The organism is Kitasatospora sp. NPDC101155 (genome assembly GCF_044768305.1).
Taxonomy (GTDB): Bacteria; Actinomycetota; Actinomycetes; order Streptomycetales; family Streptomycetaceae; genus Kitasatospora.
Genome location: NZ_JBIWPN010000052.1, coordinates 1 through 46989, shown reverse-complemented (window position 1 = coordinate 46989; position 46989 = coordinate 1). Strand labels below are relative to the sequence as shown.

The following is a 46989-nucleotide window of genomic DNA, read 5'->3' as shown; positions in this document are numbered from 1 at the left end:
GGCCCTCCTGGCCACCTGGACCGGCGCCTGCTCGATATGCGGCCAACCCGCACCGACACCAGAACCACACCACCGCACCTAACAAAGCCCTACTATGACCGTGCTGACGAAGCCGACGAGTACAGCGTCTGGCCCGCGAGCGACGCGGTGGTGGGGCTGGAGCGCGAGCAGTGGGCAATCTTCGTCAGGTGGAACGAGCGCTATGAGGCTGGGGCGGTGGGACCGGAGACCCATCCGGGCCAGGGCGGGATCGATGCCCGCTACGACGAGTTGGCCCTCGTGCTGGCGCCGTGCCGGCAGGCGCCGGAAGACGCGAGGCGACTGGTGGGCGAGCTGCGGTTCGATGCCGGGGCCCGCTACCGGATCGAAGGCCTGGACTACTGGTTCCGGTGGCGTCCGAGCAGGTGAGGCCGCCGTTGATCATTAGGTGTTGTGTGGACAACCAATGATCATGCGGCGACCTCGGACGCCAGCGTAGTGCCTGCCCGCTGGCAGGAGGCATTCGAGGCTCTGATGAGCCGGATCGCGGGCCGGTTTCCCCGAGTTGAACCTCGCCGCCGGGTGCGGCGACTCGTCTCCGGGCTGCTGTCGGACCTGCCGCGGAAGAACTGCTGGACCCTGGCCGAGCACGCGGGCGACGCCACTCCGGACGGCATGCAGCACCTGCTCCACCGCGCGAAATGGGACGCCGACGCGATCCGCGACGACATACGCGCCTATGTTGTCGAGCATCTGCACGACACCGAGGCCGTGCTCGTGGACCGAGGACCCGGACCGCTGCCGGAGCGCGGGCATCCCCGACGATCTGGCGTTCGCCACCAAGCCCCAACTCGCCGCCCGCATGGTCGAGCGGGCCCTGGACGCGGGAACGCCCGCGCGCTGGGTCGCGGGACACGAGGTCTACGGCGACAACCCGCACTTGCGGACCGCCCTGGAACAACGCCGGACCGGCTACGTCCTGGCCGTCTCCAGCACTCACCCCGTCATCACGCACGCTGGGAAGTTCCAGGCAAAGACCCTGGCCGCGCGCATTCCCAAGAGGGCCTGGCAGCGACTGTCGGCCGGAGCGGGCGCGAAGGGCGAGCGGTACTACGACTGGGCACAGATCGACATCCACGACCCAGTCGGTCGGTCCGGCCACTGGTGGTTGCTGGTCCGCCGCAACCGTCGCACCGGCGAACTCGCCTTCTACCGCTGCTTCTCACCCCGGCCGGTGCCGATGTCCGAGCTGGTGCGGGTCGCCGGACGGCGCTGGACGATCGAGGAGACATTCCAGGCCGGCAAGGGCCTGACGGGCCTGGACGAGCACCGGGTTCGCCGATGGACCTCCTGGCACCGCTGGGTCACCCTCGCGATGCTCGCCCACGCCTTCCTTGCCGTCACCGCGGTAGTCGAACGTCGCGACCAGCCCACCTCCGACGGCCTGATCCCCTTGACCGGGAACGAGATCCAGCACCTGTTCGCGGCTCTGATCAGCCCCGTCCACGACCTCGCACACCGCCTGCGCTGGTCGCAATGGCGACGTCGACACCAAGCCCGCGCCCGAGGCTGCCACTACCGACGGCAGGCAGTTGTCCAGCCATAGAGGTTCGTGTCCCCGAGCGCTGGGGATATCGAGATGTCGCGCGGTCGGTGCCGGTGCATACTTCCTCACCGTGGAAATCATGAAAGGCGAGCTGCGGCGCCTTCGATCTGGACCGGGGCCGAGGACGACCAGCCCCGGCCGCTTCTCGTGCGCCTCCGGTTCACTGCCCAGGATCCGGTCCAGGTCATAGGCAATGCGCGCGCGGTACTGACGTGCGTAGTCGCGCAGATGGGTGACTGGCCAACATTTGAGCGCTGGCCGCAGCTGCTGCCGGCTTGGTTCATCCAGCAGTGCGCGCCCGAGCACCCCGAACCAGAACATGGCGAGCCCTTCGACGCCGAGGCCTGGCTGCGTCAGTGGCGGGCGATGACGCCGCAGCAGAAGGCGGCTGTCGATCAGGGTCCGTGGATGCTCTCGGGCTGGCTCTACTACTTCGACCCGACCGAGGAAGGGATGGGAAACGACCGGAGCTGGTGGTGGTGGGACGCGGGAACCGATGAGCCGGACGGCGGTTGGGTGCAGGTGGCGACCACTGGCTGGCCCTTCGGTAGCGGCTCGTTGTCCTGGCTGATTGAGGCCAGCGGGGGTACGGACCTCGTCTACGGGCCGTAAGCAGCAACCCGGCAAGATCGCGATCTACGGCTGGAGTACTAAGCGATCAGCCGCCTGTCGTTCGACCGTTGGTGTTCTGCGCGTGCAGGAAGGGGGTGAAGAAGCCAACCTCGGACATGATCACGGCGAAGAGGCCAGCGTACAGCGGGGCAACGGCACTGGTACCGCCGATCACCGTCCGGATCCGGGCCAGCGATCGCGCGGCCCGGGGGTAGGCGGTCCCAACGCCGTCGAAGGCGTGCACCACCGGGTTGCCGGTCGTCAGCTCGATGAACTCGGGTGAGACCGAGACGAACTTGAGCTCGATGTCGAAGCCCTTGAAGGACGGGCAGCCGCGCTTGAACCCGCAGACGCGGCCGTTTGCGGCCTTGTACTCGACGTCCTTGCCCTGGTCGATGTTGGGCTTCATGGAGAGCGACGCGAAGCAGTCGAAGACGTACGAACCTTCCGGGCCGCAGATGGGTCGGCCGCAGCCGTCGACCCGGGTCACCCGGATCGTGTCGGCGTTGGCGATGAGCGGGCAAGACATGCCGGGAACCTCCTTGTGTGGAGGCCCGGCCCAAAACCAGCGGCTCAGCCACCAGCATAGCGGCGCCGGCCCTTGCGGCCTGGGGGCTTCCCCGCCGCGCGCGAGCTCTCAGCGGTGGAGCAGCACGACGGTGGTCGTGGGCGGGAACGACGGAGGGCCGCGCTCTGCCCATCGGCAGAGGCGGCCCACTCCGTTTCGCCTTGAGGGCCCTTTCGGAGCCCCCCGAACTACTTGAGCGCGTCGAGCAGCGTCACGACCGTCAGGCACCAAGTGCTGACGATCGAACACCACGCGGTCAAGTCGGACGAACGGCGAACGTGTCGATCATGAGCCATGATCGAGCTCCTCTCTACGAAGTCAGGCTTGTGGCCTGAGCCCCGGCAGGGAGCCGGGGCGATCGCGGAGCTTTCGGCGATTCTCTTCTGGAGCAGCAGGATCAGAATACCTGTACGGCTGTCAGATTGATGCGGCACCATATGTGGTGTCCGGGGCTCGGCACCCCACCATCAGCCACACCGCGCTCTAACGCGTCGTGCCGCCGCTACCGAGCTCGCCGTACGCTGCGCTGGCCTGAAGTCGGTTCCTGCGCGGGGGTGGTGCCGGGGACGGCGAGGATGGCCGTGTCCAGGGCGGCGTGGTACTCCTCTGCGCTGACCTCCCGGAAGCCGTCTGGCGCGCCGAAGAGATCGCCGACCAGTTCGAGAGCCTGGCCGTTGTCCGAGACGTAGAACGTCATACTCCCTCTCTCCTTACCTGGTCATCACAGTGATCAGAAGCTCGGTCTGCCAGCTGACGATCGTGACCTCGCCGGCCATGACCTGGACCGCCGGGTACGCGCGGGCGCCGCCGCCAACGTGTGGCGCGAAGATCGCGGCGTGGTGCGTGCTGGCCGTCTCCTGGATCGTCGCCCCGGCCTCGCTCTCCGAGCACGCCAACTACAAGCCCGCGTACGGCGAGGACCTGTCCGCGCGGCTGCTCAAGGTGCTGGCGGCCAACCAGAGCGTCTGGTCGCAGACCGCCTTCATCCTCAACTACGACGAGAACGGCGGCTTCTTCGACCACGTCCCGCCGCCGATCCCGCCGGCCTCCTCCAGCCAGGGCATCAGCTCCGTCCCCACCACCGGTGAGATCTCGGGCGGCCAGGCGATCGGCATGGGCCCGCGCGTCCCGCTCATCGTGGTTTCGCCGTGGACCCGGGGCGGCTACGTCAACTCCCAGGTCTTCGACCACACGTCGGTGATCCGCTTTCTGGAGCAGCGCTTCGGTGTCCAGGAACCCAACATCAGCGCCTGGCGCCGCGTCGTCAGCGGTGACCTGACGTCCGTCTTCGGCTTCACCGGCCAGGACACCAGCTGGCCCGCGCTGCCCGACACCGGCACCTACGTCTCCGGCGCGGACAACCAGTGCAGCACCCTCCCGGCGCCGGCCGTCCCCGGCACCCAGGCGATGCCCGCCCAGGAGCCCGGCACCCGTCCGGCCCGCGCCCTGCCGTGGCAGCCGAACGCCAACGGCCGAACCGACTGCGCCGGCGGGAAGTTCTGGATCGACATGACCAACACCGGTACGGCGGGGGTCCTCTACTACGTCTACCCGAACGCCTACCGCACCGACGGCCCGTGGCTCTACACCGTCGGCGCCGGCGCCACCGTCTCCGACAACTGGGTGGCCGGGACCCCGACCGGCGCCTACGACCTCTCGCTCTACGGCCCCAACCGCTTCCACCACCGCTTCGCCGGCAACCGCACCACCGCCTGCGCGAGCGGCGCGGCACTGGTCGAGGTCGCCACCGGCTACGACACCGCCAACAACAAGCTGAACCTGGCCTTCACCAACACCGGCGGTACGGCGGCCACCGTCACCGTCACGGACAACACCTACGGCACCGGCGGCCCCTGGACGTACACCGTCCCGGCCGGGACCACCGCCTCCGCCCCGGTCGGCGCCTCCTTCGCCACCAAGAGCGGCTGGTACGACCTGACCGTCACCGCCAACACCTCCGCCGGCTTCCTGCGCCGCCTGGCCGGCCACATCGAGACCGGAGCGGTGAGCACCACCGACCCGGGCCCGAGCGGCAACCAGACCCCGCCGCCCGCCGCGGGCCTGGTCAACGGCACCGTCGAGGCCGGCGGTCTGACCGGCTGGACGGCCTCCGGCAGTGCGAGCACCACCACCACGGCCACCCACAGCGGGACGTACGCGGCCATGCTGGGCGCCACCACGGCGACCAACGGCGACTCGTCGCTCTCCCAGACCTTCACCGCGCCGAGCGACACCACGCAGCTGTCCTTCTGGTACCGGATGACCACGTCCGACACCGTCGCCTACGACTGGGCCACCGCGACCCTGACCGACAACACCACCGGCGCCACCACCACCGTGCTGCCCAGGACCTGTACCGACATGACCACTTGGTCCCAGGTGACGGCCGCCGTCACGGCCGGGCGCAGCTACACGCTGACCCTGGTCAACCACGACGACGACTACGCGGGCGACCCGACGTACACCCTGTACGACGACGTCACGCTGTCCTGATCCGGCCGTCGCGGCGCCCGGCCGTTCGCCGACGGCCCGGCGCCGCCCCGGCTCCCGGCGGCGGGCCGTCGTTCACGGGAGGCGGCGCAGCAGTCGCAGGCCGTCGTCGCTGGTCGCACGGGTTTGACACCGCAGCACGACACTACTTCTACTTGGGCAGCTGAGCGGGTCACGCAACCAAGCGCGCGGGCCCGGTACGGCGCCGGAACAGTGCGAGGTCGTAACCGGGCTACCGACTCGGACCGGCTCGCCGAGTGAAAGTTGCGACGAGTGCAGGCGATACAGACCGAAGCAGGAAAACGACCGCCCGGCAGCGGCAAGGCCGTCGTACGCGACACGGCGCGACTGGGCCTGATCGTCGGCGCGCTCGGCGTGGTGTTCGGCGACATCGGCACCAGCCCGATCTACACGATGCAGACCCTGTTCAACCCCGACGACCCGCACCCGGTGCCGCTGAACACCGCCAACGTCTACGGCGTCGTGTCCCTGGTCTTCTGGTCGGTCATCCTCATCGTCTCCGTCACCTACGTCTCGCTCGCGATGCGCGCGGACAACGACGGCGAGGGCGGGATCATGGCGCTGATCACCCTGCTCCAGCAGAAGCTCGCGAGCCGGGGCCGACGCACCGCGGTCTGGCTGGCGGCACTCGGCATATTCGGTGCCGCCCTGTTCCTCGGTGACAGCATGATCACACCGGCCATGTCCGTGCTGTCCGCGGTCGAGGGCCTCAAGGTCGTCGACCCGGGCATGGACGAGCTCATCATCCCGATCACCACGGCGATCATCGTGCTGCTGTTCCTCGGCCAGCGACGCGGTTCCGAGGCCGTCGGCAAGCTGTTCGGGCCGATCATGATCGTCTGGTTCCTCACCATCGGCTCGCTCGGAGTCGCCGGCATCGCCGACGAGCCGAACGTCCTGCGCGCGCTGTCGCCCACGTACGCCGTCGACTTCCTGGTCAACCACTTCGACGTCGCCTTCTTCGCCCTCGCGGCCGTCGTCCTGGCCTTCACCGGCGCCGAGGCGCTGTACGCGGACATGGGCCACTTCGGCCGCCGGTCGATCACCCGGGCCTGGACCTTCCTCGTCCTCCCGACCCTGGTCCTGAGCTACCTCGGACAGGCGGCCCTCATCCTGAAGGACCCCGCCAACGTGAACGGCTCGTTCTTCCTCCTGGCGCCCGAGTGGGGACGGGTACCGCTCGTCATCCTGGCCACCGCGGCCACCGTCATCGCCTCCCAGGCGGTGATCACCGGTGCCTTCTCCGTCGTCTCCCAGGCCGCCCAGCTCGGCTACCTCCCGCGGCTGCGCATCGCCCACACCTCCGAGAAGACGATCGGGCAGATCTACGTCCCGTGGATCAACTGGCTGCTGATGATCTCGGTGCTCGTCCTCGTCTTCGCGTTCCAGAGCTCGGCGGCGCTCACCTTCGCCTACGGGATGGCCGTCACCGCGACGATCACCATCACCACGATCCTCTTCTTCTACGTCGCCCGGCAGCGCTGGAAGGTGCCGCTGCCGGTGATCGTCGTCGGCGGCGGCATCCTGGTCACGATCGACCTGCTCTTCGTCGCCGCCAACATGACCAAGCTCATCCACGGCGCCTGGCTGCCGCTGCTGATCGGCCTGGTCGTCTTCGTGATCATGACCACCTGGCGGCGCGGGCGCGACGTCGTCACCGCGAGCCGCGAACGGCTGGAGGGCCCGCTGCAGCCCTTCATCGACGAACTGCAGATCGGGAAGGACGTGGCCGTCGTCCCGGGCACCGCGATCTTCCTCAACCGCTCGTCCACCACCGTGCCGCTGGCACTGCGGGCCAACGTCGAGCACAACCGGGTCCGCCACGAGCACGTCGCGATCGTGGCGATCCAGACCGTACCGGTGCCCCGCGTACGGCCGCAGGACCGCGCCGTCGTCGACTCCCTCGGCCACACCGAGGACGGGATCATCCTGGTGACCGTCAAGTTCGGCTACATGGAGGCGCCGAACGTCCCGGCCGCGCTGCGCCGCCTCAAGCCGGAGCAGACCGAGGGCCGGCTCGACCTCGACACCTGCACCTACTTCCTCTCCAAGATCGAGCTGACGCCCGGCCCGGAGAAGACCATGCCGACCTGGCGCAAGCACCTGTTCATCGCCACCTCGCACATCACGTCGAGCGCCACGACCTTCTTCCAGCTGCCCCAGGACCGCACGGTGCTCATGGGCTCCAACATCGAGGTGTAGCGCCTCGCCACATCGCCCTGATTTCGCTGGCGATCGGCCGCCCGTGTACCGCAGACTCGGGCCGAGCACTTTTCAGACCGGAGGATGGTTTCCATGGTTGACCGGCCCTTGACGCTGATGGCGGTGCACGCCCACCCCGACGACGAGGCCACCGGAACAGGGGGTGTGCTGGCGCGGTACGCGGCGGAGGGGATCCGTACGGTCCTCGTCACCTGTACCGACGGCGCCTGCGGTGACGGACCGGGAGGCGTCAAGCCCGGCGAGCCCGGGCACGACCCGGCGGCCGTCGCCGCGATGCGCCGCGAGGAACTCCAGGCGAGCTGCGACGTCCTCAAGGTCACCCACCTGGAGACGCTGGACTACGCGGACTCCGGGATGATGGGCTGGGCGGCCAACGACGCGCCCGGCTCCTTCTGGCGGACGCCCGTCGAGGAGGGCGCCGCCCGCCTCGCCGAACTGCTCCGGCACTACCGGCCCGACGTGGTCGTGACCTACGACGAGAACGGCTTCTACGGCCACCCGGACCACATCCAGGCCAACCGCATCACGATGGCGGCCCTGGAGCTGACCGGGATGACGCCGAAGGTCTACTGGACGACGGCGCCGCGCTCGGCGATGCAGCGCTTCGGCGAGCTCATGCGCGAGTTCGGCTCCGACTGGGAGGAGGCGGATCCGGCCGAGACCGGGTCGGACCCGGCCGAGGCGGAGGTGATGCCCGAGATAGGCCTCCCCGACGAGGAGATCACCACCTGGGTCGACACCACCGAGTTCGGCGGCCAGAAGTTCGACGCCCTGGCCGCGCACGCCAGCCAGGGCGAGAACATCTTCTTCCTGCGGATGGGCAAGGAGCGGTTCACCGAACTGATGGGCGTGGAGACCTTCGTCCGCGTCCAGGACGCCACCGGCGCGGCCGTACCGGAGAACGACCTCTTCGCCGGCCTGCGCTGATCCCCCTCGTGGCCCGTCCCGTGTCACCGACCCGGAAGGTCGGGACACGGGACGGCCCATGTCACCGAGTTGCCGGGTCAACGGCCTGCCCGGCCAAGCAGCCGGCCGGGCGGAACCGCCCGGGACGCGTCGCGCGTCGGAGCGTGCGTACGCCCGCCGACGCCGAGGCCGTGCGGGACAGCGGAACCGGGGGGCCGTCAAGATGCTGATCGTGCTCGTACTCTTCGGCGCGGGCTTCGGCCTGATCCTGATGGGCGTCCACAAGCTGCACACCGCGGTGCCCACCTGCTTCGGCCGGCCCATGTCGCCCGGGGACGTCTGCCACCCCCGTGCCGCCGGCTCCTTCGGCGAGGGCATGCCCGAGCCCCACGACTCCACCTATCAGGAGCAGTTGGACAACCTCACCAGCGGGGGCTGGACGGCCATCGTGATCGGCGTGGTCCTGCTGGCGGTGGCCCTCCTGGTCGCCGGCGTCTGGGCCGCCTCGGTCGTCCGCGAGAGCCGGGAGTGAAAGGCCCGTGCACGACCGGCCGGGAGCCCGTTTCGGCGGACCCCCCACGTGGCCGGAACTGTCCCCGGGATCTCCTACCATGACCGCCATGAACACAGCTGGGGCGGAACGACGCCTCGTCGACGGGCGCTTCGAACTGCTCCAGCAGCTCGGTGGCGGCGGCATGGGCCTGGTCTGGCGGGCCCGGGACAACGCACTGCACCGCGAAGTGGTGCTCAAGGAGGTCCGTCCGGCGGACCCGGCGATGGCCGCGGCCGACCCGGACGGCGTCCGGGAGCTGCGCGAGCGGGTACTGCGCGAGGCCCGGGCGCTCGCCCGGCTGCAGCACCCCAACGTCGTGGTCATCCACCACATCGTCGACAGCCCGGAGCACCCCCACCCCTGGCTGGTGATGGAACTGGTCAGCGGCGGCAGCCTCGCCGACCGACTGGCCCACGGCCCGCTCGCCACGGCCGACGCCGCCCGCATCGGGCGCGGTGTGCTGTCCGCGCTGCGCGCAGCGCACGCCGTCGGCGTCCAGCACCGGGACGTCAAGCCCGGCAACATACTGCTGCGCCCCGACGGCACCCCGGTACTCGCGGACTTCGGCATCGCGGCCATCCAGGACGCCACCGCGCTGACCGCGACCGGGGCGCTGATCGGCTCTCCTGAGTACATCGCACCGGAACGGATCCGCGGTCAGGAGGGCAACCCCTCCTCCGACCTGTGGTCGCTCGGCATGCTGCTCTACGTCGCCATCGAGGGCCGGCACCCGCTGCGCCGGGCGACCACCCTGGCTACCCTGGCCGCCGTCCTCGACGAGCCGCTGCCGCCCCCGAGCCGGGCCGGGCGGCTCGGGCCGCTGCTGGTCGCCCTGCTCGGCAAGGACCCGGCGCTGCGTCCGGACGCCGAGCAGCTCGACCGGGCGCTGGAGGAGGCCGAGTACGAGACCGGGACGTTCCCGCTCGCCCCGCCTGCCCCGCCGGCGCCGCCGGACCGGATACCCGCCGGTTTCCCGCCACCCCCGACCGTGGGTGCGCCCCCAACGGCGGCCTCCCGCCGGGGCCGCACCACGATCGCCGTGGTGGCGGCCGGCGCGGTGGTGCTCGCCGGCGCCGGGGCCCTCTACCTGAACCGGCCCGGCACCGGCGCGGCGGCCGACGCGGCCAAGGCCCCGAGCAGCACGACCGGCGCCACGAGCTCCGTGTCCGGCAACCCGCCGCCCGCGACCTCGCAGTCCACCGCCGCCACGCCGACCTCCGTACCGAGCGCCGCACCGGCCCCGACGGCCGCCGGGGCGACCCTGCTGACCCCGGACGGCGTGCGCCGCACCGTCGCGTCCCTGCAGCCCTACACGCCCGGCAACAAGGTCTTCGAGCTGACCGTCTACCCGGACTACGCCATCGCCGAGGTGCCCACCGCGGCCGGCCCCACGCTCTACGACCGGATCACGATCCGCGACGGCAAGGTCGACCGTGAGGCCGGCGGGGAGCTGAACGGCGACGAGAAGCCCATCGACCTGCAGCAGTACAGCTGGGACATCCTGCCCGGCCTGCTCCAGCGCGCCCAGGACACCGTGAACGTCCCCCAGCCGACCACGCGCTACCTGCTCATCAACTCCGACATGTTCGACGGCACCCCCACCATCAAGGTCTACCTCGCCGACGACTACGGCACCGGCTACCTGGAGACGGACCCGAAGGGCACCACCAAGCGCACCTACGCCCGCGGCTCCTGACCGGTGCCCAAACCGGCCAGAACGCCGAGCCGGGCGGGGCGCCGACGACACCCGCCGTCGACGCCCCGCCCGAGCCGGTGTCAGCAGATCCGCGGCAGCTGCTCGCCCATCGGCAGGTCGACCACCCGGGTGCCGCCGAACCCGGTGCGGGCGACGACCATCCCGGGGTGCTCCTCGACGCACTCGCCGATCACCACCGCCTCCGCGCCGAGCGGGTGGGCGCGCATCGCGGCGAGCACGGCGTCGGCCGCGCCACGCGGGACGAAGGCGACCAGCTTGCCCTCGTTGGCGATGTACATCGGGTCCAGGCCCAGCACCGCGCACGCGTTGGCCACCGGATCCGGGACGGGGACGGCGCGTTCGCTCAGCACCACGCCCACCCCGGCCGCCGCCGCGATCTCGTTGAGCGACGCGGCCAGCCCGCCACGGGTGGGGTCGCGCAGCACGTGCAGATCGGGCGTCACCGCGAGCATCGCCTCGACCAGCCCGCCGAGCGCCGCGCTGTCGCTGCGCACCTCGACGCCGAACTCCAGGCCCTCCCGGACGCTCATGATCGCCACTCCGTGCAGCCCGATCGGCCCGCTGAGGATCACCACGTCACCGGGGCGGGCCCGCTGCGGCCGGATGTCGACCCCGGCCGGGACGAGCCCGATGCCGGCGGTGTTCAGGTAGACGCCGTCCCCGTGCCCGGCCTCGACCACCTTGGTGTCGCCGGTGGCCACCTCGACCCCGGCGGTACGGGCGGCGGCGCCGAGCGCCCGGGCCACCCGGTCCACCACGGCCATCTCCACCCCCTCCTCCAGGATGAAGCCGCAGGACAGGTAGGCCGCCCGGGCCCCGCTCATGGCGAGGTCGTTGACCGTGCCGTTGACGGCGAGGTCGCCGATGCAGCCGCCGGGGAAGAACAGCGGCCGTACCACGTAGGAGTCGGTGGAGAAGGCGAGCCGGGCGCCACCCAGCTCCAGGACGGCGGAGTCGCCGAGCCCCTCCAGCGCCCGCCCGCCGAACGCGGGCGCGAAGAGGTTCTGCACCAGCTCGGCGGACATCGCCCCGCCACCCCCGTGCCCCATCACCACCCGGGGGTGGTCGCGCAGCGGCAGCGGGCAGCTCCAGCCGGAGAAGTCGGGCGCGGCCGACTGTTCCGCCAGCATCTCGGTGTCAGCCAACGGGACTCGCCTCCTGGGGCGTGACCGGCGTGCTCAGCCGCCGGTAGAGGTAGTACGCGGCGCAGGCCCCCTCACTGGAGACCATGGTGGCGCCGAGCGGGGTGCGCGGGGTGCAGACCGTACCGAAGGCCTCGCACTGGTGGGGCTTCAGCAGCCCCTGCAGCACCTCGCCGGCCCGGCACTGGGCCGGTTCCCTGGTGACGATCCCCGCGACGTCGAAGCGGTGCTCGGCGTCGTGGTCCCGGTAGTGCGGCGCCAGCCGCCAGCCGCTGCGCGGGATGACGCCGATGCCCCGCCAGGCGCGGTCGGTCACCTCGAAGACGTCCTCCAGCATGGCGCGGGCGGCCGGGTTGCCCTCGGGTCTGACGGCCCGCGGGTAGGCGTTGTCGACGGTGTGCTCCCCGCGCTCCAACTGCCGTACGGTGCGCCGGATGCCTTCCAGGATGTCCAGCGGTTCGAAGCCGGTGACGACGATCGGCACCCGGTGGCGTTCCGCGAGCGCCGGGTACTCGGCGGTGCCCATCACGCTGCACACGTGCCCGGCGGCGAGGAAGCCCTGGACCCGGCAGTCCGGCGAGTCCATGATCGCCTCGATGGCGGGCGGCACCCGGACGTGCGAGACCAGCATGCTGAAGTTGTGCAGGCCCTGCTTCCTGGCCAGGTGGACGGCCATGGCGTTCGGCGGGGCCGTGGTCTCGAAGCCGATGCCGAAGAAGACGACCTCCCGGTCCGGGTTCTCCCGGGCGATCCGCAGGGCGTCGAGCGGTGAGTACACCACCCGGACGTCGCCGCCCTCTCCGCGGACCCGGAAGAGGTCCCGGTCGGTGCCGGGCACCCGCAGCATGTCCCCGAAGGAGCAGAAGATGACCTCCGGCCGGGCGGCGATCGCGAGCGCCCGGTCGATCACCTCCAGCGGGGTGACACACACCGGGCAGCCGGGTCCGTGGATCAACTCGACTTCTTCCGGCAGGAGTTGGTCGATGGCGTGCCGGATGATGCTGTGCGTCTGGCCGCCGCACACCTCCATCAGCGCCCACGGCCGGGTGACCGTCGCCCTGATGTCGGCGAGCAGGCCCGCCGCCAGCTCGGGATTGCGGAACTCCTCCAGGTACTTCACCGTCCGGCCTCCTCAGCCGCTCGTGTCGCGTCCCACTCCCCCGCCGCCTCCCACGGGTCGCCGAACTCCTCCTGCAGGAGCCCGAGTTCCTCGAACAGCTCCAGGGTCCGCCGGGCCGACTCCTCGTCCAGTCGCTGGAGCGCGAAGCCCACGTGGACGATCGCGTACTCCCCTACCTCCAGGTCGGGCAGGTACTCCAGGCACACGTCCTTGACCACCCCGCCGAAGTCCATGACCGCCATCCGGGTCCCGTCCCGCTCCGCGACCTCCGTCACCCTGCCGGGCACTGCCAGGCACATCCGCTCTCACTCCTCCCGGGTGGCCGACGACCGGGCGGCCACCATCAGCTGGCCGAGCGCCAGCCCTCCGTCGTTGGGCGGCACCCGGCGGTGCCGTAGCACGGTGAAGCCGGCCGCTCCGAGGCCGCTCGCGCAGGCCGAGGAGAGCAGCGCGTTGGCGAAGACGCCGCCGCTGAGCGCCACCGTCGCGGTGCCGCACTCCGCCCGGACGGCCACGCAGATCCGCCGGACGGCATCGGCCACCCCGGCGTGGAAGCGCGCGGCGACCAGCCCGGCGGACGCGCCGGCGGCCACGTCCGCCACGACCCCGGCCAGCACCGGCCCGGGGTCGGCGATCCAACCGTCCGCCGCCGCCGACAGCCCGAATCCGTAGCCCGCCGCCGGGCCGTGACCGACCGCCGCCGCCTCCAGTTCGATCGCCGCCTGGGCCTCGTACCCGGCCCGGTGGCAGACCCCTGCGAGCGAGGACACCGCGTCGAAGAGCCGGCCCATGCTGGAGGTCGGCACGCAGTTCAGCCCGCGCTCCAACTGTCGTTCCAGAAATCGGAGTTCCTCCTGCGGGCAGGCCTCGACCGGCGGCAGCCCGGGCGTCCAGGGCAGCCCGGCCGCACGCAGGTGCGCCAGCGCCGTCCGGTAGGGGCGCTCGACGGCTGCGTCCCCGCCCGGCAGCGGCACGTAGCCGAGGTGGGCGAGGCGGCGGAATCCGTCGTAGTCGGCCAGCAGCACCTCGCCGCCCCAGATCGCGCCGTCCTCGCCGTAGCCGGTGCCGTCGAAGGCCACCCCGAGCACCGGCCGGCCGCCGTCCAGGCCGTGTTCGGCCATCACCGCGGCGATGTGGGCGTGGTGGTGCTGCACCCGGCGCACCGGCCGGCCTGCGGCGGTCCGCTCGGCGTGCCGCACCGAGCGGTAGCCGGGGTGCCGGTCGGCGGCGAGCAGTTCGGGCCGCACCCCGCTGACCGTGCCGAGCTGCTCGACCGCGCGGTCGAAGGCGCGCAGCGTGGCCAGGTCGTCCATGTCGCCGATGTGCCCGGACAGCCAGGCGTAGCCGTCGCGGGCCAGCGCGAAGCTGTTCTTCAGGTCGCCGCCGACCGCCAGCACCGGGCGGACGGGTACCGGCAGCGGGAGCGGCAGCGGGGCGTAGCCGCGCGAGCGGCGCAGCGGCAGCTGTTCGCCGTCCACCACCCGCACCACGGAGTCCTCGCACGGCACGTGGATCGGCCGGTCGTGGGCGAGCCAGCCGTCGACGAGCGGGGCGAGTCTGCTCAGCGCCTCCCGGTCGTCGGTGACGATCGGTTCGCCGGAGAGGTTGGCGCTGGTCATCACCAGCAGGTCCGGTCCGGGGGCGGCGAGGATCAGGTGGTGCAGCGGCGTGTACGGGAGCATCACGCCGAGGTCGGGGCTGCCCGGGGCGACCGCCGCGAGTTCGGGCGTCGACGGGAGGGTGCGGCGCAGCAGGACGATCGGCCGTACCGGTCCGGTGAGCAGTTCCCGCTCGACCGGGCCGACCGGCAGCAGGCCCTCGACGGTGGCGAGGTCACGGGCCATCAGGGCGAACGGCTTGTCGCCGCGCCGCTTGCGCCGGCGCAGCAGGGCGACGGCTTCGGCGTCGCGCGCGTCGCAGGCGAGGTGGTAGCCGCCGATGCCCTTGACGGCGAGGATCGCCCCGTCGGCCAGCAGTCGGCGGGCCTCGGTGAGCGCCTCCTCCCCCGTCCGCCCGGCGGTTCCGGGGACGGTCAGCGCGAGTCGCGGCCCGCAGGCGTGGCAGGCAACGGGCTGGGCGTGGAACCGGCGGTCGGCGGGGTCGGTGTACTCCCGCTCGCAGTCCGCGCACATCGGGAAGCCGGCCATGGTGGTGTTGGCGCGGTCGTACGGCAGGCCGGTGACGATGGTGTGCCGGGGGCCGCAGTTGGTGCAGCTGATGAACGGGTGCCGGTGGCGCCGGTCGGCCGGGTCGGTGAGTTCGGCCAGGCAGTCGGCGCAGACGGCGACGTCCGGCGGGATCAGGGTGGCGCGGGGGCCGTCGGCGCGGGACGGGGCGATGGTGAAGCCGCTGTCCCCGGTCACGGCGAGCGGCGCGTGCTCGACCGAGGCCACCTGGGCGAGCGGCGGCGCGTCGCCGGCCACCCGCAGGCAGAAGGCGTCCAGCGCTTCCCGGCTGCCCTCGATCTCGGCCAGCACGCCCTCGCCGGTGTTGGTGACACTGCCGGCCAGCCCGAGTTCGCCGGCCAGCGTGAAGACGAACGGCCGGAAGCCGACCCCCTGCACGAGACCTCGGACGGCGACCCGCCGCCGCTCGCGGTCGGGTTCCGGATGGCCGGCCGTCACCGGGGCGCCTGCGCCGCGTGGTGGTGCCCCCCGTGCGAGTGCCCGGGCCCGTGGGCAACGGCGGCCATCACCGGCCGGTGCGGCTCGGCGCCGTCCAGCACGGCCAGCGCCCGGTCCAGCAGCGCCCCGACGCCGTCACCGGTGCGGGCCGAGGTGTGCACCACCTCCACGCCGGGGTTGACGCGCTGGACGCTCGCCAGGAACGCCGCCTCGTCGAACTCGGCGGCCGCGGCGAGGTCCGCCTTGGTCACCAGCACCAGGTTGGCCAGCCCGAACGCGGTCGGGTACTTGAGCGGCTTGTCCTCGCCCTCGGTCACCGAGGCCAGCACCACCCGCAGCGATTCGCCGAGGTCGTAGGAGGCCGGGCAGACCAGGTTGCCGACGTTCTCCACGAACAGCAGCCGGCAGTCCTGGGGCAGCCAGCCGTCCAGGTGCCCGGCGAGCATCCGCGCCTCCAGGTGGCAGAGCCCGTCGGTGAGCACCTGCTTCACCGGTGCGCCCGAACGGGCCAGCCGCAGCGCGTCGTTCTCGGTGGCGAGGTCGGCGGTGAGCGCGGCAACCGCCACGCCGCGCCGTCGGGCCAGCCCCAACTCGGCCTCCAGCAGGGCGGTTTTTCCGCTGCCGGGGCTGGACAGCAGGTTCACCGCCACCGTCCCCCGGGCGGTGAGCGCTGTCCGCAGTTCGCGGGCGCTGTCGTCGTTGCGGGCGAGGACCGCCTGGCGCAGGTCGACCGTCTGGCACATCGCGTCAGCCTTTCTGTTCCGCCGGTGCGCCCGGGCGCCCGGCCCATTCGACGGCGAGGATCTGGAGCTCGCGCCCGGAGAGCAGCTCGACTCCGCCGCCTCCGGAGCAGCTCGGGCAGGCGAGGTCGGGCGGCATGCCGACGGCCCACTCGACGGAGCAGGGCGCGCACCGGGCCCGCCCCGCGACGGTCTCGGCGTCCAGCACCGCGCCCTCCACCGGCGTTCCGGCGCAGGCCAGTTCGAAGCAGAAGTCGAGGGCTTCGGCCACGACCCCGGCCAACTCGCCCACCTGCAGCCGCACCCGCGCCACCCCGGGGGCCCCGTGGTCGCGCGCGGCCGCCTCCACCTGCTCGACGACGGCGGCGGCGATCGACATCTCGTGCATCGGTCTCTTCCCACGGCGGGCGGCAGCGGACCCCATTACAGAACGGGCCCCATTACAGGGGGCGGTGGCGGCCACGGCCCGAAGCCGCGCCGCCACCGCGCCCGGGGCTGCACCGTTCGCAGCAATCCGGGCCTCACATCCGCGAGATCTTCAGGTACCGCTTGAGGTCCGGCAGGCTCTGCCAGACCAGCGCGCCGATCCCCGCCAACAGGGCCGCGCAGAACAGCTTCCTCAGCATGGTGTTGTCTCCCTCTCCGGCTGCGTGGCCTCGTCCACGACCCGCAGGACCACTTGGACCGCCGCCTCGACGGCGGCGGCGACGGGCTCGCTCAGCCCGATGCCCTCCTCCAGCGACGCCGGCTCGCAGCCGACCACCAGCACCCGCCCGGGCGGCTCGCCGCCGGTGCCGGCGGCGAGCGCGGCGAGCAGTGCGAGCACGGCGTCCGGCCCCATCCGGTGCCCGTCCAGCACCGGCACCTCCAGCGGCTCGGCGGCCGCCTCGATGAGGTGGACGGTGCCGGGTGCCCCGCCGCGGCAGGTGACGTCCACCAGCACGGCGGTCCGGTAGCCGTCGAGCAGCCGGTACGCGAGATCCACACCGCGTACGCCGACGTCGACCACCTCGACGCCCTCGGGCAGCGGGTGGGTGGACAGCCGCCGGACGGTCTCGACCCCGAACCCGTCGTCGCCGAGGAAGATGTTGCCCACCCCGGCGACCAGCACGGCCCCGCCCGTCACGGCTCCTCCAGCGGCGTGACCTCGTCGGGCTGGAAGTAGCGGAAGCGTCCCTGTGCCCGCCACAGGTCCGCGCCCGGGTCGTCCTCGACGGTGACGGCCAGGTGCACCGAACCGTCGACGTCGTGCAGCACCGCCTCGACGACACCGGTGCGCCCGTCCAGGAAGAGGTCCTGGGCGTCGGTGCGCCGCCGTCCGGGCCGCAGCAGCACCCGGCTGCCGGCGCCGACCGGGCGGCCGTCGACCAGCACCCGGTCGCGCTCGGGGTCGACCTGCGGGTCGTTGCCCGGGTCCCACCAGGGCTGCTCCGCGTCGCCGGCGCCGCCGGTGATCTCGCGCAGCCCGCGGATGGCCCCGTGCAGGCGCTCCAGCACCTCCGGCGGCATGGACTCCGCGAGGTCGATCACCGCCCCGGCCCGCTCGTCGGTACCCCTGGCCTCCCGCTTCTCGTCCTCGGTCAGGACCGCCGTCCGCAGCGCCAGGATCTCGTCGATCTCGGTGGCGTCGTACAGGGTGCCGAGGCTCTCCGGGGCGATCCGCGGGTGGTCCTCCAGGATGATCGGCGAGGACAGCATCACCCGGGACCCGCCCTCCGGTCCCGCCAGGACGGGCCAGGTGCGCTCGTTGCGGCAGCGTTCGACGGCCGGCCGGGCCCACTCGGGCGGGTCGGCGACCGACAGGAACCGGCCGTGCTCCAGCCCGAGCAGCAGGTGGACGGAGACCAGGGAGCGCGGCAGCGCCTCCTCGCGTCCGGCCTGCTGGTCCGGCGTCCAGTCGGAGGCGTTCTCCACCACCGCCGTCAGCCGCTGCGCCCGGTACGGGCCGGGCAGTTCCTCGACCGTCAACCGCACCAGGCCGTCGATCTGTTCGCGCCGCCGCAGCAGCCGTCCGACGGCGGTGCCGTCCTGGTTCAGCAGCTCCGTGCTGCCGACGCCCGGCAGCCGGAACCCTCGCTGCACTCCTTCGTCGATCAACTCGTCGACAGGCAGGAGGAGTTCGATCCGCTCCTCGACGCCCTCGTCCCATTCGACGAGTACCCGGTCGGCGAGTTCCAGCCGCTCCACGGGCTCGAACCCACCGGTGGCGGTGGCCCGTTCGACGGTGCGGCGCTGGACCCGCAGGAAGCGCAGCTCGACCGCCAGCCGGTCGTCGCCGCGCGCCTCCATCACGCATTCGGTGCGCTGGTGGGAGTGCTCGCCGCCCTGCCTGGTGTACTCCGGCGGTACCAGGACGCCGAACTGCCAGCGCAGCTGGTTCTTGGCCGCCGACGCACGGTACGGGTACAGCACGTAGCCTTCCAGCAGCACCGCGTCGGCGATCTGCCGGGCGGCCGCGAAGCCGCGCTCGATCCCGTCGGGGAATCCGCTCACCGGGCCCCCTCCCCGACCGTCGCCGCGGCCAGCAGTTGCCGCACCGTCGCCTCCCAGGAGGGCAGGGCACGCCGGGAGCGGTAGGCCAGCAGGTCGTCCATGACGTCCTCCGGCAGGCGCAGCCAGCCGCAGCCGGGGAAGTGCTGGTCGATCGCCTCCCGCCAGACCCGCACCGGCATCCGCACCCGGGCCTCCCGGTCCCAGGGCACGGGAGTGACCTGGAAGCCGCCGGGGCCGGCGAAGGCGGTGCCGGAGAAGAGCAGCAGCAGCGGCACCTCGCCGCCGTCCAGGGCCCGGAAGTAGCGGGCGGAGGCCACCTCCAGGTCGTAGCCGCACGGCACCGCGAGGTCGGCCTCGGTCTCGCCGGTGAAGCCGGGCACCAGCAGGGGCACGGTGGCGAACTGGATCGGGTTGAGCGTGCTCGACCAGCGTTCCCGCTCGCCGAACAGGTCGCTCAGCCGCCCGCCCTCCCCGGTGGCGTACGACCGCCGGCCCGGTTCGATCCTCAGCTGGCACTGGAGGGCGAGGGCGTGCACCCGGACGTCGGCCGGCGCCGTGATCCGCAGCCGGAACACCAGGGTCGGCGCGGCCGCGTACGGGTCGGACCGCACGCCGGTGCAGCTGAAGCCGAGCGCACTCATGCGCCCACCTCGCCGCGCTCGGCGAGCGCTTCGCGCAACCCGCACCTTTCGATGGTTCGCTCACTTCGTTCGCTCACGCCGTCACCGCCGCGGGCAGCGGGCGGGCCCGGGCGGCCAACCGCTCGAAGAAGGCGTCGAGTTCGGCCCGCACCTCGGCCCCGCCGTCGAAGCCGTGCCAGCACCGCCGCAGCCGACCGACCAGCTCGTAGCAGAGGTCGATCGGCACCAGGAAGCACTCGACCCGCCGGTCGGTGCGGCGCAGCAGCAGTGCCTCCACGTCCGGTTCCAGGGCTGCGGCCAGTCGGCTGCCGCCGAAGGCGCGTTCCCAGGCCTCCTCGTCCACCTCGCTCTCGGTGGCGCCGGCCGGGCCGGGATAGAACGCGAGCACCCGGTCCAGCACGGCGTCACGGAACAGGAACGCGGTGCCGACCGGGATCCCCAGCACCGACCAGGCCCGTTCGTCCACCGCACCGTCCGGGTCCACCAGGCAGCGGTCCGGCACGCTGCGGTAGCGGCCACCGGCCGCGCCGGGCTGCTGGAACAGCAGGCCGCAGGCGGTGCAGGCACAGGCCAGGGAGCGGTCCTCGACGTCCACCAGGTGGCGGTGGCCGGCTGCCAGGTCCCGGCCGCAGAAGGCGCACTGCTCGGGCCGCGGCGGCGCCGGCTCGCGCAGTCGGCGCAGCAGGGCGGTCCCGTCGCGGGAGACCCTCCGGGTGTTCACCGCGCCTCCGCGGGCAGCGGCGGGCGGGTGCCGATCTGGAGCAGCTGCGGGGCGCGCTCCAGCTCCACGGCCGTCACCTCGGGCGCGTGGCAGGCGAGGACGGCCTCGACGTCCTGCTCCCCGCAGCCGCAGCCGGAGGCGGTCCGGCGCAGCCGCAGGGTGCCGGTGGCCGGTTCGAAGCCGAGCACCTCGATCCGCTCGGACAGGGCGGCGAGCGCCCGGTCGATCCGGGCGGTGACGTCCTCGGGGTGCAGGTCGTGCAGGAGCAGCAGCCCGGCCACGGCGGGGTCGTCCAGCATCCGCTCCAGGGCGGGCGGGGGAAGGGCCGGGACGAGCCGGCTCAGGCCCTCGCCGTAGAACTCCATCAGGTCGCGGACCAGTTGCTCGCCCGCCCGCTCGGCGCCGCTGTCGGCCAGGGCGTCCAGCGCCTCCTGGATCCGCAGCCCGGTCTGCTCGGCCGTCATGCGGTGAGCCCGCTCAGGCCGGTGGGCACGTGCATGGTCTGCAGGGTGCGCCCGTTGCCGACGTACATGTGCACCCCGCAGGGCAGGCAGGGGTCGAAGCTGCGCACCGCGCGCATGATGTCGATGCCCTTGAAGTTCTCCGGCGAGTTCTCCTCGAAGATCGGCGTGTTCTGCACCGCGTCCTCGTACGGGCCGGGCGTGCCGTAACTGTCGCGGACGCTCGCGTTCCACGGGGTGGGCGGGTACGGGTGGTAGTTGGCGATCTTGCCGTCGCGGATCACCATGTGGTGCGAGAGCACGCCGCGCACGGCCTCGGTGAAACCGCAGCCGATCGACTCGTCCGGCACCTCGAAGCGCTCCCAGGTCTGGCTGCGCCCGGCGCGGACCTCGTCGAGCGCCTTCTCGGCGAAGTGCAGGGCGGCGGCGGCCGCGTACGCCTGGAAGTAGGTGCGGGCGCGGTTGCGCTCGATGGCGTTGCTCCACTGCGGGATCTTCCACTCGAAGGTGACCTCGGGCTTGGTCATCGAGCGGGGCAGGTTGATCCGGACGCTGTGGCCGGTGGCCTTGATGTAGCCGATGTCGACCAGCCCGGACAGGGCGGTGGACCACAGGCGGGCGATCGGGCCGCCGCCGGTGTCGAGGGCGAGGTGCTCCTTGCCGTCGAACCAGCGCGGGGACATCACCCAGCTGTACTTGTCGTCGAAGTTGCGCTTCTGCGGCTGCGGGATGGTGTGCTGGTTCCACGGGTGCCGGGGGTCGACGGGGTTGCCCAGCGGGTCGTGGGTGACGAAGAGTTCCTTGCCCTGCCAGTCCTCGTAGTAGGAGCTGCCGAGCAGGATCCGGATGCCGAGGTTGATCTGCGTCAGGTCGTTGGTGACGAGCTTGCCGTCCACGATGACACCGGGGGTGACGAACATCTTGCGACCCCAGTCCGTCATGTTGCGGTAGGTGAAGTCGCAGTGGTCCGGGTCGTTGAGGCTGCCCCAGCAGCCGAGCAGGATCCGGCGCCGGCCGACCTCCTCGTAACCGGGCAGCGCCTGGTAGAAGAAATCGAAGAGGTCGTCGTGCAGCGGCACGACCTTCTTCATGAACTCGACGTAGCGCATCAGCCGGGTCAGGTAGTCGGTGAACAGCTGCACCGTCGCGACCGTGCCGACGCCGCCCGGGTAGAGCGTGGAGGGGTGCACGTGGCGGCCCTCCATCAGGCAGAACATCTCCCGGGTGTACCGGCTGACCTGGAGCGCCTCGCGGTAGAACTCGCCCTCGATCGGGTTGAGCGAGCGCATGATGTCGGCGATGGTCTTGTACCCGTGGTCGCGGGCGTGCGGGGCCTCGGTGCGCTCGGCCAGCTCCAGGACGCCGGGGTTGGTCTCACGGACCATCTTCTCGCAGTAGTCGACCCCGACCAGGTTCTCCTGGAAGATGTTGTGGTCGAACATGTACTCGGCGGCCTCGCCGAGGTTGATGATCCACTCGCCGAGGTGCGGGGGCTTCACCCCGTACGCCATGTTCTGGGTGTAGACCGAACAGGTGGCGTGGTTGTCGCCGCAGATCCCGCAGATCCGGCTGGTGATGAAGTGCGCGTCGCGCGGGTCCTTGCCGCGCATGAAGACGCTGTAGCCGCGGAAGACCGAGGAGGTGCTGTAGCACTCCGCGACCTTCTTCTGCTTGAAGTCGATCTTCGTGTGGATGCCCAGGCTGCCCACGATCCGGGTGATCGGGTCCCAGGACATCTCCGTCAGGCCACTGCCGTCGCCGGCCGCCCTGGTCGTCGGTGTTGCCATCGTGTCTGCGTGTCCTTGTCTACGGAATCTACGGGGTCTACGGGGTCTACGGGATCTACGAGGTCTACGAGCGGGGCGGAGGTCGACGGGGCCGCACACCGGGGCGGTGTGCGGCCCCCCTGTCACCAGGGCGGGCGGTAACCCGTGGTCAGGTGGCGGCCGGTGCGGCGCCACTTCGGTTCCTTGTCGACGGTCTTCTGGGTGATCGCGCGCAGCCGCCGGATCAGCGGTCCGTAGGCGGTGCTGGCACCGCTGGAGACGCGCGAGCCGGGCGGCGGGTCCATGAAGGGCATGAACTTGTCCGGGAAGCCCGGCATGGTGCACGCGATGCAGATGCCGCCCACGTTCGGGCAGCCGCCGACGCCGTTGATCCAGCCGCGCTTGGCGACGTTGCACTTGACGACCGGGCCCCAGCAGCCGAGCCGCACCAGGCACTCGGGGGTGCCGTAGTCGGTGGCGAACTGACCCTGTTCGTAGTAGCCGCCGCGGTCGCAGCCCTCGTGCACGGTGGCGCCGAACAGCCAGGTGGGGCGCAGCTTGTCGTCGAGCGGAATCATCGGCGCGGAGCCGGCCAGCTGGTAGAGCAGATAGGTGAGCGTCTCGGCGAAGTTGTCGGGCTGGATCGGGCAGCCGGGCACGCAGACGATCGGGAGTCCGGCCTTGGACTTCCAGTCCCAGCCGAGGTAGTCCGGCACGCCCATCGCGCCGGTCGGGTTGCCGGCCATCGCGTGGATGCCGCCGTACGTGGCGCACGTGCCGATCGCCACCACGGCGGTCGCCTTGGGGGCGAGCCGGTCCAGCCACTCACTGGTGGTGACGGGCTGGCCGGTGGCGGGATCGTCACCGAAGCCGCACCAGTAACCCTCCTTCTTGATCTTCTCGTTGGGGATGGACCCCTCGACGACCAGGACGAACGGCTCGATCTCGCCGCGGTCGGCCTTGAAGAACCACTCGACGAAGTTGTCCGCGCCCTGGGCCGGGCCGCACTCGAAGTCGATCAGCGGCCAGTGCACCGCGACCTTGGGCAGGCCGGGCAGCGCGCCGGTGACGATCTCCTCGATGCTCGGCTGCATCGCGGCGGTCAGCGAGACGGAGTCGCCGTCACAGCTGAGGCCGGCGTTGATCCAGAGAATGTGCACCACGTCGGTGTCGGTTGTTGCAGCACCCATGAGGATGCCTCCTCGGGGATGGGAGCCGGACGAAATGGCTCGAAACCAGTCATAGCAACCGATCGGATCTAACGCCGTTCCAAAGGCCCGACCGGGTTCCCCGGGGGGACGCAAGCGGGCGGGGCCGTTCGGGTCACGTCCGCGCGCCGGGCCCGGCGGGCGCTGGGCACTTGCGGACGAACGCGGACCGCAGCGTGTGGTACGGCGATTCGGGGGTGAAGAACTGTCGGTGCATCACCGCGAGCTCCTCCTCCCGGTACGCGTCCAGTGGCTTCGCCCGCTCGTCGGCCTCGCGTGCGGCCTTCTTCGCCGTGATCCGGTGCTGGGTGGCGGGCGAGGCCGCGAGCAGCCCGGCCAGGCGGGCCGCTCTCGGCCCGAACTCCTGCGGCCCGCAGTCCAGTACGCGGTCGACCAGGCCGATCCGCTCGGCGGCCGCGGCCGACACCGGGAGCGCCTGCCGGGTCAGCCGCTCGGCGGCCGCCGCGCCCACCCGGCGCGGCAGGGTGTACGTCCAGTACTCCGAGCCGTACAGCCCCATCAGCCGGTAGTGCGGGTTGAGGACGGAACCGCCCCGGCACCACACCTCGTCCGCGGCCAGGGCCAGCATCACGCCGCCGGCCGCGGCGTTCCCCGCGACCGCGGCGACCACCAGGCGGTCGGTGGTGGTGAGCACCTCGGCGACCAGGTCGTCCATCGCGGTGATGTTGGCCCAGGACTCGGCCGCCTGGTCCGGCGCGGCCTCGATGACGTTGAGGTGGATGCCGTTGGAGAAGAAGTCCCGGCCACCGCCGAGCACCAGCACCGAGGTCGGGCGGGCGGCGGCGAAGCGGTACGCCGCCAGCAGCCGTCGGCAGTGGTCGGTGGACATCGCGCCGCCCGGGAACGAGAAGCGCAGGAAGCCCACCGGGCCGTCCTCGCGGTAGCGGATGTCCGACCACGCCGGGCCCTCGTGCTCACCGGGCACCAGCGGTGCCGCGACCTCCGGCAGCGGCGGCAGCAGGGCGCCGAGGGCCGTCACCGCCGGGAGCTTGAACGTGGCGGGCCCGCCGGGCGTGCGGCGGCGGCGAAGTTCGGGGATCCACACTGCGCCGTCCGGAGTAGCCCGGCACACCGCCCCGGCCCGGGTGGCGAGCAGTTCGCCCGGCCGGCCGCGCAGCACCGACTCGCGGCGGCCGCCGTGCAGGTACCACTCGCCGCCGCACAGCGTGTCGAGCACCCCGGGCTGGGAGTCGGCCGCGCGGAGCCTGCGCAGCACCGCCTCGGCGGAGTCGCCCGCCCAGTCGATCCGGCGCTCCTGCTGGCGCAGGAAGGGCCGGGTGTGCACTTCCTCCCGCCAGCCGGGGCCGTGCTGCGGCTGCGGCACGTACGCGCCCGAGGCGACGCGCTCCACGGCGAGCAGCGCGGCGGCCACGGCCGCGTCGGAGACCTCGTTGCGGTACAGGTCGCTCTTGCCGCGCGCGGGCAGCCGGCAGGGGGCCCAGGCCCAGACCGGTCCGGCGTCCATCTCCGCCTCGGCCTGGAGCACGGTGACGCCCCACTCGGTGCGGCCGTCCTGGATCGCCCGGTCGAGGGAGCAGGGGCCGCGGTCGCCCGGCGGGCCGGGATGGACGATCAGGCAGGTGACCTCCGACCAGACGTCCTGCGGGATCGCCGTGCGCAGCATCGGGGCGAGCACCAGGTCCGGCCGCAGTCGGTCCACCGCGTCCGTCAACTCGTCGTCGTCACACGCGAGTTGGAAGTCCACCGCGTGGCGCCGGTCGCGCAGTTCGGCGTGCAGCCGCTGGCTGAGGCTGTTGAACGCGCTGGCGAGGAGCAGGATCCGCATGTCCGCCTCCGACGGTGAGGGCCTCCGGGAACCCGGAGATCATGACCCCGGACCCGCCCGGCCCCCGGCCCGGTCGCCCCGCCGCGCCGCCCGTTCACTCGGGCGGCGGGGCGGCGGCGCTCGCTCGGATCCGACGCCGGCGGCGACCGAGCAGCAGGACGGTCAGGGCGACGACGGAGATCCCCTCGGCCCAGGCGGCGAGCGTCTTGTCGCCGAACCAGACCGGCTCGTGCATGTTCGGCAGCGGGCCGAGGCTGCCGACGTCCACGTAGCGGTAGAGCAGCAGCGCGCCGAACCCGGAGGCGGCGACCAGCCAGGCGAAGAGGTCGCCGGACCGGTGCCGCCAGAGGAGCACGAGGACCACGGCCAGGCTCGCGGCGGCGGCCTCGGCCCGGAACAGGGTGCCCTGGGTGAGCGAGTCGCCGACGGCGTCGTACCGGTCGGCGAGCCGGGCGTGGACGGCCGCGTTCACGGCGAGTCCCGCGGCGGCCAGCAGGCGCAGCACGAGATGGATGAGCCTTCGGTCTTCCGGGAGGGCCATGGCCGGTCAGCCGACCGTGAGAACGGCCGAGCGCAGGAGCGCGGCGGCTGCCCGGAAGGAGCGGGGGCTGGTCATGTCGGGGCTCCGTTCGGGAAGGGGGGCACTGAGCCGAGCACGTATGTCGAGGATCCCGGCGGACAGGGCCTCCACGGCCAGGCCAAGGCCCCCGAACAGTCCGGTGTTTCATTCCCACGGGTGACAGTGAGGGCCGGGGCCCGAGCCGCGCGGGAGCGGTCCGCTCGCGGTGTGCGAAGAGGTTGTGGAGGTTCCCGCCTCGCGCGGTGCCCCTCGGCGCACCGGGTACGCGCCCCTCAGGTGCGCCGGTCCACCAGGGCCGGCCCGTTGCGATCGCAGGAGGCCGATTCGATGCAGTTGTCCACGGTCCGCCCGGTGCCCGTCACGTTCCCGGACAGCGCGCTGCCCGACGTCCCGGTCGACGCCGAACTCCGCTTCGACACCAGCCTGCCGTACGCCGCCTGCCTGGCCTTTCCGCTGACTCCGTGCCAGTGCACCGGCGACGGCGCCCAGGTGTGCTGGTACTTCAGCCGCGAACTGCTGAACGAGGGCCGGCACGAGCCCGTCGGCTGCGGCGACGTGAAGGTCCGTCCGGGTCCGGAGGGCGAGGTCCTCATCACCCTGCGCGGGCCCACCGGCAACGCGGCCGTGCTCAGTGCCCCGGGGGAGGCCGTCACCGCGTTCCTCTCGGAGTCCTTCGCGCTGGTGCCCGCGGGATCGGAGTCGGACCACCTCGACGTCGACGCCGCCGTCGCCCGGCTGCTCGCCGACGACTGACCGGACGTACCCGCCCTTCCGTAGAATCCGCAGGTCGATCCCGCCGTACCCCACTCACCTGCAGGAGGCCGCGTTGACGCCCAACCCCGGGCCCGGTGTGCTCACCCAGCTGGAGTCGCTGCTCCACGACGCTCCGGCCGACCGGAGCGGGGCGCTGTGGCGACTCGCCGAGGAGGGGCGCCAGTTGGACGCGAACATCATCCGCCTGCCGCCGAACGCGGAGGTCGCCGAGCACGTGGAGCCGGACCTCGACGTCCTCGTCCAGGTGCTCGGCGGGAGCGGCCGCCTGGAGACGGACAACGGTCGACAGGCCCTCTCCCCCGGGTGCACGGCCTGGCTGCCGCACGGCGCCCGCCGGGCGCTCGCCGCGGACGCGGACGGCCTGGTCTACCTCACCGTCCACCGCCGCCGGCCCGGCCTGGCCATCCGTCCCGCCCCCGCCTCGTAGCGTGCCCGCGCCGGCAGGCGCACCGCCGGGAACGAACGGGCCCCGGGCCGGCGTGGTGCCGGCCCGGGGCCCGCTCATGGCTCCCCAGCGGGATCAGCCCGGATCAGCCGTCGTTCTCCGCGGACGGCAGGTACGCGCCGGGCACGTCCTGCGGCGCGTGGATCTCGCTCTCGCCCGGGTACGGGGTGGTCCAGTTGTGGGTCTGGTACCAGGTCAGGTGGTTCATCTGCGCCGGGTTCGCGCGGTCCGGCGCGGCGTTCGGGCCGGTCAGGCGCTGCTTGGACTTCCAGGCGTCCCACTGGTCCGCGACGGTGCGCTCCGCCGCCGGCGGCGCGGTCGTCACCGGGGCGGCGGCCGCGTTGCGGTCCTGCTGCCCGGGCACGTCGACGCCGCACACGGGCGGCGTCTTGAGGCCGTCGGTCAGCGAGGTCCGGTTGGGCACCGCGGTGAACGGCGTGAAGTCCGGCTTGTCGGTGAAGGCCGTGGCCATCGGGCTGGCCGCGCTGTCCTTCTGGTTCATCGGGTGGATCCCGAGGATCTGCTCGATGGTGCGGATCATCGTGATCTGCGAGTAGTAGCGGCTGTCGACGGCCCCGTGCTGCGCCCAGGGGCTGATGATCTGGATCGGGGCGCGGTGGCCGTCCACGTGGTCGAGGCCGGCCTGGGAGTCGTCCTCGACCACGAAGACGGCCGAGTCCTTCCAGTACCCGCTGTGCGAGATCTCGTCGACGATCTTGCCGACCGCCAGGTCGTTGTCGGCGACCTGCGCGGCCGGGCTGGCCGGACCGCCCGTGTGGTCGCTGGACAGCCACAGCATGTTGAGGTTCGCCGGGCCGTTCTGCTCGAAGTCCTGCTTCCAGATCTGGTACCGGTACTGGTCCGGCACGTCCAGGTCGAACTTGGGGAAGCCGGGTACCGACACGTCGTTGAGCGAGGGGATCGGCGACGAGGAGTTGAGCGGGTAGGCGGTGTCCTGCCCGTTCGCGTCCATGGTCTTCGCGTCGCAGTACAGGTTCTGCCAGCTCGCACCGTCGGGCTTGGTGAGGAACTGGTGGAACTCCCCGAAGTCCCGCACGTCCTGGCCGGCCGCCTGCGCGCCGGTCCACAGGAAGCCCGACCGCTGGTGGCCCAGGCCGTCGTCCTCGGTGTCGTAGCTGCGCTCGTACTCGCCCGCCGAGGACTCGGTGTACTCCGGGTTGTCGGCCTGCATCAGCCAGTTGTGGCCCTCGGCGGAGTTCGTGCCGATGTCGTAGGTGTTGTCGTAGAGCCCGAACTGCTCGGCCAGCGCGTGCTGGTTGGGCGTCACGTTCGCGCCGAACTGGGCCAGCTTCGGGTCGCCGTTGCCCTTCGCCAGGTCCCCGAAGAGCTGGTCGTAGGTGCGGTTCTCCTTGACGATCAGGAAGACGTGCTTGATCGTCGACGGGTCGCCGATCCGCGTCGGCACCGGCACCGGCTTGGCCTTGTGCCGGCCGGCGGTCTGCACCGATCCACTGGTCCAGCCGTTCTGCCGGAAGACCTTGGCGGTCTGGGAGCGGATCTCACGGTCGCCGGGCAGCGTGAACTGGGTCAGGCTCGACGTGGTGTCGTGGGTGTTGTGCGCGCCGGTGCTGTTGGGCCGCCGCGCGTCGATGCCACGGGTGTTGGAGACGACCACCTTCGAGCCGACGGTGGTGATCTCGGCGGGGAAGTAGTCCGTGGGCAGCAGGCCGACGTAGCTGACCGGCTCCTGCGCGCCGCTGTAGCGGTAGACGGCCACCGCGTTGGCCCGGCCGAGGGTGACCAGCAGGTGCCCGTCGTCGGTGAGCGTCACGGCGGTGGGCTCGTAGCCCACCGAGGCCTCCGGCCACGGCTTGGTGGAGATGCTCTGCACCACCTTGTCGTGGGCGGTGTCGATGACCGACACCTCGTCGCTGTTCGTGTCGGTGACGAACAGCGTCCCGTTCTTGGCGTACAGCGCCGTCGGGTGCAGGCCGACCTCGATGGTGGCGACGGCGGCGGACGGGTCGGCGAGGTCGATCACGCTGACGGTGCCCGTGGTGGTGGCACCGGTGTCCGGGTCGGCCACCACCTGGGTGCCGTAGGAGTTGATCGTGTCGTCGTCGGAGGTGGCCGGGCGCCCGCCCTCGTTGCCGACGTACAGCTTGTGGCCGACCCGCACGATGCCGCGCGGCGCGTTGCCGACCGTCCAGCTCTGCCCGATCGCGCCGGTCGCCGCGTTGATCGCGACCACCCGGTTCTGCCCGTTGACCGCCGCGTACACCGTCTTGCCGTCGGCGGAGAACACCGCTCCGGACGCCAGCGCGTGCTTGTCCCCGTCGGCCGGGATCGCCACCGTCACCGGGTTGGCCAGGGAGCCGTCGGCGTTCACGGTGAACTTGGTGTAGCCGTTGAGCTGGCCCAGCCACAGCTGCGAGCCGTCCGGCGAGTACACCGGAGCCTCCTGGCCGACCGAGCCGTCGGTCAGGTGCAGGTCGTCGCCCTTGGCCTTGCCGACGCGCTGCTGCACCTTGCCGGTCTTCAGGTCCACGACGACCAGCGAGGCGTCGCCGTCGGCGACCGAGGCGGCCAGGTGACCGCCGTCCGGGCTGACCCGGGACGCCATGATCTTGCCGTTGTCGATGACCAGCCGATCCCCGTACGGGGCCAGGTACTGGTCGCTGGAGATGACCTGGCCGTCGGCGGTGACCTGGCCGACCCGGTCGGTGCCGAACTGGTGGGTGGTCGCGAAAGCCGTGCCCGTGGCCACGGCCACCGCCGTGATGCACGCCGTGGCGAGAGTGGCCCGGCGGCCCGCACGCCGACCGAGAAGGACGAAGTGGTCCTTCTGGACGCGTCGACGACGCGTTACCTGCATGGCGTCAGCCCTTCGTTGGGTTGGTTGGGTTCGTTGACTTCATCGGGTGTGTCGCGGCCGCTGCGGCCGTTCAGTTCGTCGGGGAGGAGAGCAGCGCGACCTGACCGTCGAACTGCCACAGCGGGTTCGGCGCGTCCCCGGTCGGGGTGTGCACCAGGAAGTAGCCGTTCACTTCCTTGGGCCCGTCACCGTCGGCCATCAGCCGTCCGTCCGAGGCCACGTCGAGTTGGTAGACCGCCGTTCCCGGCGCGGCCGTCCCGGGCAGGTGCCAGGTGACGACGCAGCGCCAGTCGTTGCCCGGACCCTCTGGGTCGACCTGGCCGTCACTCCGGTCGCACGCCGCCGTGACCCGCAGCTGGTCCTCCGTGACGGCGGGGCGGTGCAGCTGCTCGGTCTGCAGCCGGTACAGGTGCGCGAACACGGTCGCGACCGACCGCTGCACCTTCTCCTGCGAGATCCCCGAGCCCGTCGAGGGCGTGGCCGCCGCGACCGCCCCGAAGGTCAGCGCGAGCAGCCCGGCCAGCGGCAGCACCCCGAAGGCGAGCGCGCGGCGCCCCGCGCCGTCCTCGCTGCCGTTGGTGAAGTCCCGCCGCACGAACAGCCGATAGGCCGCCGCCGTCGCCACCACGACCCACACCAGGCTGACCGCGACGGCGATCAGCAGCTCGTCGAGCCGCGCCGGGTCCGCGAACAGCCCGTTCCAGGAGACGAAGGCGTAGCCGGGCAGCGCGAGCCGCAGCGCCACGGGCAGCGGCAGCATCTGGGCGAGCTGCATCGCGACCGCCGCCAGCGCGGGGACCAGCAGCCCCATCGGCGAACGCCCCAGGATGACGGAGCCGAGCAGCCCGATAGCCGCCAGCGCCAGCGTGGGCGCCAGCGCGCACCCCCACGCCAGCAGCACGCTCCCGGCCGCCTCCGACGGCGACAGCAGGTGCCCGTCGACGCCGACCAGCGGCCGGTTCCCGACCGCCGCCAGCCCGCCGACCGTGCTCGCGGCCACCAACCCGGCCACCAGCAGCACGAGCACGGCCGCACTCGCCAGAGCCTTCGCCGCGAAGATCCGCCGCGGCGAGCGGACCGCCACCAGCAGGTGCCGCCAGGTGCCGAGCCGGTCCTCGGCGGCGAACACGTCGCCGGCGACCACCGAGGTCAGCAGCGGCAGCGCCCAGGAGCCGGAGAAGCCCAGCACCACCAGCGGGCCGGCCCAGCCGGTGGCGTGCATCCAGCGGCCGAACAGCGTGTCGGACGGCAGCGTGCCCTGCTGGGCCACCGCGGCGGTGAACAGGCCCGGCAGGGTCCAACAGGCCAGGATCAGCAGCCGGATCCGCCACTGGGAGACGAGCTTGACCACCTCGAAGCGGTACACACGGCTCACCGGCACCCGGTCCGCCCCCGGCGCGGCGCCGGCACGGGCCGTGGCCGTGGCCGTGGTGACGGTCGTGGTCATTCCAGCCCCTCCTGCCGCTCGGTCAGCGCGAGGAACGCGGCCTCCAACGGTGGGATCACGGACGCGACTTCGCGCACCCCCACGCCCGCGCGCACCAGTTCGGCCACCAACTCCTCGACGGCCGGTCCCGACGCGCGCACGACCAGTGCCCCGCCGGGCGCCCCGGTCTCCTCCACGGCCCGCACCCCCGCGGCGCCGGCGGCCACCCGCCGCGCGGCCTGCGGATCGGAGGTGAGCAGGCGGTGTTCCAGCTCACGGCTCTCGGCCGCCAGTTTCTCCAGCGGGCCGGAGAAGCGGACCCGCCCGGTCGCGAGGATCGTGACCTCGTCGCACAGCGCCTGGAGGTCGTCCATGCGGTGACTGGACAGCACCACGGTCACCCCGTCTCCCGTGAGCCGCCGCAGCGCCCGGTGGACATGCTGCTTGCCCGCCGGGTCCAGACCGTTGGACGGCTCGTCCAGCACCAGCAGCCGCGGATCCGTGAGCAGCGCCGCGGCCAGCCCGAGCCGCTGCCGCATGCCCAGCGAGAACCCCCGTACCCGGTCGTCCGCGACGTCCGTCAACCCGACCTCGGCCAGCACCTCGTCGATCCGCCCCGCCCGCGCGTCCTGCCCGCGCAGCGCCGCCAGCGCGGCCAGGTTCTTGCGCGCGGTCAGCGACGGATACAGCCCGGGCCCGTCCACGAACCCGGCCACGCCGTGCGGTGCCGCCAGGGCCCGCCCGACCGGTCTGCCCAACACCTCCAACTCGCCGCCGTCGGCGACGGCCAGTCCGAGCAGCAACCCGAGCAGCGTCGTCTTCCCGGCCCCGTTCGGCCCGGCAAGCCCGTGGATCCGCCCCGGCGCCAGGTCCAGCCCGACCTCGTCGAGCGCCACGACGTCACCGAAGCACTTCGTCAATCCACGCGCCCGTACGGCAAGTTGTGTGTCGTCCATAGCCCCATCTCACAGTCCCCCAGGGAAGGTAGGGCGTTGACAGGCCGTAGACCAGAGCGCGTGGTTGAACACAGGTGGAACAGCAGACAGTCGCCTCCGGCCGCGCCCGTCCGGCGACGGTCGCCGGGCGGGCGCGTACGGCTGCCCGCGCCGGCGGGACGGGATGCGGGCGCGGGCAGCCGCTCGGGCAGGTCGGAAGGCGGGTCAGTAGTAGTGGCGACGTCCACCGACGGCGTGCCCGGCGGCCCCGGCGACCCACAGGACGAGGCCGATGAGGAGCAGGATGACGCCGATGGTCCACAGGAACGGAATCCCGATGACGAAGCCGACGATGAGCAGGATGACGCCGAGCGCGATCACGATGTCTCCTCCCTGATGGTGACGGGGACGTTTGCGGGAGAGGCTGGCTGCGGCGCGCTCGGCGCCGACGCCGCCCCGGGGCGGTGGAGCCGTCACGTCTCCGGCCGGTCCCATGAGCCGCGTCTACCGCTCCACGGGTTCGGTAAACCTCCGACCGGCCCCGGACGTCACCTGGCCGAAGGGACCGCGTTCACGGCCGTCGACCGCTCCTCAGCGGCGGTGGCGGCCCCTGCGCCGACGGGCGGCCGGGGCCACACCCGGCGCCGGCAGGAACAGCCGGGCCACCTCGCGGCCCAGGTTCACGCCGATGGCGAGGGCCATCGCCGTGGCCGTGGCGCGCCCGAGGCCGCTGAGCCCCGTCTCGGGTTCGCCCCGGACGAAGGCGACCAGCCCGAAGTACAGCAGCGACCCGGGCAACAGCGGCCCCAGGGCGGCGGTGACGAACGGCAGCGCGGAACTGCCCCGGTACCGGGCCATGAGCTGGCCGGACAGGCCCACCAGCACCGCGGCGAGGCCGGTGGCCACGATGGGCTCCCCGCCGGCGTCGACCAGCACGTTGTACGTCGTCCAGCCCGCCCCGCTGTTGACCATCACCCCCGGCAGCGTGCCCGGCTCGGTGTTGAGCAGCACCGCGAAGGTCAGGGTGAGCAGGATCGCCGCCGCCAGTTGGAGCGGCGGGTTCGACACCGACGCCGGTACGCCCTGGGCGGCCAGGTCGCCGCCGTTGTTGACGCCGATGTAGAGCACGGTCATCACCCCGACGACCACGCCCGCCATCAGGTACAGCACCTCCAACAGGCGCGCGGCGGCGGTGAGGTAGAAGCCCGCGAGACCATCCTGCACCGCCGCCACCATGGGCCATCCTGGCAGGAGCGCGTACAGCCCCCCGGTGATCACCACCGACCCGCGCAGGTGCAACTGGTTGAAGGACATCAGGATGCCGACCACCGCGGCCGGGGTCGCGGCCGTCGCGATCCGGTAGAAGTTCGGCAGGTCATGGCGTCCGACCAGGGCCGAGAGCCGGTCGCCCACCATGGCCGTGACGACGGCGCTGACGAACACCAGCCAGGCCCTGGCGTCGGACCGACCGCCGAGCAGCAGCGTCGCGGTGCCGGCCAGCAGGCCGGAGGAGAGGACCAGGGCCCAGGCGGGGTAGCCGCGGCAGTGCCGGCGCACGGCCCGCAGCCGCTGGTGGGCGTCGTTCACGCCGAGGCCGCCGACGGTGATCTCGGTGACCAGCCGGAAGAGCGCCGCCAGCCGCGCGTAGTCCCCGGCGGGGTGGTGCACGGACCGCTCGGCCGTCACCGGCGGCTCTCCGGAGCCCTGCTGGTAGGAGATCGCCACCCGGGTGAAGGTGACCTGGGGATCGCAGGGCTGGGCCCGGTAGGTCCGCGCGACGGCGAGCATGGCGGCCTCGACGTCCTCCGCGGCCTCGCCGCAGGCCAGCATCAGCTCACCCACCAGCAGCGCCAGGTCCAGGACGGCGGCCACCTCGGCGGGCCCCGGCTCGTCCGTGTCGGTGCCGGCCGCGGCGCCTTCGACGTCGCCGGCCAGCGGACGGGCGGTGGTCGGGGTTCGCAGCAACGGCAGCATCTGGTCGGGCCAGGGGGCCGCCGCGTCGGTGTCGGTGCTCTCGCTCCGCGCGCCAGGGGTGGGGTCGGCCTCCTGGGCCTCACCGGACTGTCCCTGCCGCGGCACGCGTCGGCCGGCCGAACCGTCCGCCTCGGCCCGCACGCCGAACCGCTTGTGTTCCGGCATCGTCGCTCCCTGCACCACCCCCCACTCGACTACTTTTCGCACCCATTCGAGTACCCGGAGTCATCAATTCGTGAACGTTGTGACTGGAGTGCGGGCAGCCCGTGCGCGCCCGGCATTCGGGTGAGGCCGGACGCCGGGCGCTGGCGGGGTCACCCGAAGACCGGCTCAGGCGGGTGGGGCGGACCCGGCGGCCGACCGGTGCCCGCGGGTCTCAGCTGGGCCGCTCCGGGGTGAGCCGGTAGTGCCGCGGGTCGGCGATGCCGTGCAGGTCCTCGGCGGCGAGGGAGCGGTCGTCGCCGCCCAGGAGCTGGAGGTGCCGCAGCTCGCGCACCGGGCGCAGACCGAAGGCGGTCGCCAGCTCCAGGTCGAGCCGTCCCTCCGTACGGGCGAACCACCAGCGGCCGGTGACCTTGCCCCGCAGGCCCGCCCGCAGGTGGGTACCCGTCAGGTGGCCGCCTTCGACGGAGTCGTCCGGTACCGCGGCGTCCGCCGAGGCGGCGAGATCCAGCTCCAGGGACTCCCCGTACTGGGCGTCGCTCTCGATCGCCCAGTGACCGGGCTCCACCCCCGCGCCGCCCGTCCGGTCCCACCCGGGGCCGTCACCGGCCCCCGCGTCGGTGGGCCTGGTGCCCAGCAGCCGGTGGACCGCGGCGTCCACCTCAGGGACGTCTCTGCCGGGTGGCAGCCGTTCCACCGGACGCTCCCCCGGTGGCAGGGCCGTCCCGTCGAGCGGCCAGACCAGACACGGCTTGTCGAACGAGTCCGCGTACTGGCGCTGCTCCCGGACGTGGGCGTCGTCGGCCGCGTCCCGGGACCACAGGAGCAGGAACAGGTCGCAGGCCCCCAGCTCCTGCAGCACCGGTTCGGCCGGCAGACCGTCGGAGAGGTCGCGGGACTCGTCCACGGCGGTCCGCACGCCCCCGGCGCGCAGCCGGGCGTCCAGGGCCGCGGCCCGCTCGGCGTCCGCAGGCGCGTGGGCGAGGAAGACCCCGGGGCGTGCCGCCCGGTCAGGGCTGTCGTGCCCGTCACCGTGCGTCAGGCCGGGTGCCATGCCGTGCTCCTCGCCGTAGTCGTCGCGCTCTTGGTCGGGCTTGTCGGGCTTGTCGCGGTGCTCGTCGCGGGGCATCGGTGCCTCAGACCTCCGCGTCGTAGGTGTCCGCATCGTTGCTGTGGTACCAGGGGCTCTGCGGGTTGTAGGAGGCGAGGTAGTAGTCCGCCGCGCAGGTGAACGTCTCCGGGAACAACTGGTGCGCCCGCTGCCGCAGGATGTTCATGGCCGCGAGCTCGTTGGCCAGTCCCTGCTGGTCCTGCTCGTCCACCGGCTTGGCCTTCTCCTCGTCCACCAGCGTCTGCGCCGCCTGGAGGTTCTCCTTCAGGAACTGGGGCCATTGTGCGGGATTGCTGCTGTACGTGTAGTTCGGGGTGACCCGGTAGTAGATCATCTTGGGCCACGTCTTCTTGGGGTCGCTCTTCGGCGCCTCCCGGTCCAGGACGTGGGTGAGGTTCGGGTGCTTCTCCTCGTACGGCTCCAGGGCGGTCGCGCTCGTCTCCGCACCCCGGACGACCTGCCCCGGGGCGGCCCAGCCGATCTTGCCGTCGCCGAGGTCGATCGGCGGGTTGGCGGCGATCCAATGCTCGTAGGATGCGGCGAGCCCGTGGGTGCCACGCTTCATCGAGGCGCGAATCGGACTTTCGACCTTGTGGAAGTGCTCCTGGGTGTTGGACAGGGCGGAGCCCATGAAGATGTTCCAGGCGGTGTAGTTGGCGCCGTCGACGAAGTCGGCGTTGATCGCGTGCATCGCGGTGGCCACGTTGTCCTGGCCCCTGGCGCGCACCAGATTCTTGTCGGCCGTCTTCATGGTGGTGATGTCCGCGGGCTCGCCCGGTGCCGAGCCGCCACCGGTGTCGCTGAGCATCTTCTCCAGGTACAGCGAGTTGCCGAGGGTGCCGCCGTTGGCGTAGACGTAGCCGGCCCCCTGCAGGACGTCGGTCGTGAGGCCGCCGAGCGCCGCGTTGCTCAACACCATGCCGGTGAACGGCTGGAAGACACCCGCCCGCTGCAGCACCGCTACCCCGGCCTGCGGATTCGTGCCCGGTCCGTGGCTGTGCTCGTCCTGCTGTTCCTCGGCGCGTTCCCCGGCGGCCGGGCCAGCCGTGGCGGGCCCGCCGACGGTCACCGCCCTGCGCATCACCCGGACGGCGTTGGCCTCGGCCTCGCGTTCGAACCGGTCGGAGGGGTCGGAGACCCTGAGCCCGGAGCCGTTGTCGGTGCCCGCGACGGGGCCCTGGCGCTGCTGGAGGACGTGGGTGAGCTCGTGGGCCAGGGTGTGCCGGTCCCCGCCGCCCTCCCCGATGACGACGTGGTCACCGGAGGTGTAGGCGCGGGCGCCGACCTCGGCGGCGGAGGCACGGGCGGCACTGTCGTCGTGGATGCGGACGGCGGAGAAGTCCGCGCCCATCCGGCCCTCCATCTCGGAGCGGACGGCGGGGTCCAGCGGACGGCCGGGCGTGCGCAGCACGTCGTGGACGGCGGAACGCTGCACCGCCCCGCCGACCCGCCCGCCCGGTCCTCCCGCCCCCGCCTGACGGAGCATCTGGACGACGGCCCGGTTCCCGGCGGTGGCCTGCAGCGCCATCAGGCCCGGCAGCGGCGCCCGGCCGCCGCCGCCGGCGGAACGGGCCGGTGTACCGGCGCGTCCGGCGGCTTGGGTCCTGACGTTGTCTCGGGCGTGCGAGGGAGCGTGCATGAGGGGCCTCTTCCCGTGCTGGGACTGCAGCCCTTCCTGCATACGCACTCCCCGGCCGCCACGCCAGGGACCGAAGGGCAGACCCGGGTGCCCCGCCGGGCACCCTCCCGGTGCGGCGGGCCCGCCGGAGGACGAGAACGGCCAGGGGCCCGGGCCCCTGCCCGTCACGGACGTCAGCCCTGGCAGAGGCCGCGGCTGTAGTCGTACGTCGCGGCGGCCTGCGAGTACTGCCACTGCGGGGCGAGCAGCTGGTCGTTGAGCTGCGTCGCGGCGGCGCGGTTCTCGACGAGGTAGCCGAAGTCCTGCAGCCAGGCCGGGTAGAGGTTCTTGGAGCCGATGAAGAAGGCGGATCCGTCGACCGAGACCAGCTTGTGGTGCAGCGCGTAGGGGTGGCCGTCGGCCCAGGTCGAGGTGGGGGCGGCGCGGAACGGGGCGAGCTGGAGGTTCCGGCACATCGCCGTCCTGGCCTGGGCCGGGTCGCCGAGGCGGGCGGTGAGGCGGGCGGAGAGGGTGTCGCTGATCTCGTTGAGGGACTTGATCTGCGAGTAGCCGCCGCTGCCGACCGCGCCCCGGTTGCCGGGGTCGCTGACCACGATGCGGACCTTCACGCCGTCGGCGAGCTTGGCCGCGAGCAGGTCGAAGAGCCGCACGTCGTAGCGGGGCATCGGCGGGCAGGTACCGGTCACGTCCTGCTGGGAGATGTCGATGCGGCTGTTCGCGCTCGCGATCAGCGCGCGCAGGGCGCTCTCCTCCGGGTTGACCGTCGAGTAGTCGCGGTCGCCGTTGGTGTTGTCGTGCAGGCCGATCGGCCCGCACTTGGTGTCGGCGGCGCTCGGGACCGGGTCCGGACGGTAGGCGGAGGCCGGGTCGGCGCCGCTGATCCCGATGCCCAGGCCGCCGACGGCGATCACCGGCAGGTCGCCGGTGGCGGGCACCTGGTCGGTCGGCGGGTTGAGGCGCTGCTCCAGGTCGGGGGTGCAGGCGGCGCCGTTGGTGGAGGCGAACCAGGCGGCCGAGAACGTCCCGGTGTTGCGGCAGGTCCAGTCCCACAGGGTGTCCAGGTAGGCGCCGGCGGAGGCGGCGGCCGGACCGGTCAGCGCGAGGTCGACGTCGGTGACCGGGTGGGCGGTGTCGAGGTAGTCAGCCTTCCAGTTGTTGATCCCGCCGGCTATGACGCTCTGCCCGTCGACGACCAGCAGCTTGGAGTGGTTCCAGGAGAACGCGGTCTTGGCGGTGGTCATCGAGGCGACCTCGACGGTGACGCTGCCGGCGGCGTCACCGAGCTTGGCCGTCAGGTCGTCCCGGTACTTCGACGGGAGCGCGGTGATGTTGTAGAGCGGCGCGGCCCCGGCGAGGATCCGCACGTGCGGCGTGTTCCCGGCGGCCACCGAGGCTTTGAGGCCGGCCACGATGGCGTCCTGGAAGGCGCCGTCCGGGAAGGGTGCGAGGGTCGAGATGTCGACGGTCCGGGTGGCGCGCGAGATGTTCTCGCGCATCTTGTCGAGCAGTCGGCGGGTGCCGGTGCGCTCGGTGCAGGAGGGGTCGCCCCAGCAGCCGGGGGTCTGCAGCAGCCAGCCGCCCGGATCGCCGGAGGGCGCGTCGAGCCGGTTGCCCGCCGTGCGCTGCCACACCGTCCCCTCCAGGCCGGGGGACACCTGACGCAGGGTCTGTTCCACCGCGTCCAGGTGCGGGGTGGCGTCGGACTGCGCTCCTGGGGCCGGGGCCTGAACCGGCGCAAGAGCGGGAGCGGCGAGCGCGGGGGCGGCGGGCAGCGCGCAGACGGCGGCGACGAGGGCCAGCGCGGAACCGGCGAGACGGCGGCCGGAACGGCGGGGCTGGTGATCGAGCACGTACAAGTCCTTCATGAGAGGCCGGGGGTATTCACCCGGATGACACCATTAAATTACCCTAAAGTAACCTGATGTGATGTCAGGGTCTCATCAAGGTGGGCACACCGCGACGTCCCCGGCCTCGGGTGCGAGGCCGGGGACGTGACGGTAGATCAGGAAGGCTGTCCGGAGCACCCGGAGCACACGTCAGCCGGTGACCTCGATCGTGACGTCGTACGTGCGCTGATCCGGCCCGCAGTTGAGGGCCTCGCCGCAGATGGTGCGGGAGGCGGCGAGGTGGGCCGTGCCTGGCGTGCGGGCGGTGAAGGAGGCGGAGACGGTGCCGCAGCCGCCGCCGGGCCGGCAGGAGGGGGACGCCGAGGTGCTCGGGGAACCGGCCGGACTGACCACGTCCGGGGCGGAACTGGTGGCGGCGGACCAGTAGGTGCTGTGCAGGTCGACGGAGATCGTCGTGCCGACGGCGACCTTCAGAGTGGTGTGGTTGGCGTGCTCGTCGGCGGTGACGGCGGCCCCCGCGCTCGCGGTCGTGGACGACGACGCGGTCGTGGACGCCGGAGCGGACGAGGCCGTCGAGGTGCCGGACGATCCGCAGCCGGCCAGGGCGAGCAGGGCGCAGGCGCAGGTCAGAGCGATGGCGGTGGGTCTTCTCAGGTTCACAGTGGTTCCCTTGTGCCGAAGTGCGAGCGGTGCCGATTCGACGCACCGGCGGCCGGATCGGATCCCTCGACAACCAAAAAACCGCGCCGGGGCGGGCCCAAGGCCCACCCCGGCGCGTTCGGCACGTCGATCGTCAGGAGACGGTCACGTCGTCGTAGTAGGTGTAGGTCGGGTCACCCGGGTAGTTGTCGTCGTGGTTGCTCAGGGTGAGCGTGTACGAGTGACCGGGGGTGACGGCCGCGCTCTGGTTGGTCCAGGTCGCGGTGGCGGCGCAGGTCTTGGCGAGGACCGTGGTGGTCGTGCCGGTGGTGTTGTCCTTCAGCGTGGCGGTGGCCCAGTCGTAGGACACGGTGTCCGGGCAGGTGTTGCTGTACCAGAAGGACACCTTGCTGGAGCCGGTCGGCGCGGTGAAGGTCTGGGCGATCGAGGAGTCACCGGTCGGGTTGGTGGAGCCGACCATGGCGCCGTAGCTGCCGCTGTGGGCGGCGGCGGTGGTGGCGGAGGTGGAGCCGGCGGCGGTCCAGCCGTTCAGGTTGCCGGTCTCGAAGTCACCGTTGGTGACGGCGCTGCCGCCGCCCGAGGTGGAGGACTCGGTCCAGGTGAAGGTGGTGTTGCCGGCGGCGCCGGTGGTGTCGGTCGCGGTGACCGTGACGCTGGAGGTGCCGGCGGCGGTCGGCGTGCCGGAGATCAGGCCGGTCGAAGAGTTGATCGACAGGCCGGCGGGCAGGCCGGTGGCCGAGTAGGTCAGGGTCTGACCGGAGGCCGAGTCGCTCGCGTTGACCTGCAGGCTGGCGGCGGTGCCGACCGTGCCGGCCTGGTTGCCCGGGTTGGTGACGGTGACCGTGTTGCCGTGGGTCAGGATTGCGTGCGAGATCGCGCAGGAGTTGGTGTCGTTCGACCAGCTGGCCTGCTCGGCGAAGCTGCCGTAGGAGCCGAACGAGACGTTCGCGGCGCCGCCGGTGCTGCCGGGCTTGATCCAGGCGCACTCGTCGGAGTTCTCCTGGCCGTTGTACGAGCTGCCGGTCACGTGGTTGGTCCAGCCGCCGGCCGGGTTCTGGTCGGACATCATCTCGTGCCACTCGTGGCCGAGGGTCATCGTCCAACCATCCAGCGTGCCAGGCGAGTTGACGAAGCCGACGCCGCAGTTGCTGCCCTGGTCGATGTTGTACGGCTGGTTGGAGAAGGCGATGTCGCCGTAGGGCGAGCTGGCCGCGCCGCCCGTGAGGGTGGTGTCACCGTTCCAGTCGTGCCAAGCGCAGTACCCGGTGGTGGGGTTCTGGTAGTCGTCCGGGTTGGTACCGTGCGGCGACAGGACGATGTAGTACGCGTCACGGTTGGAGGCGGCCGTGGTGTTGCCGAAGTGACCGGCGGCCTTGACGGCCTCCTGGGCGAGCTGGTTGCCGCTGGCCTGGGCGGGCGAGGCGGCCGCGTTGTCGTACCAGACGCCGGACAGGACGCCACCGCTCTGGTACGGGACGAAGTTGGCGTTCGACGGGCAGCTGACCGCGCCGGAGGCGACGTTGGGGCCGTCGCACCACTGGGTCAGGTCGGCCGACCAGGTCTCGCCGTTGGTGCCGATGCCCTTGAACATCTGCTGGGTGGCACCGGCGGCGCCCGCCGAGTCGCCGGAGAACTTCGCGTTCCCGTTGGCGTCGGTGCTCTGGGTGCCCCACTGGTTGCCGTAGAAGACCAGGTAGACCTTGGAGTGACCGCTCTGCACACCGATGCCGTCGACGCCACCGCCATAGGACAGCGTCTGCTGGCCGGTGGCCGCGGCCTGGTTCTGCGCGGCGAGCCACTTCTTGTAGTTCTCGTGCTGCTTCATGCCCGGCACCGCGCCGTGGCGGTACTGGTGCCCGTTCTGCGGGTTCCAGGGGTTGAACTCGTTGGCGGTGCTGCCCGAGGAACTGGAGATGTCCTGCGCGGCGGCCGGTCCGGCCGCACCGACGAGACCTGCGGCGGCGAGCGCGAGTGACGCGATGCCGGTGAGCGCCGCGTACTTCGCGCGCCGCGTACTGCGGGAGTGACCCATGGGGTGAGGGTGCCTCTCTCGTAACCGATCGTCCGAACGACTGGGGGGCCGCGGAACGATCCCTTTGTGGGGAAGGGAACTGACGGCGAATTCCACCGACAGCCAAAATCCGGTATGTGTTCCGACACCCGGAATTGACTGCCCGTCGGTGGACGGCCGCCTGTTGGGCATGAAGGAAAGCAGAGCTGATGAACGCGGGTCAACGGCGAAAGGTAAGGAATTATTAAGAGTGGGCATCCGGGCAGGTGAAAGGCCCGGTGAGCACCCAAGTTGACGCGTGCAGCCATTCACTGAATACGGATCAGAAGACTGTTTTCCCATTCAGTGAAACGTCGCACCCTCAACATTTTCGTCATTGACTGTGAACGGCTTTCGCGGCCCCGGAGCGCGACAGCATCACCCACGGGAAAGGACCGCGAGGACCGGAGTCACCATGGCGGGAAAGACCGGTTCGACCGCGAAGCCCGTACCCGATGGCCCCCGGTGGGGTTCGGCGGGAGACTGGCCGTGGGGGTCGAGGCACGGTTGGAGCGCAGCGATGGGCGATGGGCGGACCCTCGACGTAGTGATCGCCGCCGACGGCCCGCTGCCGCCGCGCGAGGCGGCCCGGGTCGGCGCCCAGATCCTGGCCGCGCTGGTCCAGGGGCACCGGTCGGGGCGGGTGCACGGGGGCGTCGAGCCGAGCCGGGTGGTCCTGGAGCAGGAACGAGCGCTGCTCACCGCGTTCGGGGCCGAGCCGCTCAAGGGCTCCCCCGACTACCTGGCGCCTGAGCGGGCCGCAGGTCGTCCGCCCGGCCCCGAGGCGGATCTGTGGTCGCTGGGGGCCACGCTGTACACGGCCGTGGAGGGCCGGCCACCGGCGGAGCAGCCGCCCGAGCCGCGCCGGGCCGGTCCGCTCGCACCGGTCATCGCGTCGCTACTACGCCCGGACCCGGCGCAGCGGCCGGGCGCCGAGTGGACCGGGCACATGCTCGACCGGGTGGCGGCGGGCTTCGCCGTCGGCCCGGCGACCGCCGAGGCCCTGCCGCCCCGGGCGCCGACCGCGGCACCCCCTGCGACGGGTAAGCCGCCTTCGGCCGTTCGGCGGCCCTGGGTGCCGGTCGCGGCGGTGGTCCTCGCGCTGGCGCTGATCGGCGGGTTGGTCTTCCTGCTGGTCGGCCGCGGTACGCATCACCAGGCGGCCACCACGGCGCCGTCCACGCCGCCGTCGGCCACCGCACCGACGGCACCCGAGACGCCTACGACCCCACCGCCGACACCCGGGACACCGTCGCCCCAGGCCCCGTCGACCGCTCCGCCGCAGACCCCCGGGGCCTCGGTGCCCCCCGGCTTCGCCGAAACCACCGACCCGGCGGGCTTCAGTTTCGCGGCTCCCAGCGGATGGACGCGGAGCGACAACGGCATGGGCGGCGGCGACTACTCACCGGACAGCGGCGGCCACGTGCTGCGGTTCGCCCTCATCCCCAACCCTTCCAGGCAGGCACCCCTCGACGGGTTCCGCCAGATCGAACAGTCACTCACCCAGCAGGGCGGCTACACCCGGATCGACCTGCGCGCCAACACCTACCAGGGCAACCCGGGCGCCTACTGGGATTTCACCTTCGGCTCGTCCCACGTGGGCGCGCAGTCCTTCCTCGCCCCGAACGGCACCGAGTACACGATCTACCTCTCCACCCCCAGCACCGACTGGGCCTCCTACCAGCCGGTCCTCACCACCGTGCTGAACACCTTCACGATCCCTTAGGTCCCGATCTGCTCGCCCTCAGGTCCCGATCTCCTCGATCCGCCGCCCGTCCACCCAGGCCGACCAGCCGTTGGAGCAGACGATGTGCGCCCAGTCCCCGGCCCGTTCGAGCAGCTGCAGCTCCACTCTCCCGTCGATCCGGGTGACGGCCTTGAGCGCCGGATCGGGCGCGGTCCAGGCCGACATGCCGCCGGACGGGGCGCGGTGCGTGGGCCGGAAGGCGGGCGCGGCGGGCGGGCCGGGGGGCGCCGGGGACGTGGGCGGGCGGCTGAGCGGTCCGGTCGCCGGGGCCGCCACCGTCACCGGCCCCGTCCTCGGGCGGTAGACCTGCTCGGGCAGGTTCAGCTCCGGGATCGGCCGCAGGAACTCGGCGGCCAGGTTGCACGCCTCCACGACGCCGAGCGCCCGCAGCCCGAACCGGACGGCCGACCAGTCCTCGCGGGCCCGGGTGAGGCCCTGGCTGACCAGGGCCCAGACGGTCGGCTCGGTCACCACGAACAGGACCATGTCCTCCTGGGCGACGGGCCGGCCCGCCTCATGGCCGACCACCTGGACGTCGTGCAGCGAGAGCAGGCTGATCCAGGTGAACAGGGTGCCCGCGAAGGTCGCCAGGGTGAGCCCGGGCTCGTAGGCCGGCGGATCGCCGGTCCCGGCCCGTTCGAGGTATCCGGCCTCCGCGTAGCGGCGCAGCTCCCGTTCGGCGACGGCGGCGGTGACCGGCGGCAGTGGCACACCGGCCTGGCCGCCGGGGTGCAGCTGGGAGGCGAACAGCTCCGCGACGACGTGGCTGATCCAGCGCCGGTCGGCCACCCGCAGGGCGTCCTGCTGGGCCTCCAGGACGTCCGTGAGGGAGAAGGTGACCGGCGTCGGCTCCGTCCGCCGCCCGGCGAAGGACCGGAAGAAGACGGTCTTGTACGCGTCCACCAGCACCAGCAGGAAGGCCAGTTGCTCGGCGGTCAGCTCCTTCTCCGGCAGCGGCATCGGCTGGCCGCTGGAGAACTGCACCTGGAGCTGCACCCACCAGGCCAGGTCCTGCGGCGCGAACGGGGCGAGCAGCTCGTACCCGCCGTCCAACCCGGGCCGCAGGCCGACGAAGATGTCCTCGGAGCGGCGCGACGCGTACAGCCGGCACTGGGTCGGCGCGCTGTTGAACAGCGCGCTGCGGGCGTCCACCACCCGGTCGGGGACGGCGAGCGGGAGCAGCGCCATCCGGACGACGGCGGCGGACAACTCGGTGAACTCCCGGAGCAGTTCGGCGACTTCCCGGACCGGCCCGGTCGCGTCCGGGCCCGGGGCGCACAGGTCGGTCAGCGGTGACAGCACGCCGGGCTCGGGTAGGTCCAAGTGGCGTGCCAGCGGCGCGAATTCGGCCCGGCCGAGACGGATGGTCCGGGCCAGGCCGCCCGGCGAGGAAGTGTCGGGTGCCGCCACACCGGTGGCTTCGGTGTCCATGGCTCACTTTCCTTCCGCCGGTTCGTCCCCGCGTGCCGGGCCAGAGGCGATGCCCTTGACCACGTTGCCGGCCTGCCCGCCGGCCACCTGCGCGACATGGCCGCCGAGCTCGCTCAGGCCGGGACCGGGCAAGGTGCGGAACGCGGGGAAAGGCGCGCCGCGCCCCTGGATGAAGGCTGCCAGGTTCGAATTGACCTGCTGGGCCAGGCCGTTGATCGAGGTGCCGAACTTCTGCTGGGACAGCAGCTCCATCTGCGTCGGGGTGAAGACGCCCTTGCCGCACTCGCCCAGGAAGGTCTTCATCTCCATGACCCGCTGGTAGACGCCGGGGTCCGCGCCCTGGTAGTAGTACATCATCGGTTCGAGCTTGGTGCCGATGTCCTTGGCCACACCCCGGGCCGTCTCCTGCAGGGCGCTGCCCGGACTCAGCTCCTTCACGTTCATGTACGACTTGTAGGTGGTCACCGACCCGGTCTGCGCAGCCCACTTGGGATCGGGCGGGTAGCCGAGGGCGTCGTTCTTGAGCACCGGCAGGTCCTGGTATGCCTCCGGGTGCTTGCTCTGGGTCACGGCCTGCAGCGCCTTGTCCGCGTCCTGGCCGCCGGTGGCGGCGGCGTACGCCTCGTGGTAGGCGGCCTGGAAGTCCTTGTTGGCATTGGAGGGGCTCACCGGCACACCGTTGAGCGTCAGTTGGTCGGAGGCCCGCAAGTCCTGGAGCCTCTTGTACAGGTCCTCGGCCCGTTGCGAGGTGGGCGAGGCCTTCTCCAGCTGCGCGAGGGTCTGACGGTAGGCCATCTGCTGCAAAGCCAGGTCGCGGTCCATCCCGACGGTGCCCATGCTCTTGGCATTGCGCAAATCAGTCAGGTCGTCGATGGTCAGCGGCTGTCCGCCCCGCCTGTAGCCCTGCGCGTTGAGAAGGGCGACGGTGTCCTCGTGGGCCTTCGCCAGCACCGGGTCGAGGACGTTTGCGTACTCGCCCTGAATCTCCTTGGGAACGGTCTTCAGGGTCGCCTTGGCCTGGTACTCGGAGTTGATCACGTTGACTTTCTGCTTCAACGCGTCCTGCGCCGCGGCGATCTCGTCCGCGCTCGCCCCCTGCGCCTTCAGGCCGCGCAGGTCACTGGCCATCTGCTGGAACTCCTCCGCCGCCTTCTGTCCGGCGGCCCGCTCGGTGCTGAAGGCGGCGTCGGTGGCGGCCGTGGCGGTCGGGACCGGGCCGGGCGGCGGCTGGCCGCCGTACAGCTGGCTCAGCGCGGAGGTCTCCTTGACCGCGTCGGTCGCCGCCGGGCCGATGTTGTTCAGGCCGAGCGAGTGCAGCCCGACGGCGTTGCCGAGGTCCTGGACGAAGGCGAGCGCTATCGTGCCCCGACCGGCCTGCGGGGCCGCGTCGGGGTCGATGACCTGGCCGATGGTGGCCTGGTAGGCAGCCTGCAGGGTGTTGATCGGCAGCACCGCGTTCGCCGCGCCGAGCAGGGCGTGGCCGAGCCCGCCCTCCTCGTACCCGACGCCGAAGCCCTGGACGGCGTTGCGGCCGACCATGAACGCCCCGAGTTGGGCGGCGCCGGCGGCGGTCAGCGGCACCGCGAACGGGGCCAGCAGCATCTCCCCGGCGATGGCGGAGTGCTGCCAGCCGACGGCGGCGGCCTCGTGCTCCTGGGCCGCGATCGAATCCTGCTCGGCGGCGGCCGCCTCCGCCTCGTTCCGGCCCTGGGCCTGGGTGAACAGCGCGGTGGACATCTGCCGCAACGCACCCTCGGTGTCGCTACCCGGGGCGCCGTTCTCGATCTGCTGCAGCACCCGGTTGGCCATCTCGAAGTGGCCGGGCGGGAGGTGGTCGATCAGGTTGCTGAGGTAGTTCTCGCGGGCCTCCGTCGCGTCCAGCTGGTGGAGGTAGTCGGTGTAGTCCTGGTCCCGCTTGGTGTCGGCGGCGAGGAGCTTCGTCATTCCGTCGTCGCGGGCCGTCTTGCGGGCTTC

At 72.1% G+C, this 46989-nt stretch carries 40 protein-coding genes and 1 pseudogene; 11 read left to right on the top strand and 30 right to left on the bottom strand.

Going from position 1 to position 46989, the window contains the following annotated elements; all coding sequences use genetic code 11:
• Positions 1-15 precede the first annotated feature (15 nt).
• The 3 genes and pseudogenes from ACIRYZ_RS39520 to ACIRYZ_RS39510 all read left to right on the top strand — a co-directional run bounded on the left by ACIRYZ_RS39520 (position 16) and on the right by ACIRYZ_RS39510 (position 2197).
• Complete coding sequence (locus ACIRYZ_RS39520; protein WP_402953488.1) at positions 16-408, top strand: hypothetical protein; 393 nt, start codon at positions 16-18, stop codon at positions 406-408.
• A 105-nt stretch (positions 409-513) separates the two neighbouring features.
• A pseudogene (locus ACIRYZ_RS39515) lies at positions 514-1585 on the top strand (IS701 family transposase).
• Positions 1586-1813: 228 nt separating this feature from the next.
• Positions 1814-2197, top strand: coding sequence for a hypothetical protein (locus ACIRYZ_RS39510; RefSeq protein ID WP_402953486.1), 384 nt, complete (start codon positions 1814-1816; stop codon positions 2195-2197).
• Between the two features lie 46 nt (positions 2198-2243).
• Here the strand turns inward: ACIRYZ_RS39510 and ACIRYZ_RS39505 are convergent, their stop codons facing one another.
• Entirely contained in the window at positions 2244-2726 is a 483-nt protein-coding gene (locus ACIRYZ_RS39505) for a hypothetical protein (RefSeq protein WP_402953485.1), read from the bottom strand.
• Positions 2727-3267: 541 nt separating this feature from the next.
• Entirely contained in the window at positions 3268-3462 is a 195-nt protein-coding gene (locus tag ACIRYZ_RS39500; protein ID WP_402953484.1) for a hypothetical protein, read from the bottom strand.
• Positions 3463-3539: 77 nt separating this feature from the next.
• Between ACIRYZ_RS39500 and ACIRYZ_RS39495 the strand changes: the two genes are divergently transcribed.
• The 5 genes from ACIRYZ_RS39495 to ACIRYZ_RS39475 all read left to right on the top strand — a co-directional run bounded on the left by ACIRYZ_RS39495 (position 3540) and on the right by ACIRYZ_RS39475 (position 10654).
• Positions 3540-5258 carry an alkaline phosphatase family protein gene (locus ACIRYZ_RS39495; RefSeq protein ID WP_402953483.1) on the top strand — a complete coding sequence of 573 codons (1719 nt, stop codon included), beginning with the start codon at positions 3540-3542 and terminating at the stop codon, positions 5256-5258.
• Positions 5259-5528: 270 nt separating this feature from the next.
• Positions 5529-7478: a potassium transporter Kup gene (locus tag ACIRYZ_RS39490; RefSeq protein ID WP_402953482.1), complete on the top strand. Its 1950-nt coding sequence runs from the start codon at positions 5529-5531 to the stop codon at positions 7476-7478.
• Between the two features lie 93 nt (positions 7479-7571).
• Positions 7572-8426, top strand: a complete 855-nt coding sequence (locus tag ACIRYZ_RS39485) for a PIG-L family deacetylase (protein ID WP_402953481.1) — start codon at positions 7572-7574, stop codon at positions 8424-8426.
• Between the two features lie 211 nt (positions 8427-8637).
• Positions 8638-8937, top strand: a complete 300-nt coding sequence (locus ACIRYZ_RS39480) for a hypothetical protein (protein WP_402953480.1) — start codon at positions 8638-8640, stop codon at positions 8935-8937.
• An 88-nt stretch (positions 8938-9025) separates the two neighbouring features.
• Positions 9026-10654: a serine/threonine-protein kinase gene (locus tag ACIRYZ_RS39475; protein WP_402953479.1), complete on the top strand. Its 1629-nt coding sequence runs from the start codon at positions 9026-9028 to the stop codon at positions 10652-10654.
• Between the two features lie 80 nt (positions 10655-10734).
• On the opposite strand, the gene hypE is transcribed toward ACIRYZ_RS39475, so the two are convergent.
• The 16 genes from hypE to ACIRYZ_RS39395 all read right to left on the bottom strand — a co-directional run bounded on the left by hypE (position 10735) and on the right by ACIRYZ_RS39395 (position 25939).
• Positions 10735-11805 carry a hydrogenase expression/formation protein HypE gene (gene hypE / locus ACIRYZ_RS39470; RefSeq protein WP_402953487.1) on the bottom strand — a complete coding sequence of 357 codons (1071 nt, stop codon included), beginning with the start codon at positions 11803-11805 and terminating at the stop codon, positions 10735-10737.
• 7 nt (positions 11806-11812) lie between these two features.
• Positions 11813-12937, bottom strand: a complete 1125-nt coding sequence (gene hypD / locus ACIRYZ_RS39465; RefSeq protein WP_402953478.1) for a hydrogenase formation protein HypD — start codon at positions 12935-12937, stop codon at positions 11813-11815.
• Positions 12934-13236 (bottom strand): HypC/HybG/HupF family hydrogenase formation chaperone, encoded by a 303-nt coding sequence (locus ACIRYZ_RS39460; protein ID WP_402953477.1) that lies wholly within the window; start codon positions 13234-13236, stop codon positions 12934-12936. Before ACIRYZ_RS39460 ends, hypD begins: the two co-directional genes overlap by 4 nt.
• 6 nt (positions 13237-13242) lie before the next feature.
• Positions 13243-15561: a carbamoyltransferase HypF gene (gene hypF, locus ACIRYZ_RS39455; RefSeq protein ID WP_402953476.1), complete on the bottom strand. Its 2319-nt coding sequence runs from the start codon at positions 15559-15561 to the stop codon at positions 13243-13245.
• Positions 15558-16304, bottom strand: coding sequence for a hydrogenase nickel incorporation protein HypB (gene hypB, locus ACIRYZ_RS39450; RefSeq protein ID WP_402953475.1), 747 nt, complete (start codon positions 16302-16304; stop codon positions 15558-15560). Before hypB ends, hypF begins: the two co-directional genes overlap by 4 nt.
• 4 nt (positions 16305-16308) lie before the next feature.
• Complete coding sequence (locus tag ACIRYZ_RS39445) at positions 16309-16689, bottom strand: hydrogenase maturation nickel metallochaperone HypA (RefSeq protein WP_402953474.1); 381 nt, start codon at positions 16687-16689, stop codon at positions 16309-16311.
• A 133-nt stretch (positions 16690-16822) separates the two neighbouring features.
• Positions 16823-16927 carry a DUF6893 family small protein gene (locus tag ACIRYZ_RS39440; RefSeq protein WP_387933688.1) on the bottom strand — a complete coding sequence of 35 codons (105 nt, stop codon included), beginning with the start codon at positions 16925-16927 and terminating at the stop codon, positions 16823-16825.
• A complete protein-coding gene (locus tag ACIRYZ_RS39435; RefSeq protein WP_402953473.1) occupies positions 16921-17427 on the bottom strand; it encodes a hydrogenase maturation protease in 507 nt (168 codons plus the stop codon). The genes ACIRYZ_RS39440 and ACIRYZ_RS39435 overlap by 7 nt, the downstream gene beginning before the upstream one ends.
• On the bottom strand, positions 17424-18794 hold the full coding sequence (locus tag ACIRYZ_RS39430; RefSeq protein WP_402953472.1) for a hypothetical protein: 1371 nt from the start codon (positions 18792-18794) through the stop codon (positions 17424-17426). Before ACIRYZ_RS39430 ends, ACIRYZ_RS39435 begins: the two co-directional genes overlap by 4 nt.
• Positions 18791-19435: a DUF6084 family protein gene (locus ACIRYZ_RS39425; protein WP_402953471.1), complete on the bottom strand. Its 645-nt coding sequence runs from the start codon at positions 19433-19435 to the stop codon at positions 18791-18793. The genes ACIRYZ_RS39430 and ACIRYZ_RS39425 overlap by 4 nt, the downstream gene beginning before the upstream one ends.
• Positions 19436-19508: 73 nt before the next feature.
• On the bottom strand, positions 19509-20156 hold the full coding sequence (locus tag ACIRYZ_RS39420) for a DUF5947 family protein (RefSeq protein WP_402953470.1): 648 nt from the start codon (positions 20154-20156) through the stop codon (positions 19509-19511).
• The gene (locus ACIRYZ_RS39415) at positions 20153-20620 is read right to left on the bottom strand and encodes a thioredoxin (RefSeq protein WP_402953469.1); all 468 of its coding nucleotides are present in this window, start codon (positions 20618-20620) and stop codon (positions 20153-20155) included. Before ACIRYZ_RS39415 ends, ACIRYZ_RS39420 begins: the two co-directional genes overlap by 4 nt.
• Positions 20617-22404, bottom strand: coding sequence for a nickel-dependent hydrogenase large subunit (locus ACIRYZ_RS39410; protein WP_402953468.1), 1788 nt, complete (start codon positions 22402-22404; stop codon positions 20617-20619). The genes ACIRYZ_RS39415 and ACIRYZ_RS39410 overlap by 4 nt, the downstream gene beginning before the upstream one ends.
• Before the next feature lie 122 nt (positions 22405-22526).
• Positions 22527-23573 (bottom strand): hydrogenase expression protein HypE, encoded by a 1047-nt coding sequence (locus tag ACIRYZ_RS39405; RefSeq protein WP_393028444.1) that lies wholly within the window; start codon positions 23571-23573, stop codon positions 22527-22529.
• A 133-nt stretch (positions 23574-23706) separates the two neighbouring features.
• On the bottom strand, positions 23707-25398 hold the full coding sequence (locus ACIRYZ_RS39400; protein WP_402953467.1) for a hydrogenase maturation protein: 1692 nt from the start codon (positions 25396-25398) through the stop codon (positions 23707-23709).
• A gap of 94 nt (positions 25399-25492) precedes the next feature.
• Positions 25493-25939 (bottom strand): hypothetical protein, encoded by a 447-nt coding sequence (locus ACIRYZ_RS39395; protein ID WP_402953466.1) that lies wholly within the window; start codon positions 25937-25939, stop codon positions 25493-25495.
• A gap of 366 nt (positions 25940-26305) precedes the next feature.
• Here ACIRYZ_RS39395 and ACIRYZ_RS39390 point away from each other — a divergent pair, with 366 nt between their 5' ends.
• The gene (locus tag ACIRYZ_RS39390) at positions 26306-26731 is read left to right on the top strand and encodes an SsgA family sporulation/cell division regulator (RefSeq protein ID WP_402953465.1); all 426 of its coding nucleotides are present in this window, start codon (positions 26306-26308) and stop codon (positions 26729-26731) included.
• Positions 26732-26804: 73 nt separating this feature from the next.
• Positions 26805-27179: a cupin domain-containing protein gene (locus ACIRYZ_RS39385; RefSeq protein ID WP_402953464.1), complete on the top strand. Its 375-nt coding sequence runs from the start codon at positions 26805-26807 to the stop codon at positions 27177-27179.
• Positions 27180-27282: 103 nt separating this feature from the next.
• On the opposite strand, the gene ACIRYZ_RS39380 is transcribed toward ACIRYZ_RS39385, so the two are convergent.
• The 10 genes from ACIRYZ_RS39380 to ACIRYZ_RS39335 form a co-directional block, all read right to left on the bottom strand.
• Positions 27283-30033 (bottom strand): alkaline phosphatase family protein, encoded by a 2751-nt coding sequence (locus ACIRYZ_RS39380; RefSeq protein ID WP_402953463.1) that lies wholly within the window; start codon positions 30031-30033, stop codon positions 27283-27285.
• A 70-nt stretch (positions 30034-30103) separates the two neighbouring features.
• The gene (locus ACIRYZ_RS39375) at positions 30104-31480 is read right to left on the bottom strand and encodes an ABC transporter permease (protein WP_402953462.1); all 1377 of its coding nucleotides are present in this window, start codon (positions 31478-31480) and stop codon (positions 30104-30106) included.
• Positions 31477-32415, bottom strand: coding sequence for an ABC transporter ATP-binding protein (locus ACIRYZ_RS39370; protein WP_402953461.1), 939 nt, complete (start codon positions 32413-32415; stop codon positions 31477-31479). The genes ACIRYZ_RS39375 and ACIRYZ_RS39370 overlap by 4 nt, the downstream gene beginning before the upstream one ends.
• Positions 32416-32619: 204 nt before the next feature.
• On the bottom strand, positions 32620-32775 hold the full coding sequence (locus tag ACIRYZ_RS39365) for a DUF6131 family protein (RefSeq protein WP_387627919.1): 156 nt from the start codon (positions 32773-32775) through the stop codon (positions 32620-32622).
• Positions 32776-32985: 210 nt separating this feature from the next.
• The gene (locus tag ACIRYZ_RS39360) at positions 32986-34533 is read right to left on the bottom strand and encodes a threonine/serine exporter ThrE family protein (protein WP_402953460.1); all 1548 of its coding nucleotides are present in this window, start codon (positions 34531-34533) and stop codon (positions 32986-32988) included.
• Positions 34534-34744: 211 nt separating this feature from the next.
• On the bottom strand, positions 34745-35659 hold the full coding sequence (locus ACIRYZ_RS39355) for a TIR domain-containing protein (RefSeq protein WP_402953459.1): 915 nt from the start codon (positions 35657-35659) through the stop codon (positions 34745-34747).
• Between the two features lie 7 nt (positions 35660-35666).
• The gene (locus tag ACIRYZ_RS39350; RefSeq protein ID WP_402953458.1) at positions 35667-37280 is read right to left on the bottom strand and encodes a DUF4157 domain-containing protein; all 1614 of its coding nucleotides are present in this window, start codon (positions 37278-37280) and stop codon (positions 35667-35669) included.
• 173 nt (positions 37281-37453) lie between these two features.
• A complete protein-coding gene (locus ACIRYZ_RS39345) occupies positions 37454-39130 on the bottom strand; it encodes a phospholipase D-like domain-containing protein (protein WP_402953457.1) in 1677 nt (558 codons plus the stop codon).
• A 186-nt stretch (positions 39131-39316) separates the two neighbouring features.
• Positions 39317-39787 carry a hypothetical protein gene (locus ACIRYZ_RS39340; protein ID WP_402953456.1) on the bottom strand — a complete coding sequence of 157 codons (471 nt, stop codon included), beginning with the start codon at positions 39785-39787 and terminating at the stop codon, positions 39317-39319.
• Between the two features lie 133 nt (positions 39788-39920).
• Positions 39921-41819 carry a putative Ig domain-containing protein gene (locus ACIRYZ_RS39335; protein WP_402953455.1) on the bottom strand — a complete coding sequence of 633 codons (1899 nt, stop codon included), beginning with the start codon at positions 41817-41819 and terminating at the stop codon, positions 39921-39923.
• A 538-nt stretch (positions 41820-42357) separates the two neighbouring features.
• On the opposite strand from ACIRYZ_RS39335, the gene ACIRYZ_RS39330 reads away from it, so the two are divergent.
• Positions 42358-43563 carry a hypothetical protein gene (locus ACIRYZ_RS39330; protein ID WP_402953454.1) on the top strand — a complete coding sequence of 402 codons (1206 nt, stop codon included), beginning with the start codon at positions 42358-42360 and terminating at the stop codon, positions 43561-43563.
• Positions 43564-43581: 18 nt separating this feature from the next.
• On the opposite strand, the gene ACIRYZ_RS39325 is transcribed toward ACIRYZ_RS39330, so the two are convergent.
• Both ACIRYZ_RS39325 and ACIRYZ_RS39320 read right to left on the bottom strand, forming a co-directional pair.
• Positions 43582-45015, bottom strand: a complete 1434-nt coding sequence (locus ACIRYZ_RS39325) for a hypothetical protein (protein ID WP_402953453.1) — start codon at positions 45013-45015, stop codon at positions 43582-43584.
• Between the two features lie 3 nt (positions 45016-45018).
• On the bottom strand, positions 45019-46989 hold a 1971-nt coding region (locus tag ACIRYZ_RS39320), incomplete at its 5' end, for a hypothetical protein (RefSeq protein ID WP_402953452.1).

What these genes read in the sequence shown, in the direction of transcription:
- ACIRYZ_RS39395 (WP_402953466.1), bottom strand. Translation starts at nt 25,939, where the DNA reads ATGGCCCTCCCGGAAGACCGAAGGCTCATCCATCTCGTGCTGCGCCTG.
- ACIRYZ_RS39425 (WP_402953471.1), bottom strand. Translation starts at nt 19,435, where the DNA reads ATGAGTGCGCTCGGCTTCAGCTGCACCGGCGTGCGGTCCGACCCGTAC.
- ACIRYZ_RS39350 (WP_402953458.1), bottom strand. Translation starts at nt 37,280, where the DNA reads ATGCACGCTCCCTCGCACGCCCGAGACAACGTCAGGACCCAAGCCGCC.
- ACIRYZ_RS39360 (WP_402953460.1), bottom strand. Translation starts at nt 34,533, where the DNA reads ATGCCGGAACACAAGCGGTTCGGCGTGCGGGCCGAGGCGGACGGTTCG.
- ACIRYZ_RS39445 (WP_402953474.1), bottom strand. Translation starts at nt 16,689, where the DNA reads ATGCACGAGATGTCGATCGCCGCCGCCGTCGTCGAGCAGGTGGAGGCG.
- ACIRYZ_RS39510 (WP_402953486.1), top strand. Translation starts at nt 1,814, where the DNA reads ATGGGTGACTGGCCAACATTTGAGCGCTGGCCGCAGCTGCTGCCGGCT.
- ACIRYZ_RS39495 (WP_402953483.1), top strand. Translation starts at nt 3,540, where the DNA reads ATGACCTGGACCGCCGGGTACGCGCGGGCGCCGCCGCCAACGTGTGGC.
- ACIRYZ_RS39440 (WP_387933688.1), bottom strand. Translation starts at nt 16,927, where the DNA reads ATGCTGAGGAAGCTGTTCTGCGCGGCCCTGTTGGCGGGGATCGGCGCG.
- ACIRYZ_RS39415 (WP_402953469.1), bottom strand. Translation starts at nt 20,620, where the DNA reads ATGACGGCCGAGCAGACCGGGCTGCGGATCCAGGAGGCGCTGGACGCC.
- ACIRYZ_RS39475 (WP_402953479.1), top strand. Translation starts at nt 9,026, where the DNA reads ATGAACACAGCTGGGGCGGAACGACGCCTCGTCGACGGGCGCTTCGAA.
- ACIRYZ_RS39375 (WP_402953462.1), bottom strand. Translation starts at nt 31,480, where the DNA reads ATGACCACGACCGTCACCACGGCCACGGCCACGGCCCGTGCCGGCGCC.
- ACIRYZ_RS39330 (WP_402953454.1), top strand. Translation starts at nt 42,358, where the DNA reads ATGGGCGATGGGCGGACCCTCGACGTAGTGATCGCCGCCGACGGCCCG.
- ACIRYZ_RS39325 (WP_402953453.1), bottom strand. Translation starts at nt 45,015, where the DNA reads ATGGACACCGAAGCCACCGGTGTGGCGGCACCCGACACTTCCTCGCCG.
- ACIRYZ_RS39405 (WP_393028444.1), bottom strand. Translation starts at nt 23,573, where the DNA reads ATGGGTGCTGCAACAACCGACACCGACGTGGTGCACATTCTCTGGATC.
- hypB (WP_402953475.1), bottom strand. Translation starts at nt 16,304, where the DNA reads ATGTGCCAGACGGTCGACCTGCGCCAGGCGGTCCTCGCCCGCAACGAC.
- ACIRYZ_RS39500 (WP_402953484.1), bottom strand. Translation starts at nt 3,462, where the DNA reads ATGACGTTCTACGTCTCGGACAACGGCCAGGCTCTCGAACTGGTCGGC.
- ACIRYZ_RS39335 (WP_402953455.1), bottom strand. Translation starts at nt 41,819, where the DNA reads ATGGGTCACTCCCGCAGTACGCGGCGCGCGAAGTACGCGGCGCTCACC.
- ACIRYZ_RS39410 (WP_402953468.1), bottom strand. Translation starts at nt 22,404, where the DNA reads ATGGCAACACCGACGACCAGGGCGGCCGGCGACGGCAGTGGCCTGACG.
- ACIRYZ_RS39370 (WP_402953461.1), bottom strand. Translation starts at nt 32,415, where the DNA reads ATGGACGACACACAACTTGCCGTACGGGCGCGTGGATTGACGAAGTGC.
- ACIRYZ_RS39400 (WP_402953467.1), bottom strand. Translation starts at nt 25,398, where the DNA reads ATGCGGATCCTGCTCCTCGCCAGCGCGTTCAACAGCCTCAGCCAGCGG.
- ACIRYZ_RS39505 (WP_402953485.1), bottom strand. Translation starts at nt 2,726, where the DNA reads ATGTCTTGCCCGCTCATCGCCAACGCCGACACGATCCGGGTGACCCGG.
- ACIRYZ_RS39355 (WP_402953459.1), bottom strand. Translation starts at nt 35,659, where the DNA reads ATGCCCCGCGACGAGCACCGCGACAAGCCCGACAAGCCCGACCAAGAG.
- ACIRYZ_RS39485 (WP_402953481.1), top strand. Translation starts at nt 7,572, where the DNA reads ATGGTTGACCGGCCCTTGACGCTGATGGCGGTGCACGCCCACCCCGAC.
- ACIRYZ_RS39390 (WP_402953465.1), top strand. Translation starts at nt 26,306, where the DNA reads ATGCAGTTGTCCACGGTCCGCCCGGTGCCCGTCACGTTCCCGGACAGC.
- hypE (WP_402953487.1), bottom strand. Translation starts at nt 11,805, where the DNA reads ATGCTGGCGGAACAGTCGGCCGCGCCCGACTTCTCCGGCTGGAGCTGC.
- ACIRYZ_RS39380 (WP_402953463.1), bottom strand. Translation starts at nt 30,033, where the DNA reads ATGCAGGTAACGCGTCGTCGACGCGTCCAGAAGGACCACTTCGTCCTT.
- ACIRYZ_RS39460 (WP_402953477.1), bottom strand. Translation starts at nt 13,236, where the DNA reads ATGTGCCTGGCAGTGCCCGGCAGGGTGACGGAGGTCGCGGAGCGGGAC.